We start from the raw sequence: 57671 nt of genomic DNA on the forward strand, positions 1-57671 counted from the left end.
CGGCTGTCATTACGAAATTCTTCGCCGCGGTTACAACGCCCCAACTATTTCTGTCGGGACTGTAGCCGCTTCCATCAGGGTCACCAAGCCATTTTTTGAATTCGGGGTCGCCGTTGTCCGCGCCGCTCCAACTTCCATTTTCGATATGAATAACATCGCTCGTGCTTGGCGGAAACATTTCCAAATAATCCTGTACGGTTGTTCCGACAAATCGTGTTGGATTGGCACTCAACCAATTCACAAAATTCGAGAAGTTACTATTGTAGTACGAGTCGCTTCCGCCGCCGTAATTATCTCCGTCATGATGAAGTACAATAAGTATCGGATGATTCGGGTCGGTGTTGTACGCTTCAAGTTGACTCATGACGTTTTCGTAATTCAACGCGCCGAAGCCGCCCCGCCCATCTTCATTTCCCATGTAACGGTCGGCAGGCACAGCAATAATTTTTGTTGATGTTCCTGTGTTCGGGTCAATATACTCGACGTAATGCGGTTGTCTTCCCCATTGTGCAGAGTTGCGCGTCGGCGCCCAGAGCCCGTTCAACTGCACCCAATCGTTTGGATTCGGATTGAGCACATCCGCTTTGTTCGGCTCATACAAATTCCCACTCGTACTGAACGGATAATTGTTGCATGCTCTGTCGAAATGAACATTATCAACCAGCACCCATTCAATTCCTTCAGCAACTAACGCAGGAATCATCTTTGGAGCGAAAGCATTTTCGGGGGGAAAAATTCCTTTCGAATAACTTCCCGAAAAATTTGCCGACATGATTTGCTTATGTGCTTGAATTTGTTTGCGCGTGTCGAGATAATCAATTAATCCCATTAACGGATGGTGATACCCGAACCCGACCATATCGAGTCGCGGATTACCAAACGAAGTATTCTGCTGTTTGATATAATTCCACGATGATTTCCAGTTCGAAAAATTTCCGTTCCCGCCTGCTTCGAGGTTGTTCAGATTTTCGATGAGTGAACCGGAAAAACTTACCTGCGCACCAAGATGTTGTAAGTTCGCGTTGATACCTGACTGAACAGCATTCTTGGGCCACGTTGTGTATGGACCGATTCTTTGATTGTGAATATCTGTTACCGAATACGAGTATCTATTATTTTGGTCGGTTTGATTGACGGTTTCGTAGGGCCAATAGATTGGTTGGTGCATGTGCCACAGAAACGCGATGTAGATTGGCGGGTTTACTTGATTGGTTTTTCCTTCCGTTTTGAGCGATGAGTTTTGAGCTATGAGCAATGAGTGCTGAGCGGTGAAAAGACAAATAGCAAATAACGAATAACAAGTAACAAATAACTTTTTCATTTCAAATTCTTCCTTTCCACACGTTAGGATTTCTATGCGAATGCATTACCGCGGTAATGATGATTTCCCCATTCGTTACGGTGTACAACATCGCATAGGGTAATCGTACCTTCATTGAAGAATCTTGGTAATGTCCTCATAATCAATCGTCGTTATCTCACCACGTTCAAATGCGTCTATTCTTCTTTCAGACTCGTCTGCCCAACGGCGTGTCATTGTTTCCTCTTTTTCGGATTCAAAGGTTTTGTACATTTCTTCTACAAGTTGCACCCGTTCTAAGGCAGAAAGGTTTTTCGTTTCATTCACAATTTGATTAAAAGTTTCCGTCATAATATTTCACCTTTTTGTTAATCGTTTACTTTTTCCCCCACTCCACCGTCGTTACTGTATGAACTCCACCCCGTACATTGTAATCTGCAATCACTTCCATCCACTTTGGCTTACAGCACCTCACCAAATCTTGCAAGATGCGATTGACTGCATGTTCCTGATAAATGCCAACGTTGCGATACGACAATAAATAGTACTTGAACGAACGCAACTCGATACAATCCTTTTTCGGAATATAATTAACCGTGATGACAGCAAAATCCGGCAAACCCGACCATGGACACACTGCCGTAAACTCGTCCGTCTCAATGTTGATGACAATATCATTTCCCGCGTATTCATACGGAAATGTGTCAAGCACACCAGCATCAATCTTGCTGGTATCATCAAAGTCGAACCGTTTATCCAGAGGTTGCGGCTGATTTTTAGTCAATTGTTTTTTACTCATAATCTGGTTAATTTGGGTGCGTTGTTGTTGTCAGTTCGTTTTAAATATACAAGTTTTTTTTCGCGAAACCACACACTTTTATGAATAATTCCTTTCATCTCCCTCTTATTATTTTTCTTATTCTCCTGTTCATTGTCGGATGTGCTACCACAAAACCAATTGCCATCAAACCGAATGAACACATAGAAATTGGCTGGACTCCGCGTGCCGTTCTCGAGACAAAGACATACCCATGGTTTGATTCGAACTACGTGGCATATAAACCAAACGGCGAAATATTTTCCCAACTTAAATCTATTCAGGATAGTCTTTCATTTCTTGTGATTTACGGAACGTGGTGCAGTGACAGCAAAAGGGAACTCCCACGCTTTTTCAAAATAATGGATTCGATGAACGTCAAGCCGGAACAGATTATTCTCTACGCAGTTGACCGAACGAAAATGTACCCTCCCGGAATTCCACAGGAATATAATCCGACGCATGTTCCGACATTCATTTTGAAATACAGAGGCATGGAAGTCGGAAGAATTATCGAAGCCCCAAAAGGGACATTAGAACAAGACATGTTCAACCAATTATTTCCTCTAACGCAATAACTACTCATGGTTGGTGAGTTTCTCAAACGCGCTGATAAGTTAATCAAAGAGGCAAACTTTGATGGCGCAGACTATGAAGTTGAGCGCGCACTTCAGATGGAGCCGAATAACGTGTATGCGCTCGCGTACCGTGACAGGATAAAAGACGCCCGTCGCCTTCATGACGAGAAGAAAAAACGTGAAGACGAAGAACGGAAAGTTCAGGAGGAAGCGCTACGCACGGCAAAAGAACAGATAAGAATAATCACTCCTCAACCACAGCCCGAACCTGTTCAACAACATCACCGAATTGCCACAGCCAAAGAGATTGACCGGTATAAAAAAATATTAGTTGATGCCTGGAGAGACGGACTTATTACTGCTCAGGAAATAGCAGTGTTGAAAAGAGTCAGAATTGATTTAAGCATCACGGAAGAGGTTCATCATACATTGGAGCGGGAAGTAAAACTCGAATGTTATGTTGATGCTGTGAGAAAAGCATGGCGCGACGGACTGATTTCCCCACTGAAAGCAGGAGCCTTAGACGGATTACGAAAAAAATATGGAATTTCAATAGAAGAACATCTCCATGTTGAAGGAAAGATTTTGTGGGAACTTCAACAGGGAACAAAAATCAGCGCCACACTTTTTCTTATTGATGATGAACAATTACTGCTGGGTGTTTTGAAAGATAGCCTACAACTCGCGGGCTTTTCTGTTCTGACCGCCACTACACCCGAAGAGGCTCTTCAAGAACTGCATAGCGTCGTGCCCGACCTTATCATCTGTGATATCCGTTTTGATAATTCAGATCTCGACGGTTTATTTATTTATGAACAAGTACGAAAAATGCCGGACCTCAACACGGTTCCCTTCATTTTCTTGTCCGGAGTTCGGGATGACCAAGTTTTGAAAACCGGGCTTGAATTAGGAGTAGATGATTTCCTGATGAAGCCGTTTAATACAGAAACACTACTTGCAGTGATTGAAGGCAAACTGAAACGCTACGGTGAACTAAAAAAATATCGAACGACAATGTAAGTGTTCCCTGCAACAGAGAAATTTCACATCACATTTTTCTTCTTTGTAGTTGATAATCCACCACGAATTCTCTATATTTTCACCCAGTATACTAAGACACGGGTAAACCTCTGCAAAACAACGATAAACAATGGACTGAAGAACTTCTTCGGATAACTGCGGATGCAAAGCAAAAGGCATTCGACGAGGAAATCAAGCGCATAGAAAAAGATGTGACGCTTCAAGCACATTCTATTGTTCAAAAATATTTTGCCGAGCAGGAAACATCTCTCAATGAAACGCTTCAGAGGGCAACAACAGAACAGCAAACGGTAATCGAAAAACTTCAACTTCGGAAGGGAGAAATCCTCCGCATACTTGCGGTCGAGCGGAAGAAGAAGGAGGAACGAAAACGTAAAGCGGAAGAAGAACGAAAACGAAAAGAGGAAGCAGAAGCAAAACGTAAGGCGGACGATGAAAAACGTCGTAAGCAAATTGAAGAACAGGAACGTAAAGAGAAAATTCGTGCCGCTATCGAACGAATTCGTTCACACCACTCAAACGCGGAATTCGAGGATGCGCTCGCTGAAGTTGAACTCGCGTTAGAACTTGAACCCGAACATTCCGACTTGAAAATTTGGGAACACCGAATAAGGGAAGCTCAGCAAAAAAAACTTCGCGATGAGGAAGCGGCTTACCACAGAGAACGTGAGTTAGCAAGCCAAAAACGAAAAGAAAAAGCAAAGACATTTAAACTGGCGGCGTTTGCTATCGTCGGCGTTGTTCTCGTTTTTTTGATTTATTATTTTCAGAAAGATATTTTTCCGCAAACAGTCACTCTTGCCATTGAACCGTTTTCGTTTACCGGGCGGAGTAGTGATGAAGCATCGTTGGGAACTTCACTCGCGCGGGAAGTATCGAACAAAATGTTGTTGATGAAAAATGTCACCGTCATGAACCTGACGTCAACAGCCAACCTGAAACGAAAACACTCGAACGTTGCACGGGCAATCAATAAGTTGGGTTTTGCTTACGTTTTACGCGGTTCGCTCTCCAGCACCGGGAACACCTATCTTGCCGATGTTCAGGTACTTGATTCATTGAACGAAGAAGTATGGGCAGGACATTTTGAAAAACCTGCTTCACAACTCATGCAACTTCCTGAAGAAATTGTTCTGGAACTTGCCAAAGCAATGGATGTAAACCTTTCCGATGACGGAATAAAAATCATCAGACGAACCGGCACCGCAAACACTTCCGCATACATTCAGTATCTTCGCGCAGTTGAACTACTGGAACAATCAACGCCTGCTTCTATTCAACAAGCATATCAGGTGTTCGAACAAGCCTCAACACTCGATTCACGTTATCCGGATGTAACCGCCGGTGTCGCAGCCGCACTACTTACAAAAATCGAGAAACAGTGGGACCGCTCCGATTCTGTTTATAGGAAAACAGAACTATTCGTGCAGAAAGCGCTCAAACTACATGCTACGTTACCGATGACAAAAATTTCTCAGGCTCGACTTGCGTCATTAAAAAGAAAATTCAATGAGGCAATAAAATTACTTGATGAGGTATTGTTACAATACCCGTCAAACTCCGATGCTCTCCTGCACAAAGGGAAGGCGTTGCTTTATCTCGGAAAATATGATGATGCTCTTACAACGTTGAACAAGTGTTATGAAGTGAACCCGCGCAACACAGAGGTATTGCTCACTCTCGGATATGCCAATGCATTCAAAGGGAAATTGCGTGAGGCAATGAGGTACCAGGAATATGCTTTACAGATTGTAGAAGACTCGACACATTATTTAGTAGAGACTGTCGGCAACATAGTGATGGCAGACCCGGACTTACAGGTCGCTATGGGAAAAAGAATTATTATTGCATGTGAACGAATTTTGAACGACCACCCCCGTGACTTGCAATTACTTTATCTTCATGCGCAAATCCTTCAAGTGCTTGGAAAAATTCCAGAAGCGAATCGCCCGCTGAATACTATGCGTGGCATCATTCAAAATCAATTGATTTATTCTCCGCAGAATGCAAATTTGCTGATGGACCTGGCGCTCACGCTTACGCGCTATGGAAGTTTCACCGAAGGATTGGACATGGCACGCCGGGCAATTCCGTACTCACGCAAAAATGTGACGGTATTATACAAATTGGCGCAAATGTATTCCGTGCAAATGGCTTCCCATCGCGGCGGGAAGATTGACCTCAATAAAAAAAATGAAGCTCTGAAGTATCTCCGGGAAGCAATTGCACTCGACTATCGAATGGATGAATTGATGAACGGCGATTTCTACAACCTTCGAGCGCAACCGGAATTTTTATCAACGATTCAATTACAATCGAAGTAATGGGAAAAAATATTCCACAGACTGACGGCGAACGAAAGAAGCAAGCAAGCGAACTCATTAAGAGCGCTGATAAACTCCTCAAGAACGGAGAAGCGGCATCCGCGCTTGAAGCGGTTGAGGAAGCATTACAACTCGACCCGGGAAATCTGTACGCTCAGGCATATCGCCAACGCATCAACAATGTTTTGGGAAAAACCGGAACTGAAGAGAAACCAATTCCTCAACAACCACTGGTTCAACAAGTTCCCGCGCCGAAACCTGCTACCGAACAACCCAAGGTTGTAACCGAAACTACGAAGTCTCCCGTCGTTCCTGAGGCAGAAAAACCAAAGCCTGTTGAATCAACACCACAAACTCCGTCGAAACCAAAAATAGAAACGCCCGTTCACGAAGCGGAATCATCCGGGAAGATGCGGAAGTTAGCGGCGATCGTGTTTACCGACATGGTTCAATATGCCGCGCTCACACAAACGAATGAATCGTTAGCGTTACAATTACTCGATACACACCAAAAACTTTTACGTCCTCTCTTTAAGAAATTCGATGGAAAAGAAATTAAATCGGTCGGAGATGCGTTTCTTGTAGAATTTATCAGCGTCCTTCAGGCAGTTCGTTGCTCGTTAGAAATTCATAACGCGCTGAACAACTACAACAGTAAAGCGCCGAAAGAAAAGCAGATTCAACTTCGCATCGGGATTCATCTCGGCGACATTATTTACAAAGACAATGATATTTTCGGAGACGGGGTCAATATTGCATCAAGGATTCAGGCACAGGCAAAACCGGGCGCTATCTATGTTTCTCAGGATGTGTATAATCAAATCCGCAACCGCGAAGAATTTATTATTGAATACGTCGGCGAAATAGAACTCAAACACATTATTACCCCGCTCCCGATTTACAAAGTACTGACCGAGTCGGAAGTAAAACAGAAACAAATAATTGAAGCGACAACAACTGCGGAGACGGAGGGAAAAGAAGAAGCTCAGGCGAAGAAAATTCAGGAATTTCTCTCTGCCGGTAAAGAGTTGTTGAAGAAAGAATCGTTACAAGAAGCGTTGATTGAAGTGACAAAAATTCTGCAAATCAATTCACATCATCCCGAAGCGCGACTGATTGAATCTCAAATACGAAACAAGCGCGTCGAAATCATCGGGAAACAAATTGAAGAAACCAAAAAACTTCCTCAACAATTGCTGATTTCTTTATACAAAGAAACGTTGAACTACGCACGTCAGGAGGGCGAACTCACTCAGGAAGAATTGAACGTGCTAAGCGGATGGAGAAATGAATTACAACTCTCTGACTCGGAACACGAACGGTTGTTGCAAGAAAAATAATTTTCTTGCAATCTTTGTTGAAACGTGGTAACAAATGCCATGAATAAATCACCAACAATCCCGGAACTTGAATCGCTTTCATCGGACAATCCGAAAATCAAATACGGCGCGGCAAAGCGATTCATCGCCATCGCTAAATCTCATCCTCAACTTCTCTCCCCTCACCTCAATTTCTTCATCAACCTTCTTGATAGCCGCAACAACATTCTCAAATGGTCAGCCATTGATGTTATTGGAAATATGTTCAGGTTCGGGGATGAATCAACAAAAAAATTATTGTTGAAGCGAATGGTTACGTTCCTTCAAGAAGGGAAATTGATAACCGCTGCTCATGCAATTGCCGCACTTCATACAATTGCCCAGTCAAATCCCGAATACAGGAAAAGTATCATTACGCACCTTCTCAACATCCAATCGTACAACTACGAAACAGACGAATGTAAAAACATCATCATGGGAAAAATCATTATTGCTTTGAAGAGTTTTGCAGATGAACTTGGAAACAACAAAACGGTCCGAAAGTTTGCTGAACAGCAAACAAACAATCCAAGAAATGCAACAAAGAAAAAAGCAGAACAATTCTTAAAACTTTTACATAGAAACAGCGAAAATGGAAATTCATTCTCATTCCAACGACACCCTTGAACAGTTCCTCACTGCAGAGCGACTTAAACCGTTACAGGCGATACACCTCGCGCTCGGAACAAGCCCTGTAACATTTGGCTTCATTATTATACTCCTTGCGCAAACTGCAGAAAACCTCCCTTCTCAAAACAGTGAACTGATACAAACACTCTCGTTCATCACGCTACTCCTTTGCACAATAGCATACTCTTCTTTTCCGTTTGTAAACAAGATATTCAATGCAAAATTTCAATCTGTCGAAACAAAGAATGTGGTAGAGCAACGGTTTAAAATCCTGGTGACGAAAAAAATCATCACCGTAGCCTCGTTTGAAATGCCCGCGATGTTCGGGTTAGTTGTTTGCCTGCTTGGCGTTCTCGATGGTTCATTCAGTTCATATCCTGAATTCTTGTTGAATATCGTTCCGGCATTTATACTCATAGTTTATATTGCTTTGACATTTCCCAGCCGAGAACGAATTGTTGACGAACTGAAACTTTCCGGGCAATAAATTTTTGAACAGAGAAACATCTCTTCACTTTCAACCGTACACCAAAGAGAATTCATTGAACGTTAATAACAATTATTTTAGGAGAACAGTATGTTCTGTCGGAATTGTGGAAAAGAAATCAATCCTCAGGCGGTCATTTGCGTTGCGTGCGGCGCGGGATTAAACAGCGGGAAACGATTTTGTCAATACTGTGGCGGAGAAACAAATCCGCTTGCGGAAATTTGCACCAAGTGCGGCGTACGATTGGCATTGCCAATCTATGAACAGGCAGATAAATCAAAAATTGCCGCAGGATTGCTTGGCATTTTCCTCGGCGGACTCGGGATTCATCGCTTTTATCTCGGCTACACAAACATCGCTGTTGCCCAATTGATTCTCGGATTACTCGGGATTGTCACGTGCGGAATCACTTCCGTTGCCTCCTGCATTTGGGGATTAGTTGATGGCATTATGATTCTCACCGGCTCGCTCAACCGTGATGCTCAGGGCAGACCCTTAAAAGATTAACCATGCTTTCTTCCTACAGCATTCGCCGACAATATTTTGTCGGCTTTGCAGTTATCTCCGTTGGAGTAAGTCTTCTTGCTATCATTCCAACGGAGGTTCTCCAAACATTACCAACAGTCTGTGTTTTCAAAAATCTTTTCGGTGTGGAATGTTTCGGGTGCGGGGTGACACGTGCGATTTCGAGTGTGTTGCACGGAGAGTTTCAACAAGCTTGGTTATTCAATAAATTCATCGTCACAATTTTTCCCTTATTAGTATTTTATTTGACGTATTCCTACTTTAAATCCAAACCAAACAAGAATATTACTTCACTACGAATGACTCCTGACCAATGACAGCAAGAATCACTTCCACCCCCCAACATCTCCACCAACAACCGAACACAACTCCCAAACCGCTTTCCCTTGAATTTTGAAACTCGATTGTTTTCAATATTTTGTGTTATTAGAATTCTATTGTACATTAAAATAAAAAATTGACTTATGCTTATCATTGATGACGAAATTGTTGCGGCTACCCAAATTTCTGAAGAAGAATTGAAGAGAGAAATTGCTCTTTTCCTTTATTCAAAGGGAATGTTATCACAAGGACAAGCACGTAAAATAACCGACTTGGATTTTATAGAATTCGAAAAGTTACTAGTCGAACATAATATTCCAAATCCATATTCAGTTCAAGAACTTGAAACTGATTTAGCAACTCTTCAGGCACTCCGAACAACATGATTGTGGTCAGCGACACTACACCAATCAGTTCATTATTCAGAATTCACCACTTACACTTACTGCATGCACTGTTTGAAAATGTTGTAATTCCATCGGCGGTCATGGAGGAACTTTTGCAACTTAGGAGGTGGGGCTACGACTTACGAGAGATATCCTCCTCGTCCTGGATTGAAGTGAAATCTGTTTCCGATAATGAATACCTTTATCAACTAAAACTTATTTTAGACGACGGAGAGGCGGAAGCAATAGCCCTCGCTAAAGAACTTCACGCAGAATTACTTTTAACAGACGAGATGAAAGGGAGAACGGTAGCAAAACGAGAAGGATTACAAATCGTCGGTACGTTAGGTATCTTACTGCGTTCCAAACAGGTTGGATTGCTTAGCGATGTTCGGCAACCATTAGATTTTCTTATCCGCGAAGCCAATTTCAGAATTTCTGACTCACTCTATCAAGAGATATTGAACAAAGCCGAGGAATAGAAATATTTCCTACTTTGTTTTCCAGCCCTTCAACATCTCCACCAACAACCTCACACCAACTCCCGAACCGCCTTTCGGCGCGTACGGTAAATCCTCCTCGAGAATTGCAGTCCCTGCAATATCAAGGTGAACCCAGTTATACTTACCGATAAATTTCTTCAGAAAGAATCCGGCAGTGATTGCGCCAGCCCAACGCCCGCCGACATTCTTTACATCTGCAACATCACTCTTGATAAGTTTTTCATATTCATCGTACATCGGTAATTGCCACACGCGTTCGTAGGTTGCTTCGCCCGCCGTTTTCAATTTCGACATCAACTCATCATCATTCCCCATCATTCCCGTTGCGTAATGACCGAGCGCAACAACACACGCTCCCGTCAACGTCGCCAAATCAATTACCGCTTTCGGTTTGTAGATTGATGCATACGCAAGCGCATCGGCAAGCACCAAACGACCTTCTGCATCCGTGTTATCTACTTCCGAAGTCTTCCCACCATAGTGAGTGATAATGTCGCCGGGACGCATTGCCGCGCCGCCAAGTAAATTTTCTGTCGAAGGAATCAATCCGATAACATGCACAGGAACTTTCAAGCGTGCTACTGCTTCCATCGTGCCGATGACCGCCGCCGCACCGGACATATCCATTTTCATCTCTCCCATTCCGCTTGCCGGTTTGATGGAAATTCCTCCGGCATCAAACGTAATTCCTTTTCCGACAAGGACTATCGTTTCAAGATTTTTCTTTCCGGCGTTGTGTTCAAGAATGATAAATCGCGGCGGACGCTCACTCCCTGAATTTACCGCAAGCAAGCCACCGAACTTCATCTCCTGAATTTTCTTTTTATCCCACACCGTACAACGGTAACCAAACTTCTGCGCCGATTCTTTTGCAATCTGTGCAAGCGATTCAGGATAGAGTTCGTTCCCAGGTGCGTTCTCCAAATTGCGGGTGAGATAGACCGCCTCACAAACAAACTTCACTTCTCGAAGTACCTTGTTGATTTCTTTCTCAATCTCCTTCTTCTCACTCACCAATGTCAGTTGAGCAACGTTCTTCTTCTCTTTGTTCTCCGTCAAGTATTTGTCATACTTGTACAAAGAAAGATACGCGCCTTCTGCCAACGCTTTTGCAAGTTCAACGTCGGTTATTGTCTCACTTGCCTCTGGCAAAACCATTGCAACATGTTTCAGTTTCATCCCCTTTGCCTGCTTCGCAGAGCGTGCCGCCGCTCTTCTGAATTTCTCAATCGTAAGTTTCTTCTCGTCGCCAAGTCCGATTAACAATAACCGGGGTGATGCCAATTTCCCTTCCGTCAAAATCGAGAGCGACTCAGAATCTTTCCCTGTAAAATTTTCTAACTCGATGATGTGGTCAATCCGTTTCCCGAAGAGTTTTCGTAACTCAGCAATGCGTTTTTTAAATGTCGTTTTGGATTCTTCGATGAAATAAACCACAGCATCTGCTTTGACAGACTTTAGACTTGATGTTTGGAAAGATAAATTCATAGACTTGTATTAGTTTTTGGTTATGGTTGAGGATTATAGATTACAATCATTTAGTTTGAAGCAATGAGCATCTAATAAACAATAATGATACAAATGACAAATGACTAATGACAATTGACAATTTACCATTGACAATTTATATTGACTACTCACAACGAACAACTCACGAAATATACTTCGAAACTGCTTCCAACACCCGTCGAATAGATTCCTCCAGAGAAACATCATGCACACGGGCGCCGGCGGCATTAAGATGTCCGCCTCCGCCAAATTCGTTAGCGAGTTTGTTAATGGGAATTGTCCCTTTCGAGCGGAAACTGATTTTCACTCCGTTCGGCATTTCATTGAACAACATTCCAACGAGAACACCGCGTACACTCATCGGGTATGTTGTGAAGTTATCAGTTTCAACTTCTGAGGTTCCTGTTTGCTCGAACATTTTTCTTGTGCAAACGACATACGCCACTTTTCCATCGCAGGCAAGTTTCATTGAATCAAGCATTTCGCCGAGCAACCTCATTCTGCCGACCGACCATTGTTCATACACATTGGAAAATAATTCAGTCGGGTCTGCGCCGCAATCAAGAAGATGTGCGGCGATGTGGTGTGTCTCTGCATCCGTTCTTGGAAAACGGAACGAACCGGTATCAGTCATGATTGCCGTGTAAAGATAGCGCGCAGTTTTTTTGTCAAGCATTGACTTATCAAACGACATGAGAAACTGATACACAATTTCCCCGGTTGATGTTGCATCAGCATTGATAACAAAATGCTGTGCGAATGAATCAGCATCGAGGTGATGGTCAATGATAACTTTGGTGGCTTTGCTTGAAAGAACCGCCTCCTTCATGCTTCGAAGTCGCTCAGGATGGTTTGTATCAACAACAAGGATTACGTCCGCCTGAAGAATCTTCTCCGTATCCCGTTCCGGAGTGAACTTGAGAATTTCATTCTGTTCATCAAGCCAAACATATTGTTCCGGCGTCTCGCTATGATTGATAATTGTTGCATGCTTTCCTCGTTTACGCAACGCCCTAGCGAGTGCAAGTTCGGAGCCTAATCCGTCACCATCAGGATTGACATGTGTCGTCAGAACAAATGTGTTGTTCTGTTCGACGATTGATTTGAGTTGAGTGAAATCCATTCTAACAAAAAAGCCCCCGATAATTTGGAGGCTTCATTTTCTTTTATTGAATTGTCCACGTCTCGCCATGATTCAACAACTTTTCCAAATCTCCTTCTCCATTCTTTTGGATTGCTGTTTGAACCTGCCGTTCAATTTCAACTTCATACAACGGCTTCTGCACTTTGTAGAACACGCCAACCGGTCTCGGTAAGTTCGGGATGCTCGACATCCGGGCGAGAATAAACGAAAGCATCGTATCGTTCTCGTTGTGAACAATCAAATCATTCACAGAATATTTTCCATCGCTTAACGAAACGACCGTCGGGGTAAATCCTTCAAGTTTGATTCCTTTATCTTTCTGTTTGCCGAACACCATTGGCTTTCCGTGCTCAAGATACACCACGTTCTCATCCTTCGTCTCTTTTTCCGTGAACGGAAAGAAGGCTCCGTCATTGAAGACATTGCAGTTTTGGTAAATCTCTACAAACGCAGTTCCCTGATGTTCCGCCGCGCGTCGAATAACCGATTGCAGATGCTTCGGGTCTCTGTCAAGCGTGCGGGCAACGAATGATGCTTCCGCACCGAGAGCGAGCAGTGTCGGATTGAATGGCTGGTCAACCGTTCCTTGCGGAGATGATTTCGTGACTTTACCGAATTCTGACGTTGGTGAATATTGTCCCTTTGTCAAACCGTAAATCTGGTTGTTGAACAAAATGACTTTCATGTTCACATTACGACGACAGACATGAATAAAATGATTTCCGCCAATGCTCAATCCGTCTCCATCGCCTGTTGCAACCCAAACGGTCAAGTCAGGTCGGGCAATTTTCAAACCCGTGGCAATTGCAGTCGCGCGTCCATGGATGCCGTGAAAGCCGTATGTATCCATGTAATATGGAAAGCGACTTGAACACCCGATACCGGAAACAAAAACAAGATTATGTTTCGGGATACCAAGTTCGGGCATCACTCGCTGAACCTGCGCGAGAATCGAGTAGTCACCACAGCCGGGACACCAACGGACGTCCTGGTCGGAGGAAAAATCCTTTGCAGTATATTTTTCTGCTGTAAAATTTTTGTTTGATTGTATGAGTTCTTCAACTAAATGCATGGTCAATCTCCTTACAATATTTCATCAATCTTTTGTTCGATGTCGTTCGCTTTGAACGGCAATCCCAACACACGGTTATAACTCAGCATCGGCAATAAATATTTCGAACGGAGAATCTTCACCAATTGTCCGAGGTTGATTTCTGCAACAAGAATATTTTTGTACTTGAGCAGAATTTCACCCAGATTTTTCGGTAACGGGTTGAGGTGTTTCAAATGCAAATGCGAAACCGATTTCCCTTCTCGTCGTTTTGCTTCAACCGCCGTTCGGATTGCACCGTACGTTCCGCCCCAACCGATGACAAGTAACTCGCCTTTCTCATCCCCCTCCACCTGGGCGAGAGGAATATCATCAGCAATTCCATCTATCTTGTTCTGTCGCATCTTCACCATGAACTCGTGATTTTCCGGTTCATAGTTGATGTTGCCAGTCTCATGTTGTTTTTCTAAACCGCCGATACGGTGTTCGAGTCCGGGAGTTCCGGGAATTGCCCAAGGACGTGAAAGTGTTTTTTCATCACGACTGTATGGGAGAAATCCTTCGGGATTGGTTGCAAATGTTGGCGCGATATTCGGCAACGAACTGACTTGCGGAATCATCCACGGCTCCGCACCGTTGGCGAGATACCCATCGGTCAACAATATAACCGGAGTCATGTATTTCAATGCAATGCGCGCCGCTTCAAAAGCCATTGTAAAACAATCTGATGGAGTTGCCGCAGCAATTACCGGAATTGGCGCTTCGCCGTTACGTCCCCACACTGCTTGAAGTAAATCTGCTTGTTCTGTCTTCGTCGGTAAGCCGGTACTCGGTCCGCCGCGCTGAACATTCACAATGATAAGAGGAATTTCAAGCATGACGGCAAGTCCGAATCCTTCTGTCTTCAATGCCATGCCGGGACCACTTGTCGTTGTTACCGCAAGCGCTCCGCCATACGATGCGCCGATGGCACTTGTGATGCCTGCAATTTCATCTTCCGCCTGAAATGTTTTGATGCGGAAATTTTTGTGCTTCGATAATTCATGAAGAATATCGCTTGCCGGTGTGATGGGATATGTTCCGAGAAACAAATCTAAATTCGATTTCACCGATGCGGCAATCAATCCCCAGGCAACGGCTTCATTTCCCGTGATGCTTCTGTATGTTCCTTTTTGAAGATGTGCCGGTTTTACTTCGTATCGAACAGCAAAAATCTCTGTCGTCTCTCCGTACGCGTGACCTGCTTTAAGGACGCGGATATTTGCTTCAACCAATTCAGGAGATTTTTTGAACTTGTCTTCAATCCACCGGAGCGTCGGTTCAAGCGGACGCGAGTACATCCAATACATCATCCCGAGTGCGAAGAAATTCTTACTTCGTTCGACAACCTTCGGAGAGAGATTCGTATCGGCAAGCGCGTTCTCAGTCAGTTTCGTAATGGAAACTGCGTGGAGCCGATATTTTTCGAGTGAACTATCTTCGAGAGGATTTGATTGATAGCCGGCGAGTTTGAGATTTTTTGAATCAAATCCATCCGTGTTAGCAATAATAATTCCGCCATCAGAAAGAGCGCGTAAATTCACTTTCAATGCGGCAGGGTTCATCGCGACAAGAACGTCGCAGATATCACCGGGAGTATTAATCTCAGTTGAACCGAAATGAATTTGAAATCCACTGACACCGAACAGCGTTCCGGCTGGGGCGCGAATCTCGGCAGGATAATCGGGGAGTGTGCTTAAATCATTACCCACAAGTGCGGTCGTACTTGTGAATTGCATCCCTGTTAATTGCATACCGTCACCGGAATCTCCGGCGAACCGTATTGTTACTTCATCTAAATTTTCAAGAACCTTAGCCATGATAACTTTTACTTCAACTAATCAAACATCAACCTAATTCATTGAGAAACGGAAACCACTCGGAGAGCAGCGCCGAAATAATTGTCAATGAATTGGTCATTATCAAAACACCAAAAAGAACTAACAACACTCCACCAACAATTTCAACTTTGTGGAGATGTCGTTTGAATTTATTAAACACTTTGTAGAAAGCGGAAATACTTAATCCTGTGAGAAGAAATGGAATTCCTAACCCCGCCGAGTAGAGTGTCAACAACAAAATTCCCTGCCCGATGGTATCTTGTTGTGCGGCGATTGCAAGAATGCTTGCCAGGATTGGACCAATACAGGGAGTCCATCCGAAAGCGAACGCAAGACCGACCACAAACGTCCCAAATAATCCAAGTGGCTTTGCATTCGATTGAAACCGCTTTTCGTACTGGAGGAATTTTATCTTGAAGACACCAATCATGTGCAAACCGAAGATAATAATTATTCCGCCTGCAATTTTACTGATGATATCAAGGTTGGATTGGAGAAATTTTCCCACAGCACTTGCTGACGCCCCGAGAATGATAAACACTGTCGAAAAGCCCAATACAAACATGAGCGAGTTCATCATCAGTTTTCTCCGAACATCTTTAGCAGATGTTTCACTCATCATTTCATCGAACGAAAGTCCTGAGATAAACGACAAGTACCCCGGCACAATCGGTAGCACGCATGGCGAGATAAACGAAAGTAAGCCGAAGAAAAATGCGGTGAGGAAATTTACTTCTTCCATAGGTTTATTATGTATGTTGCCGTTGGTATAAACCAACGGCAATGATTCAGTTTAAAAAATACGTCAATTACAGTTCCCTTCAGTGAACTGTAATTGTTACTCTTTCACAACCCAAACTTTGAGTTTGCCTGTGACTTCCGCATGAAGTTTCACATTAGCAGTATAGATGCCGAGCGCTTTTACTTGTTCATCAAATTCGATGATGCGCTTGTCAATCGTCATTCCTTTTTCTGTGAGCACGTCGGCAATCATCTGCGATGTGACTGAACCGAAAAGTTTGTCATCCTCTCCGACTTTCATCGGAATCGTGATGGAAAGTTTCTCAAGTTCGGTAGCGAGTTTCTGTGCATTCACAAGGTCTTTCTTCTCGCGATAGACTTGCTGCTTCTTTTCTTCTTCAAGGGCGCGGAGATTACCTTCTGTCGCGGCATAAGCAATTTTTTTGGGGATGAGATAGTTACGTGCGTATCCGTCGGCAACATCAACAACCTGACCGATTTGTCCTAACTGCTCAAAATTTTGACGTAAAATAATTTTCATAAATTTCTCCTTCGCTTAACGAATTGTTTCACTGACAAACGGAATCAGCGCAAGGTGACGTGCGCGTTTGATGGCTTGCGCCAGTTGACGCTGATGCTTTGCACACGTTCCCGTGATTCGTTTCGGAATGATTTTTCCCTGTTCATTGATCGCGCGGACTAATTTCTTTTCGTCTTTGTAATCAATATAAATATCCTTCGCTTCACAAAAGCGACAGGGGCGTTTTTTCTTTACTTGTACTTCTTGCTTTACCATTTACTTGTTCCCTGTTACGTTGTTATAGATGTATAGTTTCTGTGTTTTGTGATAACTCATTCGGCATTGAACCTCCGCTTGGTGAGGTTTCATGCAAGAGTTGCAATTCTTCGTGCGAGAGAAAACGTTCGAACGTATCGTCTTCCACCACCGTCGGTTCTTCTTCAATCTGTCCGTCGGGGCTGAATTGTTCTCCATTCAACATTCGTTTACTGAGAAACTGAATACGTCGTGCTTTCACTTCGACGACGGTTCTTCCGTTGCCGTTCTCTGACTTGAAGTAGTGACTTTGTAACTCACCATCAATAAGAACCGGGCTTCCTTTTTTCAACCGGTTGAAACAACTGTCAGCAAGCCTGTTCCATGCGACGATGCCGATGTAACACACTTCTTCCTGCCACTTCCCGATTGCATCACGATATTTTTTATTCATTGCAACAGAGAAGTTCACGACCGGAGTGCCGCTACTTGTTTTCCGATAAACCGGGTCTCGCGTAAGATTCCCGGCAATGATAACCGAGTTTATTTCCGGCATTTTTAAGTCTGCCATAATCAATTATCCTTGATTAGATAATGACCGGTTCATCATCGAAAAGTGGTTCTTTTAATTCTTCAATTGTCGGAATTTCCAACAAGAGAGAATCTTCTTCTTCTTTTCGCAATGCCGCTTGCGCGCGAGCCTGAAGCGCTTTCTTTTCAACTTTGATGGTGAGGTAACGAATGATATGTTCATCGAGCATATACACGTGTTCAAGCGCTTTCACGATTGTTGTCGGTGCATTGAACTCGATGTTGACGTAGTAACCGCTGTTCTTCTTTTTGATTTGATACATCATACGCTTCCGACCCCAGCGGTTGATTGCGACAACCTCGCCTGCATTCTTGGTGATAACTTCCTGAATGCGTGCGATGATTGCTTCGATCTGCGGGTCTTCGAGTGAAGCGTTAACGATAAAGGTTGTCTCGTAGAGACGTTTTGTTTCTTCCATTGTTTTTCCCTTCGGACGTTAAACATGATCCCTGTCTTGGCGGAGAGCCAATCAGGAATAGGGTGAATTAAAAAATTGTATCATTGACGATTGAGTCATGTTTTCATTTCCATGTTTCAATCGTCAATATATTTTACTCTCTTGAGTTAAACTTATTCATGGCTTTGTGAAAGCCTTCTGTCATAGCAACTATTGCCGCATCACGTGCGAGGTCAATCATTGCTTTTACTTCTGCCTGTTCGCTTTTACGAAAACGACCAAGCACAAACTCTGTTATTTTCTCTTTGTCTTTCGGCATCGCAGAACTCTCGATGCCACACCGTATTCGGGCAAATTCGTTTGTCCCTAAATGTTCAATAACCGACGTTAATCCGTTGTGTCCGCCTGCGCTCCCCTTCTGTCGTAAACGAACAGAACCTAACGGCAAATGAAAATCATCAGTTACCACAACGATATTCACTGGTTCAATGATGTATTGTTTCATCACGGTTTTCACCGCTTGTCCTGAGCGATTCATATAAGTCGTTGGCTTCACAAGTATCAACCCCGAACTGACCAATTTAGAAATCGCTATCTGATAATCACCCAAGCCTTTTTTGAAACTAAGACCTAACTGAGCGGCAACTGCATCAACAACTGCAAACCCGATATTGTGTCGTGTTCCATCGTATTCCAGTCCCGGATTCCCAAGTCCGATGATGAGATACACTATGCTGTACTACGGTAAATCTATTACTTCTTTGCTTCAGCCTTTGCGCCGCCTTCGGCTTTCTTATCGCCCTCAGCGCCTTCTTCTTCAGGTTTCTTGCCTTTAGCGATGACTTCCGGTTCAACCGCTTCTTCTGCCGCAGGTGTTGCTTCTTTTTCAACCGTCGGAGGCACAACGCCAACGAGCGCTAAGGTTGCATGTTCAAGAACCGTGACATTCTCCAATTTCAAATCACTGACGTGAACAAAATGATTGATCTTTAAATCCGTTCCGACAATTTCAATATGATTCGGAATATCTTTCGGTAACGCCGAGACTCTCAGTTTATGAACGAAGTGTTGAAGCAATCCGCCGTCGCGAACACCGACAGGCGTCTGACCGGTAACAACAATCGGAATTTCTAAAGTGATTTTTCTGTCTTCGCGTAATCCCTGTAAATCGAAATGAATCGGCTTCTCCGTCAACGCATCATACTGAACGTCGCGAAGAATACACTGCTTCGTTACACCATTGCTGAGTTGAAGATTCACAATCTGTGCTTCCGACGTATAAACGACCGGCTTCAGATTTTTCTCTGTCACTGCTATCGGGATATTTTGTTCGCCGACAATATAAAATACGCCCGGAACTTTTCCCTGCTGTCGCAAAGCAAACAATCCCTTTGCTATTTCATTTCGTACTTCTGCTTGTAATGTTATCTCACGCATAAATGAGTTGTTATCCTTTATCTACATCAAATAATGAACTGATAGATTTGTGTTCATAAGCCCGCCTGATTGCTTCTGCAAACAACTGGGCTACCGAAAGAACTTTAATTTTTTCACACTGTGCTACGGAATGATTCAACATGATAGAATCGGTAACGAACACTGTTTTCACTACGCTTTGTTCGAGCCGCTCGATTGCGGGTCCAGAAAGTATCGGATGCGTACAAGCGCCATACACATCCTTCGCACCGGCATTCTTCAATGCTTCTACTGCATTGCAAAATGTTCCTGCCGTATCAATCAAATCATCCACAAGTAAAATATTTCGTTCTTTTACACTGCCGATGATATTCATAACTTCCGCGACGTTCTGAACAGGTCGTCGCTTATCAATTACAACTAAATCCGCACTCAATCGCTTCGCATACGCTCGTGCCATTTTAATTCCACCGACATCAGGAGATACAACCGTCAGGTCAGGAATTTTCATCTCTATAAAAAACGGGACCATCACTGCCGATGAATACAAATGGTCAACCGGGATATCAAAGAAACCCTGAATCTGCGGAGCATGTAAATCCATCGTAATGATTCTATCTGCGCCCGCTTTCGTTATCAGGTTCGCAACGAGCTTTGCGGTGATTGAAACACGCGGCTGGTCTTTCCTATCCTGTCGGGCATACCCGAAATACGGAATGACCGCCGTTACCCTTCTTGCCGAAGCACGTTTCGCCGCATCAATCATGATAAGTAATTCCATCATGTTCTCTGCGGGTGGATTTGTTGTCTGGATGATAAACACATCATCGCCGCGAATGTTCGCGATGTACTTCATCCAGATTTCACCGTCGCTAAAGGTCTTAAACTCGACCTGACCAAGAGGAAGTTCTGCAAAAAGCGCGATTTTCTCCGCAAGAGAAGCGTTCGAGCGTCCGGCAAAAACTTTCAATTCAGGCATTATTAACCTTGGTTAGTGTGAACTGTACCTTGAAAACGGTACAAAAATCCTTGGAAACGGCATCCAATACAATTTTGGGCGACTAATATAACCAAATTACCTAAATGATGCAAAGCAGTCTTTTTCTGTGTAAAATAAAAAACCACCAACGTTTTTCTCTTCTGGCAAGTCATGACCATTCCATGGACTGTGACCTTGCTATTATTTCTCCACTATTATCTTAATAATCCAATAATCCAATAATCCAATAATCCAATAATCCAATAATCCAATAATCCAATAATCCTTTAATCCCAATAATCCTTTAATCCCAATAATCCAGGTTCAGAATTTTTTTTTCTTGCTTTTCACACCCTACACTCGTATATTTTCACCAACTCATTCTCGGGATTGAGTAGGATTTAATTACGGACAGAATTATTTATCAGAAACGAATTACTAAATGAACTAATCACAAATAACTATTTACAAAACTAAAGGGATAAAACCATGTCAGAAACAGGTCATGCAAAAAACGTAGAAAACTTCTCCACCTTAATTTCTTTTTGCTCAGGATACGGAGCCTCATACAATCCGGCAAAAGCTACATTAAAAGTCAGTTCGCTCGAAACACTTCGCGACACTGCAAAGAACAGTCTCGCAGATGTCAACAGAGTCCTCGCCCCATTCACCACCGCCGTCAACGAACGGCAAGCCGCCTTCGAGCCGCTCAACAAACTCATCACCCGCGTCGTCAATGCGCTCGATAGTTCCGATGCGCCAAAAGAAACATTGGCAGATGCCAGAACCCTTGCCAACAAACTACAAGGAAAGCGTTCCACCGAACTACCGCCGCCACCTGCTGAAGGCGAACCCGACAACACACACTCCGCATCACAAATGAGTTTCGACAATCGCATCGAAAACCTCGATAAGTTCATTCAACTACTCACAGCAACGCCCCTTTACACACCCAACGAAACCGATCTGCAAGTAGGCACGCTCACCACTCTCCTCGAAACGCTCAGAGCAAAAAACAAAGCCGTCACCGATGCCTACACGCCACTCAGTACTGCGCGCATCAACCGCGACACGCTCCTCTATCAGGAAGAGACCGGGCTTGTAGATATCGCCGCCGATGTAAAATCCTACGTCAAATCCGTATTCGGCGCCACCAGCCCGCAATTCAACCAAATCACCGCAATCAAATTCACCAAACCCAGCAAAGACTAAAAATAGATTCCCCCTTTGAAGGTCGAAGACTCGCCTCTGGAGAGGGGTTAGGTCAACGACTCGTAGAGGGGATGTTCCCTAAAGATGCAAAATAATGGAAGAGAATTGTACTCACAACCACATTGAATCAATACAAACAAAACGTAGCCGCAGGCTTCACGCCTGCGGTCATCTTCTTACCTCTCATGAAAGAGAGGGGCTGGAGATGAGGTATCTTCCTGACCAAAAATTAACAAGAACAATAAAAACTCACACATAACATCTTTTCATTCACAAAATAGAATCAACAAACTAATCCTTTTAAGTTAGCTGAGTTTATCCAAATCCTAGTTGAAGTTTGAGAGAAGTGTTTATTATAATCCTGAAATGAAAAGTGATAGTTCGGTGATATTTTTTTTGATTTAAATTTAATACCTTGTTTTAAAAAAGATAGATTATGTATTACCAAAAAAAACATGTTAAAAATACTTGAGGTAACAAAAATATTACCACAAATAACTAGTAAAATCAGACTAGTTGGTTTAGCTATAATGTTAATCGGCATTTTGCTAGCAAGATTTTTTAATCCGGAAGCACTTTTAGCACAAATCTCAGGCGGAGCCATCGGTTTAGTTGTTCTTATTTTCAGTTTATTTTTTCCTTATATCAAAGATTTTCCTGAATATCAACGAGGAAAAATATTCCTTATTTCATTCTCACTTACTATTTTTCTTATCCTTTCTTTATCAATTTTTACAGTTTTTTTAAGTATCTATCACCTACCAGTTGAGAACACACAAGAGAATAGAAATGTGGTTCCCAATATGGTTAATTACCCCCCCAATATCATAGATTCTTCATTCTCGATTTATCCTTCCGATAAAATATTAATAACAGCAATAGAAAAACTCACGGGTTATAAATACAAGATTAATAACAATGATAACACTTTTGAACTCATCTATGAAGGAAGAATTGTTAAAATTGAGAATAAGGAACTTTACTATTTCACTGGAGGGTATATTAAACTTATGCTTAATGGTAAAGAATGTTATTCTTTTGAGAACTTAACAATCGAAAGAACATCAATTTTTGGAAATCCTTATAATGAAGTTGAAAATAGAATTCACAGTACATTAAAAAATATTGTAATTTCAAACTCCAACTTGATCGCTCAAAAAGTTAAGGAATGCTTGTAGAGGAATTAATAATATGCTAAATAACAAACAATATATTACATATCTCTTTTTCTTGTTTTTATTTCCTACAATATTTTGGGGAAACGAAAAGGTATTGGCATTCTATATGGAAAAAAATGTTTTTCTGTTACCATATATTGAATCTCAACTACAATCACTTAGGTTGGCAAATGATACCACCAAGTTGTTCAAAAAAATTATTAATTTAAACAGATACCAAGACGAAATAAGTGACCAAGTAACAATGCGAAGTGTCATTGATTTTTATGCTGGAAAAACACAGTATCTTGATTTAAGCGAAAAAGCCAAAAAAGAACATGAAAATATAAATAAAGAACTTAAGAGTTATAATTCCTTTCTAAATATTAAAGTCAATCAGCTTAACGATTTACTGGAATACCAATTTTTTCTGTATGAGGTTTTACCTACAGACAATAAAAGTGAACTCAGAGTAAAATCTATCCGGCAACCTCTACAATCCAAGAGCATTTTTATTAATCCATCTTCTCCTAAATATTTATCAGATATTCAGAACGCTTTAAAACAACTTTTTCCAGAATCTGATTCTCGTCCAATTGCTGTTATCTCATTGAAGGGCTTACCTACTGTTAGCAATAATGTGTATTTTTTCGGGGTAGGAGATACTGTGAATATTGAGGCTTCAAATTCTATTGACTTCGATACCCCCCGGGAAAATCTTCAATTTTTTTGGCGTCAAATAAATGATAGTGGTGGTGTGAATGTTCCATTAGACGTATTAGTTCCTATTGACCCACATAGTATTGAACAACATTTTGTCGTTCATAAGAAGGTTAAATATAAATTGGGTCTTAAAATATTTGATGGAGTAAATGAATCTGATGAAGAGACAATCTATATTCAATCTATAGATAAGCCCTTGATTTATATTTATCCCCAAGATTATAATTTCTTTAAAAGAAACTCTATTATACAATTATTTGAAAACGATTCTACTATTAGTTCTTTCTCAGAAGAATTGTTGTTTAGCACTTCTTCAGAGTTTGATAATCCTAAACTTAATTTCACTAAGGACGACTCAACTTCGATTGATATTAGTTCCTTTGATTATAAATTAAAGAAAGAAGATAATACCATTTTTACAATCGATTATCATACACTACTTCAGCACGGCTTTACACTATATAACAATAACGATTCTCTCTGTATAAATTATTCTAATGAATCCAAGTCAAGGGGTCTTAATTTTACGACTGAAAAAATTTATGGGGGATTTAAAACTCACATGAAAGGTAATTTAGAACCTGGTGAACATTTTTATTGGGTCTATGCAGATGAATACGGAGTTGTTGGTCCTCGACAAAAACTAACAATCAATTATACAGAGGACCCTTTTTTAGAAATTGGTATTCATTATAGTGATAAACCAATCACAGCAAAGGATACTTCTATTTCCGTTTTGAAGCAGACTGAGCGAAATATTGAATACCAGCCTTTTGTAGTTCTATATCCTTTTGATTTTTTTTCTTTAGGTACTGATTTATTTTGGGGGGATTCTTCTGACGCTATTTATTCACATTCATTTTTTTTTCGATATAATGGTTACTCTACAACAGGTCGTCCTATTTACGCGTCATTAAATTTCATGAAAACAAAAATTTATAACGAGCCTGCGTTTTGGTTGGTTGGTTTAGGTTTCGGATATCATTATAGACTTATATCTTATTTTACGCTTGGGTTGGAATCTCGGGTATTCATCAGCCCTCAGGATATCAATTACAAAAATACTTTTGAATTAAATATTTCTATCTTTTGGGGAATGGGGTATTCTCAGAGAAATTAAACGTGTTGTCGGGAGTTCCCCTCCCGACACCCCAATCCAACTACGGGTAACACAATTACAATAATTCCCATAATGTAAAGTGCATTTTCTCCGCCATAAACAAACGCTCCGCGTTCCTCCTATCACAATAATCCCGTAGCCGCAAGCTTTACGCCTGCGGAAAACCCCATCATGCCTTCCAATCCACAAACTAACCCCCTCCGTTTACCAAACAATCACCCGCATTTCTAACTCGTTGCTACGCTCCGCGTAGCAATGCCATAAACAAACGCTCAGCGTTCCTCCTATCACGATAATCCCGTAGCCGCAGGCTTTACGCCTGCGGAAAACCCCATCATGCCTTCCAATCCACAAACTAACCCCCTCTGTTTACAAAACAATCACCCGCATTCAACAAACACCCTCCTTCATTTAGGAAACAACCATCCCATTCGAGGAAATTAGCGCCTTATTCGAGGAGAAAACCACCCGCATTCAGGAAACAACCAACCCAATCGAGGAAACAAAAGCCATAATCGAGAAAAAAACATCCTCAATCGAGGAAACAATCACCTTTATCGAGGAAACAAACACCTCAATCGAGGAGACAAACGTATGTATCGCCAATACCAACGTCCGCAATCCCGAATCCCACACCCCTACAACAAAAAACCAAACGTTCTTTTTGCAGATGACGCACCTGAAAAGAAAGAAATCACAATGGATTTTTTTTGACAACGTAATGAAGAAGGACATCTACAATACATACCTTTCACACATCGTCATTGCCGAAATAGAGGATACAAAGGATACTAAAAAACGAATGCGGCAGTATATCTTCTTGTTCTCCATGCCTCCGCAATGTTCGCACATACAGAACGAGATGACCTTCATATTTATCAGCCGCAGACTTTATGTCTGCGTTTTTGATGTGCAAACGCAACCATGAAGGTTGCGCCTACAGTGAAATCTAACTTTTGAGCCCCACTCACACGTTAAACCTGAAAAACATCACATCTCCATCCTCCACAACATACTCATGTCCTTCGACATGAAGCATGCCCTTCTCTTTCACCGCATGAACCGAACCAAGCGAATCTAAATCTTTGTATTTGATGACTTCCGCACGGATAAACCCACGCTCAAAGTCGGAGTGAATTTCTCCGGCGGCTTGCGGCGCGTACGAACCTTTACGGATTGTCCATGCACGCGCTTCCTTATCGCCCGATGTGAAGAACGTAATAAGATTGAGAAGCGAATACCCTTCGTGAATCACCTGCTCAAGTCCTGAGTGTTGAATTCCAAGTTCATGGAGGAATGATTCACGTTCTTCAAATGGCATCGCCGCAATTTCCGCTTCAATCTTTGTACATGCAATCACAACCTTCGCCCCTTCCTTCTTCGCATGTTCGCGCACTTGCTGAACAAATACACTCTCGCCCGCTATATGCTGTTCATCCACATTGCAAATATACATGACAGGTTTTGCTGTGAGCAAGTGAGAGTCTCTCAGCCACAGTTGTTCATCAGGAGTTTCCGGATGTTCGTAAATTGCAAGCCGCCCGGAAAGCAGATGCTCGCGAATACGTGTGTAATACTCTGCTTCCGCTTTGATTTTCTTATCAGCGCTCCTTGCCTTCTTCTCTGCTTCAGCCTGTTTCCGTTCGATGGTTTCCAAATCTTTCAGAATCAATTCCGTCTCAACAATTTCAATATCACGAATCGGGTTGATGTTCCCATCAACATGAACAACATTCTCATCTTCAAAACATCGAACAACATGACAGATTGCATCCACTTCGCGAATGTGTGAAAGAAATTGATTACCGAGTCCTTCCCCTTTGCTCGCGCCCCGAACGAGTCCGGCAATATCAACAAACTCGATTGTCGTTGGAGTAATTTTCGCGGGCTTGTAAATCTCCGCAATGCGATGAAGCCGTTTATCCGGAACAGTAACAATTCCGAGATTCGGGTCAATCGTGCAGAACGGATAATTCTCCGCCGCCGCACCCGCCGCGGTGATTGCATTAAAGAGAGTGGACTTACCAACGTTCGGAAGTCCTACGATGCCGCACTTAATTCCCATGAGTTCGTGATTGGTGATTGGTGATTTGTTGAAAATTCAATATTGAACGATTCACGAATTAACGAATTAACTAATCACCAATTAACTATTCACTAATTAACCAAACCGTTCTTCTTTCCACGGGTCGGCGGGAGTGTTGTAACCATTACGTTCCCACAATCCGGGTTTATCAAACTGCATGAATTCGATTTCGTTAATCCACTTTGCCCCTTTCCACGCATACCGTTTCGGAGTGAAGATACGCATTGGTCCGCCATGTTCACGCGGAAGCGGTTCCCCGTTAAATGTATGAGCAAACATCACTTCTTCATCAAGCATAACTTCGATGGGAAGATTTGTTGTGTAATTATCATACGTATGTTGCATGATAAACTTTGCCGTCGGCTTCAATTTGATGAACTGAACAAAATCCTTGAACAACACACCTGTCCAGTCATCATCGAAACGACTCCAGCGAGTCACGCAATGAAAATCAGCACGAATTGTTGTTTGAGGAAGTTGCATGAATTCCTCCCAACTGAATACTCGTTCCTCTTCAACTTCTCCCCACACTCGAAGTTTCCAGTCTTTCTGTTCAACTATCGGTGTTTCGTCGTAAGTATAAATTGGGAACTTCTTTGTGAGAACTTGTCCGGGAGGAAGTTTCTGTATTCGTTCTTTCATAATTTTATCTTGATTAATATGCATGGGTGCAGGGCGTAGAGTGCTATGGTGAATTTAGGGTAGTTCCAAAAACCCTATTTTCTTTGCGCCACTTTGCGTATTCTTTGTGTGCTTTGCGGTTAAACATTTTTGATTGAAGTTTTTGGAACTACCCTTTATTAATTTGTTTTTGTATTTGATTTTGGGAGAATCCATGGTGTTGGATTGTTTATCATTGTAACAAACTTAGCAATGATTTTGTCATATTCACGGAACAACAATTCCGCCGTCTGTTTTTCAAGATAGTTACATTTCACTGCAAACTCAATCCACGTTTGAGTCTCTGCCGCTTCCGCTTCTGCATCATTTAATTTACTAACGAATGCGGCAGTATATCTTCTTTTTCTCCATGCCTCCGCAATGTTCGCACATACAAAACGAGATGATCTTCTTATTTGATCAGTCAAAGAATACTTCTCTTCCTTCGGAAATGCTTTTGAAACTTCAAATATTTTCATAGCAGATTCAAACCCAAGTTTATACACCTCCAGTTCATAATGATGTACAATCAACTTCCCCATAATTCACCCCCGCACTCTACACCCTGCACCCCAGCAATATCAGCCATGCTTCTCCCCTCTCAACATCCTAAATCCGTGTATCACCGATGGAAAGATTGCATCAATACCATCAATAACTCCACCAACCGAACCTGGGAGATTGATAATGATTGATTCTCCGCGAACACCAGCAACACATCGAGAAAACATCGAAGTCGGGATTCTGCTCTGACCGTAGTTACGAATCGCTTCTTCAACTCCATCAAGTCGTCTGTCAATCAAAGCAAGCGTCGCTTCAGGCGTTACATCTCGCGGACCAATTCCCGTTCCTCCAGTTGTCACAATCAAATTGACTTTATCATCATCAACTAATTTCTTCAATTCTTTTTCAATCAATAGACGCTCATCAGGCAACACCTTGTAACCAGTAACCCGAAACCCGTAACCATTCAATCTTTCACTCAGGATCTTCCCCGACGTATCCTCTCCTTTTCCACTACTCACTGTATCGCTGAGAACCAACACCGCCGCGGTTAATCCTTCTCCCGTTTCTTTGAAGTCTGATTTGCCACCTTTCTTCGAGAGCAGTTTGACTGAAACGATTTCCATTTCATCATCAATAATTTTCAGCATGTCGTACAACGTAAGAGCGGCAGAAGATGCAGCAACAACTGCTTCCATCTCTACTCCGGTTTTCCAAATTGCTTTCACTTCTGTCGTGATGGTCATGGAATTGGCGCCGAGTTGAATATCAACTGAAACAAAATCAAGCGGAACCTGATGACAATAGGGAATCAGGATACTTGTATTTTTCGCCGCTTGAATTCCGGCTACCCGTGCAACTATAAGCGGGTCGGCTTTTGGTACATTTCCGGTTCTGATTGCATCAATCGTTGACGGACTGACAACAAGTGTTGCTTCTGCCTTTGCAGTTCGTAATGTGTTTGATTTTGCTGATACGTCTCTCATACTTGATACTTGATTCTTGGTTCTTTGTTATTAGTCAATGGTCATTCGTCATTTGTGCTGACCCTTGTTCTGACTATAAATTTGTGAGTTATTTTTTTAAAGTTTCTTGCTTTTAATTCTTAGAGAATTAGTGACAACGCTGACCGAACTAAACGCCATCGCTGCAGCGGCGTACATGGGATTGAGCAAACCGAACGCGGCAACCGGAATCCCGATGACATTGTAGATGAATGCCCAAAAAAGATTTTGCTTGATTGTTCTTATCGTCAACTGTGAAAGTTTGATTGCCTGAACAACCGAAAGCAAGTCGCCTTTCATCAGAGTGATGTCTGCTGTTTCCATCGCAACATCGGTTCCGGTTCCCATTGCAATGCTGACATCAGCTTGCGCAAGCGCAGGCGCATCGTTGATTCCGTCACCAACCATTGCAACAATTCTTCCTTCGGCTTGCAAAGATTTTATCCGTGATGCTTTCTCTTCGGGCTTCACATTTCCCAGAACGTTTTCAATCCCAACTTCCTCGGCGATTCTTTGTGCTGAAAATGAATTGTCACCGGTAATCATCACAACATCAATATTCATGGATTTCAATTGTTGAACTGCTTCACGCGAAGTCGGTTTGACAGAATCAGAAATTCCGATAAACCCGTACAATCGGTCACCAACAGAAACATAAACGATAGTCTTTCCTTCATCACCGAGTTTATCAGCAACAGGTGAAACTTCTTCTGTTGATAGGACATACTCGCTCAGTCCCGAAACGCTTCCGACGATGACAAAGTCGCTACCGACCAATCCACGAATCCCGAAACCGGGAACGGCGTCAAACGATTCGGCAGGTAACAACGGTATTCCTTTCTGAGTCGCATGACGAACAATTGCTTGAGCCAGAGGATGTTCGGAATGTTTTTCGAGCGATGCGGCTTTTTGAAGAACCTCATTCACCGTGAGATTACCAAACGGCACAACATCCGTTACAACCGGTTTTCCTTCCGTAATTGTTCCTGTTTTATCAAATACAATGGTTTGAATGTTATGTGCGCGTTCCAAACTCTCAGCATTCTTGATGAGAATTCCTTTCGATGCGCCAAGTCCGGTGCCAACCATAATCGCGGTCGGCGTTGCAAGTCCGAGAGCGCACGGGCAAGCGATAATTAACACAGCAATAAAGTTTATCATCGAAGAAGCAAACCCCGAACCTCCAACCACAAACCATCCAACAAACGTTAAGATTGCAAGTCCGATGACTACCGGAACAAACACAGCGGCGACTTTATCCGCCAACGCCTGAATCGGCGCTTTTGAGCCTTGCGCATCTTCCACAAGTTTGATGATGTGCGCAATCACCGTCTCCTGTCCGACAGCAGTAGCACGAAATTCAACGCTTCCGTTCTTGTTGATGGTTCCGCCGATGAGATTGCTGCCAACTGTTTTCTCAACAGGAATACTTTCGCCTGTCACCATGGATTCATCAACCGATGTATATCCTTTGATGATGATTCCATCTACAGGAATTTTTTCTCCCGGTCGAACGAGAACAATATCCTCCTTCAACACTTCATCGATACCGACTTCCTTCTCGATTCCGTTTCGTGTTACATGCGCTGTCTTCGGTTGCAAACCGAGGAGTTTTTTCATTGCATCACGAGTTCGTGTTTTTGCCTTCGCTTCTAACAATCGTCCAAGCAAAATAAGCGTAATGATTGTCGCCGAAGTATCGAAGTAAATATGGCTCGATGCATCATGAATCGAAAGCCAGTGCGGGAACATCACAGCAACTAAACTATACACATACGCCGTTCCCGTACCGACCGCAACGAGCGTGTTCATATCGGCAGAGAAATGTTTTGCAAGTTTCCATGCGGTAACAAAAAATCGTTTACCGGAAACAACAAGCACCAACGTTGTTGCAATAAGCAGGAGTTTGTTCACTTCGTCCATCGAGAGTGGTGAAACACTCATGAACCAATCCATCATGCTTACCATGCTGATGAACATAATTGGAACTGTGAGGAATGCGCTGAAGAGAAATTCACGCTTCAACTTCGATTCGCTCGAATCTTGTGAGTTGTGAGTCGTTAGTGGTGAGTGAAGCGGGAGTACATTATAATCATGAATCCTGAATCTTGAATCCTGAATCTCTTTCGGAATTGATGGAATGATAAGTTTATATCCCGCTTCTTCCACCACGGTTGCAAGTTGTTCATAGTTCGTTTTTGCTTCATTGAACGAGAGCGTTACTTTTTCGGTTGCGAGGTTAACATTTGCAGTTTCAACCCCTTCAACCTTTTTCAATACCTTCTCGACACGGGCAACACAACTTGCACACGTCATTCCTTCGACCGGAAGCGTAATTGTCTGTTTTTTATCTTGCATTACAATTGCAAAGTATATCCGGCTTCTTCTATAGCTTTGGCAAGCATTTCATCTGTCACCATTGTTTCTTCAACAAGCAAACGGGCTTTTCCTATTTCCACGTGTTCGATTGTTGCCCCATGTAGTTTGCCGAGTTCTTTCTTTACTGCCATTACGCAATGTTGACATGTCATGCCATGAATGATAATTTCTTTCAATTTCATTTTTAGTCCATTTCGTTGTGAGAATATCTTTCTCATAATATACTATAACTTGACTTTTTCTCCCATTCATCACCCTCAAGAACATTGGACTTCAGTTTTCATCTTACTATATTCTTTCAGCATCCAAAAAAAGAAGAATGAAACCAGCGCCAATTCCAATAAACGAATCAGAAAGGCTCCAAGCTCTTTATCGGTTTGATATTTTAGATACACCTCCGGAAGTCATCTTTGACGATATCATTTCCCTTGCATCATTTATTTGTGATACCCCGATTGCCCTCTTATCACTTGTTGATTCCGAAAGACAGTGGTTTAAATCCAGAGTAGGAATACAAGAATCCGAATCACCGCGCGATATTTCTTTTTGTGGCCATGCAATTGTTACTGATGATGATTTATTCATCGTCAACGATACCTTGGTTGATGAGAGGTTCAAAGACAATCCATTAGTCACAAACGAGCCATCCATTAGATTCTACGCCGGAGCAAAGTTAGTTACTCACGATGGATTCAACATCGGGACAATTTGTGTTATTGATAAAATCCCCAGAAAACTATCCGAGCAACAATTAGACGCGCTTCAATCGTTACGTCGGCATGTGATGATTAGTTTAGAATACCGGTCGGAACATGAGCGACTTACCAAACTGCTCATTGACCATCAAGCCCAAACAAAAAAACTAAAGGAGACAGAAGAATTGTTCCAGGACGTTGTTGAACGGGCGCAGGAAATTATTTGCAGAACCGATATGCACGGACATATCGTTCTTTTTAACACAGCGCTTGTCCGATTATCAGGGTATTCTGCTGATGAACTTCTTGGGAAACATTATTTAGATTTTTTTCCTGCACGATTTCAGGAAAATATTAGAAATTTATATCGAACCCAACGAGACAACAAACTTCAGGAAACATATTTTGAATGTCCTGTTTTAACAAAAGACGGGAAAGAATTATGGGTTGGACAAAACGTTACAACACTTTGGGGTGAAGAAACGATAACCGGCTATCAGGTTGTCGCGAGAGATATTACCGAACGACGACATGGAGAAGAACTCCGCGAGAAACTTATCCGAGATCTCGAGCAAGCAATTTACAACGTGAAAACATTAACAGGGCTCCTTCCGATTTGTGCTTCATGTAAAAAAATCAGGGACGACAGCGGCTATTGGAATCAGGTTGAAGCGTACCTGATTGAACATACCGACCTCACCTTGACTCATGGTATTTGTCCTGAGTGCATGAAAAAACTCTACCCACAATATTACAAAGAAAAATAGGTTTATACGTTAGAGATTTTCTTATCGTTTATTTACTTCAATCTCTTTCATCATCCTCTCACTGCATTCCTTACAAATTCCATGCGTTAGTTTTGCATCGGTATGAACGGTCAAATATTCTTCAACCTGATGCCAGTATCCTTCATCATCACGGATTTTTTTACACCACGCGCACATGGGAAGTAAACCGCTCAAATGTTTTACTTTTTCTAACGCCTCACGAAGTTCCCGTAGCAATCGTTCGCGTTCACGCTCATTCCGTTTGCGCTCCACTGCGTATCGTATCGAGCGACGAAGACTATCCGGTTGTAACATATCTTTGAAGAAGAAATCCTGTACTCCATCGCCAACCGTTTTAATAGCAAACCGTTCGCTGTGTTTCCCACTGACAATAATAATCGGTAATTCCGGCGCGGCAGACATCACCGCTTTCATCGTATCATTCCCCGTACTATCGGGTAACGTAAGGTCGGCTAACACAACATCGTATTGGCGTGTTGAAATACGAGTGATGCCTTCTTCAAGTGTTTGCACCCAATCAACTTTGAAACTGCCGGAAAGATAACCGTTCACCATGTATGCATCATGTTGGTCGTCTTCAATCAAGAGAACGCGTAAAATTTCTTCAATCATACTTTTTCCTTTTATATATTTTTTTTTCTGAAGTCTATATTCTGATTACTACTACTCACTACTCACCAATCACGAATCACTTCCTCATCCTATCCATCAACACTGCAAGCAGAATCACGATACCCACAAGCACCATCTGAACATACGAACTGACATTGAGTAGGTTCAATCCGTTTCGCAAAACACCGATGAGCATGGCTCCTAAGAATGTTCCGATAATTGTTCCTCGTCCGCCCGTGAGACTTGTTCCGCCAACAACAACTGCGGCAATCACATCAAGTTCGTACATCAAACCGGAATTCGGCTGACCGGAGTTCATTCTCGAAGCAAGGAGAATTCCGCTGAGAGAAGCAAGCACACCGGAAATCATATAGACTTGTAACAACACTTTGTTTGTGTTGATGCCGGCAAGCCGCGCCGCTTCTTTATTCCCGCCAACTGCATACACATATCTTCCAAATCGTGTTCGATGAAGAATCAAAAATGCGAGTATGTAAACAACGAACATAAAAATCGTCGGAATCGGAATTTCCAACAAGCGACTATTACCGAGAACGCTGAACTCCGGCGGTACTTCCCAAATCGGTCTTCCTTCGGTGTACATGAATGCGAGTCCGCGGCTCACGGTCATCATCGCAAGTGTAACAATGAACGGCGTGATGTTGAATTTCGTAATGAACACTCCGGCAATCATTCCTGCAATCGCGCCAACACACAATCCAATGAGTAATGCAACCGGAAACGGAACGGATTGGCTCAACGCGCTTGTCGTAATTACTCCGGTTAAAGCAACCAACGCGCCGACGGATAAATCAATTCCTCCCGTGAGAATAACGAACGTCATTCCGACTGCAATAATTGCTGTGATTGAGGTTTGAAGCGTTACGTTGAGAATGTTATCGGGCGTGAAGAAGAACTCGGAGAGTTGAGAGAAGAGAATCAACTCGGCAAGCAACGCAATGCCGATACCGAAACGGTCAAACAGTTTCTTGAAAATATTTTTCGGGGATGACTGCTCAGACATTTGCTGTTTCTCCAACTTGTCCGGTTGCAAGCATCATCACTTTTTCCTGAGAGAACTGAGCGCGCTCAAGAATGCCGGTGATTTGTCCCTGCCACATGACTGCAATCCGGTCGGAGATTCCAAGCAGTTCCGGCAAATCGGACGAGATAACGATTACGCCGATTCCATCTTTCGCCAATTGATTCATCAGGTTATAGATTTCGTACTTCACGCCAACATCAATGCCGACAGTCGGTTCATCAAAAATCAATATTTTTGATTTTGTGAATAGCCATCGGGCAAGCACAACCTTCTGCCGGTTGCCCCCGCTTAAATTTTCTACTAATTGTTCGATGCCCGGAGTTTTAATTCTCAGACTGTTTGAAAATTCATTTGCGGCTGTGACTTCCTTTTTCCTGTCTATAAAGAATCCGCTCACTAATTCTCCCAAATTGGAAATCGAAATATTCTCTTTGATGTCCATCTGCATGAACAATCCTAAACGATTGCGGTCTTCCGTCAGCAAGCCGATACCTAAATCAATTGCTTCACGGGGAGAACATGGTGCGACTTCTTTTCCTTGTAGGAAAATTTTCCCATTTGATTTTTTATCAGCGCCAAAAATTATTCGTGCAAGATCAGAACGCCCCGCGCCGACAAGTCCTGCAAATCCGAATATCTCACCTTTGTGAAACGAGAAACTCGCATCCTTCACAACTCCACCACTGATATTTTCAACACGAAGAATTTCGTCGCCACGTTGCAACTCAATCTTCGGATATTCCTGTTCGATTTCGCGTCCGACCATCCAGTTTATCAACTTGCGCCTGTCTGCTTCCTCGATTGAACAAGTTTTGATATGTTTACCATCGCGGAGTACCGTAATACGGTCACCAATTTCAAAAATCTCTTCGAGCCGGTGCGAAATATAAATGATGCCGACTCCTTCCGCTTTCAACCGCTTGATGATAGCAAAGAGATTTTTCAATTCTCGTTGTGTCAGCGAAGCCGATGGTTCATCCATCGCGAGGATGCGAACTTCTTGCCTACGGCTCGTAGAGGAAAGTGTTTTGGCAATTTCAACAATTTGCCGTTGAGCAACGCTGAGAGAATTCACTTGTTCATTCGTATCGAACTCCTCGCCAAGTTGTGCAAGAATGTTTCGCGCGGTTTTGTGCATTGTTGGAAAATCAACAAACGGCAATCCGCTCTTCATCGGCTCGTGGCCGAGTAAAATGTTTTCAGCGACAGTCAGTTCAGGAACGAGTTTGAAATCCTGATAAATAATTCCGATGCCAAGTTTTTGTGCCTGTGCCGGCGATTGAATCTCAACCGGTTTCTCATCAATCCGAATTTCTCCGGCGTCTTTTTGAATCGCGCCGGAGAGAACTTTCATCAGCGTGGATTTCCCCGCGCCATTTTCTCCAAGCAGGCAATGCACCTCACCTGACTGTAACTCGAAGTTCACATCATCGAGAGCAAGTACGCCGGGGTACTGCTTTCGGATGGAGCGCATTGAAAGAAGGTTCACCTTGACTTATTCTCTCTACTTAACAAAAAAATAACCGTCATTCCGACGAATGTCGGAATCTATTTCGCTCATAAAAGCAATAGATGCCGAAACAAGTTCGGCATGACGAAGAAAAGAATAAATCATTGTGCAGATTCTTTCATCAACGCATCTTTATCCACAATCCCAACTTCTACAGGAACGAGTTTAGGAATTGTTGCCCCGCCGAAATACTCTGCAATTTTTGCAATCGTTGTGGAGCCAATAATTTTCGGATACTGAATGACGTCCGCTTTCAATGGTGTTCCTTTTTTAATTGCATCACGAGCAGGGTCAATCGCATCGTATCCGACAATGGCAATGTTCATTCGATTAAACTGCGTTGCCGCATCCAGCGCGCCGAGTGCGGAATCATCGTTGATACCGAAGATGCCGTCGAGTTTCGGATTTGCCTGAAGAATATCCGCCGCGGCTTGCATGGCGCGATCACGTACACCATCACCGTTCACATCAGCAACAACTTTGATGTCGGGATAGTGTGTAATCGCCTCCATGAATCCTTTCACACGGTCAAGCACGGATGTAACGATGGGCTGATTGATAATTGCAACGTTCCCTTTTCCGTTCAGATACTTTGCAAGATACTCGCCAGCCAGCCGTCCGCCCGCAACATTATCCGATGCAATGTGACTGACAACTTCACCCTCTTCCGCCGCAATATCAGCGGTGAATACGGGTATCTTCGCCTCGTTTGCTTTTCTCACTGCCGGACCTACTCCACGCGAATCAACCGGACACAACACTATCGCATCAACCTTGCGCGTAATAAAATCTTCAATTTGCGACATCTGCTTGCCAAGGTCAAAATCTCCTGACGTGATGATGAGTTCGTACCCATGCTTCGCCGCTTCGGATTTCAATCCTTCTTCCAAATCGCGATAGAAGATGTGTGCGCGATTAAGAAGCGAAACACCAATGACTTTGGTTTTTGTTGTTGGTTGTTGTGTCTCTTGTTTCTTGGTACAGCCAAAAATGGTTACAAGAAACAGAAGGAATAAAATCAAGGTGAGGATGTTTTTATTTATCATAGTTGTTCTACTTTCAGGATTCTTTTAAACCGCCCAACGGGTCGTAGACAAAGTTCACAAAGGAGACGCAAAGTGCGCAAAAGAAATCTTTGTGAGCTTTGCGTATCAACTTCGCGCCCTTTGTCTACGACCCGTTGGGCGGTTAAATTATTTTTGCATTGACTTCCATTTTTCAGCGTACTCTTCCACATTCTCTTTCGTCACTTCATCAAGCCCCGAGTCAATAATCTCTTCGACTTTCTTTCCTTCCTTGATTGCGATGAGTGCGCGGATGCTTTCGTAACCCCACTCGTACAATTTTTGTCCGAGCAGTATATCAACGTAACCCTGACGAACGTAATCGAGTTGTTCAGGCAAAGCGTCAATCGAGATGACGGTAAAATCGCCCGGCTTCTTCGATGCAAACGGACCCGGCGGCGGAGTGAACAACGCCCACGCTCCGGGAAGAACCCAGCCCGTCATTTCAGGGTGCGCCTGAATTGCCGCTTCCATCACGCTGACTCCTTTGTTCACATCATCGTAACAAAATTCTGTCGCGACAACTTTGATGTCGGGATACGCTTTAAGATAATCGAGCAGAGCGTTCTTTCGTTCTTCAAGATTGGGCGCGCCGGGAGTTCCCATGAGAATTCCGATGTTCCCTTTCGTCCCCATCTTCTTCACAAGAAGTTCACCCATCTTCTTTCCGCAGTTCACGTTGTGCGTTCCATAATACGAGATACGTTTGCTTGCCGGTGCATCCGAATCAAACGTAACGACGGGAATGCCCGCATCCATCGCTTTATCAATTGATTCTTTCAACGCGTCCGCATCATTCACGGAAACAGCGATACCGTCAACTTTTCGTTCGATGAGACTTTCGATGATTTGCGCCTGCTCAACCGCGTCAGATTTCACGGGAGCGAAACGTTCAACGATAACTTTTCCATTGCCAAGTTCTGTCGCACCTGCCTGCGCTCCCTGCCACGCAACCTGAAAGACAGGATTATCCAACAGTTTCGGAACAAAGGCGAATGTCCATTGCTTTGCTTTTTCTTCCTGCTTCTTTGCGCAACCAGAGAGGAGAAGAATGAGTGAGAGTACAAATAAAAATATTTTCTTCATAGTAGATAAAGTTTTATTGAATAATTAAAATTCTTTGTGTTCTTTGCGTCTACTTCGCGACCTTTGCGGTTAAACAGGGTCTTTGTAAACCGCAAAGTCCACAAAGGAGACGCAAAGGGCGCAGAGATATTACCGTTTCGTTTTTCTATCCATCACCACAGCAAGAACAATCACCAAACCAATAGCGACTTGTTGCCAATATGCCGAGACATTCAAAAGTACAAGTCCGTTTCTCAGAATTCCCATCAATACCGAACCGATGATAGCGCCGAGAATTGTTCCCCGTCCGCCGGAGAGACTGATGCCGCCGATAACCGCCGCGGCAATCACGTCGAGTTCATAGCCGTTGCCAGCCGTTGATTGTCCAACGCCAAAACGGGACGTGAACAACACACCGGCAATTCCTGCTGAAAATCCGCAGAGCGAATATACTAAAATCTTCACCCAATTGACATTGATTCCACTGAAATGAGCCGCTTCTTCATTTCCGCCAATCGCATAAACGTATCGTCCCCAACGAGACGACTTCAGCAGAACACTAATCACTATTGCAAATAAAATCATGATGATAATCGGAATCGGAATATTCAATAGTTCTCCCTGACCGATGGTGAGAAACTCAGGCGGTAAACTTCGAATCGTTTCTCCGCCCGTAATGCCAAACGCCAACCCGCGGGCGATGCTCATCATACCAAGTGTAACAATGAATGGCGGCAGTTTGATTTGCGTGATGAGAAGTCCGTTCGCAAGTCCGCTCGCCGTTCCTGCAATCAACGCGATAATAATGGTAGGAACAATTCCGAAATTCAAATTCAATAATAGCGCGGTAACAACTCCTGTCAATCCTAACACAGAACCGACTCCAAGATCAATTCCGCCGGTAATGATGACAACCGATTGTCCGACAGCCATGATGGCGATAAATGAAAGCGCACGAATGACTTGCGAAAGATTTGTCCAGTTGAGAAATGTAGATTGGAATCCCGACTCTGCATCTATGGAAGAAGTGAGAATCGTGAGCAGGAGAACTTCAGCGATGAGAGCGAACCAGATTCCGAGCCGCTTCGATTTGAGTAGTTTCATTGCGGTGATTTTTCGTGGCACATTGTACGGAGATTTTCCGATTTCTCAAAAGAGAATGTTTGGAAAACAAAGCGGGCTTCTCTATCTTCAATGAAATTTTGAACCACTGAGACTCTGAGACACTGAAAAATCCTCTGTGTCACTGTGCCTCAGTGGTTAATTAACATGGAACTACTATGAACTATCGTTTTCTCGGAACAACAGGAATTAAAGTCTCGGAACTTTGCTTCGGCAACATGACATTCGGCGGCAGAGGCGGATTCAAACCGATTGGTGAACTCGGTCAAAAAGAAGCCGACGCTCTTATCAACATGTGCCTCGATGCCGGAATCAATTTCTTCGACACAGCAGATATTTACTCCGAAGGAGTTGCTGAGGAGTTACTTGGAAAATCGCTCGGCACAAAACGCAAGGATATTATTCTCGCAACGAAAGTACGGGGACGCATGAGTACCGATTTGAATGATGTTGGTCTGTCGCGTCACCATATCATCGAAGGATGCAATGCAAGTTTGAAACGGCTCGGCACTGATTACATTGATTTGTATCAGGTTCACAGCTACGACCCCAAAACTCCGCTCGAAGAGACGCTCCGTGCACTTGATGATATAGTCAGGCAAGGAAAAGTACGTTATATCGGTTGCTCAAATTTTGCAGCGTGGCAGTTGATGAAAGCCCTTGCAATTTCAGAAAAACAAAATCTCGAACGATTTGTAACTCTGCAACCATATTATTCACTCGTCTCACGTGAGTTGGAACTCGAACTTGTCCCGCTTTGTCTTGACCAAGGATTGGGAATCATTCCGTGGAGTCCGCTTGCGGGTGGATTTCTTTCGGGAAAGTATCGCCGTGGAAATCCATTTCCACCCAACACGCGCTTTACTAACTCTCAATTTCGTTTCTTGCAATTTGATGATGAACACGCTTACACAATCATTGATGAGTTAGAGAACATCGCTCAAACACATCATGCAAGTATCGCACAAGCCGCATTGAATTACATTTTGAGAAAGCCGGGAATTTCTTCCATCATTATCGGCGCAAGAACACCGGAACAACTTGCTGATAATCTGAAAACAACAGATTGGGTTATGTCTTCCGATGAAGTCGCACGATTAGATAAACTGAGCGAACCGCCGCGGCTCTATCCGTATTGGATGCTTGAGTTTACAAAAGGTGACCGCGTCTGATTTGCGCGGGCGCAGGGCGTAGAGTGCATGGGTGAACATTCTCCCTTGCACCCTTCACCCCAGCACTCTACTCACAAAGATAGCAATCGCTCACACACCGCAATTACCTCCTCAACACAAATCTGTTCCATACAGTATCCATCAGTCCGGTGATACTCGAATCCTAAGTCCAAGCAAGGACAGTGCGGACAGGAAGATTTTATCACAATCGCGTTCGGATTTATCGGTCCCCAAATGTCCGCATTCGTTGGCCCGTGAAGAGCCACTTGCGGGACTTTCAACGCTGAGGCGAGATGCATCGCTCCTGTATTTCCTGAAATAAAAAGATTGGCAATCGAAAGGAGTGCAATAAACTCCTCGCCATCCTTAATGGAATATTGGAGAGTGGAGTTTTGGAGAATTGGAGTGTGAAGCGCGCATACTTCATTCATCACATTACTCTCACTACTTGTTCCCGTAATAATGAAAATCAATTTCTCGTTAAGACCCAATTTCTCAATCACTTCACGATAATTTTTTGGAGACCATTCACGCGGAAACCCATGCGCTCCGCAAGCGGGATGAATGATGACTAAGTTCTTTGCTTCACTCCATCCTTTTGAACGTAACCATTCAATCACGTTTTCCCTTTTGGCTTGATTTACTTTCAGTTCCAGTTCACTGCTTGATGATTGCTGAGTAAACAATTCAACCAAAGAAAGAAAACTCTTTGCTTCATGTCTGCTGGGCGTTCGTTCGACGGCATGTGTGTAAAGATAGTGATGATGTTGCCCAACAGTCTTGAAGCCAATACGAACAGGAATATTTCCAAAGGCAAGAAGCAACGGAGTTAATCGAGTCCATTGTTCAAAATCAATAACAACATCGCAATTCAATGAACGTAACATTGAAATCATCCCGAAAGCATACGATGGAGATTTCCCCAACCTCACGACATCAACTGAAATGATGTTATCAACATATTCAGGAAATTGTTTGATGATATTTTCTGTAAGCGACGTTCCGAGAAAAGTTATTTCCGCGTCCGGAAAATGTCTTCGTAAAGCACGAAGCGATGGAACAAGCAGAACTGCATCTCCTAAAGCAACAAGTTTTACCACGAGAATTCTTTTCGGTTCAAGTTTTCTCAACTCTGCGTTCCTGTTCCCTCCGGCAAAAAACGAAAGCAACCACACCAACGGAATTCCGATGTAGTAATCAACAAATTTTAAAAACTTATTTCCGCGCATTATCTCGTGTTTTCATCAAAGCGGGAAAAATATAAGAAGAAACGACGCTGATTCAAATCGTGAGTTCGTGATTGGTAAGTAGTGAGTGGTGATTCGAATTTATAATCATCAATCTAAAATCATCAATCTAAAATCATCAATCATCAATCATTAATCCGAAATCCAAAATCCGTAATCCGAAATCCGAATTCCGAAATCAAAATTGCATCACTCTCCATCTCTCACTATATTCATCAACCAAAACTATGACACTTTTTCTCGCATTGCTTGTTGCGTTCGTTGTTTTTCTTTTCAGCGCAACGCTTATTCTGACAATCATCGGTCCAACGTTGTTGCTTCGACCGCGCAGAAGAACTGCCGAATTCTATAAACGACTCAATCAACCGGTTCATCCTTCAGAACTACAGCTAGTATATGAAGAAATAAATGTCATGGGGCATGATAATGGTAAATTGAATAGTTGGCTTATCAAATCTCCGAATGCGAGAGGAACAATCATTTATCTTCACGGCGTCGCCGATTGCAAAATGGATGGAATCCGTTTTGCAAAATTGATGCACGAAAACCGGTACAATGTTTTTCTGTACGATTCACGGAGACACGGAGACAGTGAAGGCGAATTTTGCACATACGGTTATTTTGAAAAGTTAGACCTCGAAAAAGTTATCGAGTACCTGCACACCCGCACTGATGTTCAACTCGGAAAAATCGCTTTGTTCGGAACTTCGATGGGAGCGGCAGTGGCAATTCAAACGGCGGCGATTGATAAGCGCATCGCGGCTGTCATTGCTGAAAATTCGTTTGCTACACTCCGCACTATCTTTGATGATTACCAAAAACGCATGGTACGACTTCCGTTTCATTATCTCCGGAACATCGTCATTAAGCGTTCCGAACTGATGGCAAAGTTTAAGGCGAATGATGTCTCGCCGCTCGAATCATTGAAGAACATTCGCATCCCGTTTCTTTTCATTTACGGTACGGAAGACCATCTCATCAATCACCAGTACACCATCAAACTCTACAACAATGCGAATCAACCGAAAGAGTTGTTCCCAATCGAAGGGGCAAAACATAACGACACATGGCAGGTTGCCGGAGCGAAATACGAAACCATGATTCTCACATTTTTAGAAAAGTATCTTCGTTGAAGCATAGTTCTTTGTTCTTTCTTCTTTGTTCATGGTTCTCACCTCACTGCTCACTGCTCAGAGCTCACCGCTCATTACTCAGTGCCCACCGCTCATTACTCACCGCTCACCGCTTATTGCTCATTCTCCTCTGCACTCTATTCCCCGCTCCCCCGCTATTTACACAGACAGAATTCTCCCAAGAAAACGCAACAAACCTCCTTCATCACCTTAGCGTAACCATAGGCGCGCGCCCAATGGGTTCTCCTGCTGAACGCGAAGCAATGCAGTTTGCCGTTGATAAGTTCAAACAATACGGATGCGACACGGCGTACATTATGCCGTTCACAAAAACTTCACGGGTAAATACAAACAGCGGAATTGCTGTCGGCATAAAACGAGGCGCGTCTGAAAGAATCATTGTCATCGGCGGACACATTGATTCCGCCGAACCGGAAATCCCCGGCGCAAATGACGATGGCTCCGGAACTGCGGTTGTGTTGGAAGCATCTCGTGTTCTTTCTTCCTCTCCGCATCAATCAACGCTTCTGTTCTGTTGTTTCGGCGGCGAAGAACAAGGACTGGATGGCTCGAAATATTTTGTTGATAATTTCCCGGAGCGAAAGAATATCGAACTCATGCTTCAGGTTGATATGGCAAACGGAATCGGAACAATTGACTTGATGCTCGAAACTCAGAATACAAGCGCGCCCCGTTGGCTTGTTCAAGCCGCTGTGGAAGAATATTTCAAACTTGGTTACGAACAACTCCGCTATGCTTCGGTCTTCTTCTCCGTGAACTATGCGCTTGGCTCCGGTATCGGCTCCGACCATGAAGCATTTTTGCAATGGGGAATTCCTGCCATCGATTTCACCACGCAACCGGACGACCCGATTCATACTCCGCAAGATAACTTTCAAAACTTTGACGTACGCGGGTTAAAACGCTCCGGCGATGTAATCCTCAAACTTGTCGAACGATTTGATAACGGCGTTCCCGTTAAATCAACCGAAGAATATTTTCTTTTCTTGCTCGGACAAACTCCAATCTTTATTCCGCTTTGGAGTTGCTGGCTTTGTATGCTTGCTTCATTTTGCATTGTTGTTTTCTCAATCATTAAAATCAGAAAACAACACATCCGGTCAGACGGAAAATATGAATGGACATTCTTTAAGATTTCCCTCTTTACATTCATCATCGTCTGTTCTGCTTGGTTCTCCTCAAATCTTGTAGGGCTCCTTAACGGAATCCGGCATCCGTGGCTCGCATTTCCAAATCCGTTTTATGTACTTGCCATTCTAGGCGTTCTGTTGGGGATTTCCATTTCGGCATGGTTGATGAAGAAATACCCATTAACAAAATCTCCGTACAAACTATTTCGCTCCGGCGCAATCATACTTCTCATAACTATGTTGCTCACTTCGCTCTTGAGTGTAAAAATCTCCCTTGCACCTGCAGTCGCATTGCTCCTCTGCTCACTGGCAATACTCGTCAAGAATAAATGGCTGAAACTTCTCCTTCTCGCCCTATCTCCGCTCTGGATGATTCGCCTGATATTTTCAGAATGGAGTGAAGTAATGTTTCGGTTTGTCATCCGTGAAATGCCATCAGACGTGATGACGTCTGCGGTATTCAATGGAGCGATGGTCCTTTTTCTCTGCCTGTATGTTCTTCCTCTTCTCTATCTTTCGGCGGCTGTCTTCAGGACAATGCCATCGTTTACCCATTCACTTCGTTTCTTGAAATCAAAGCGGACAGTGCTTGGCACGTTCACAATGTTCTTCTCCTTTGCGTTCCTTCTCACCAATGTTCCCGCTCACAACAAAATCTGGCAACGGGAAATTGAAGCGAACATTGAATACAATCTTGAAACCACATCAGGCACGTTCAAACTCAGGAGTTTCGAATATCTGAATGACATCGAAGTGACATACAACGGCAAACGCATAAAAGTAAACGAACGAGTTACCGAAAAAGAACTCCCCTTCCCGGCGCTATTTGATTCTTCACTCACTCTCGTACATCGTACCGAAACAAAAAACGTACACGGAGACACAACCGATTACAACATCGAACTGACTATCACATCCAAAAAACGCCCCTACAAAGTGGACGTAAGTTACTCATCATCCGCAGAGCAGAAACCTCCCGAGATTTCCACTCCATTAAGATTCACAACAAAAAAAGATACACGAGTCATCGAATGGTTTTCTTTTCCCGACACGCTCCTCGCCATCCCCGTGCAATTTCAGGTTGTAGGAAACGATACAGTGAAAGAAAAAATTCGAGTGGTGTTTAGTGAGTTACCGGAGGGTGTGAAAATTCAAGGAGAGAAGGTGAATGTGGTTCCGAGGATGGAATATTTTTATCGGAAAGAATACCGGTGACAACTTCCACAGCGGATAAACCTTCGTTTATTTTTTTTTCGGTTTATGGTATTTCTTCTCCGGCTTTATTGTTCGAGGCTTCACTGGTTTATATTCTTTTTGATTTTGCTCCACAACTCTCTTTTCATTGATTCCAATTTTGAATGGAATAGTTACCCAACAACCAATCGGTCTTCCGTTCATGATTGCAGGTGAAAATTTCCATTGCTTTGCCGCTGCAAGAACGACTTCATTAAAAATTTCAGCATCACTTTTCAATATTTTAACAGCAAGAACATCACCAAGCGAATCTACAAATGCTTTTACCCATATTGTAGCCCTTATTCTATACGATGGACCTAGTTGGGGTAAATCCGGTTGTACTTGTTTAATTGGAACTGCGCTTTTCTCATGTGGTATTCCATAAGAACAAGGGTCATCATTCAATTCAATATTTTGATTTGGAACGGAGGTATTGCTCGAAACTGAATCTTGTACTTCTTGCCCATTTGTTATCGTGAAAAAGAAGAAAACTAAGAAGAAACTATATACTGTTGGTTTCACTGTTTATTCAAAGAATTGTCTAATACGTCATTCAAACTGCTCAAAATTTTTCCGCAGTTTCTCCAAGTTCTGTTTGAAACTTTCCAATTTCTCCCGCTCTTTGTCCACAATCTCTTTCGGCGCGCGACCAACAAAACTTTCGTTACTCAGTTTCTTCTCCGTGCTTTCGTACAATCCCTGCAGGCGGTCAATTTCTTTTTGAATGCGTTCACGTTCAGCATCAACGTCAATCAATCCTTCAAGCGGAATAAACAACTCTCCCCCTTCAACAACGGCGCTTGCCGCTTGCTTCGGTTTCGTCCCGTCATTCCATTGTTCAATGCTTGTCACGCGGGCAAGTCGTTGGAAGTAGTTCGAATACTTCTTGATGATTTCTTCTTTCGAGGTGTCAGGAAATTTGATGATGATCTGAATCTCTTTCGATGGCGGAACAGAAAGTTCGCCCCGGATATTTCTGATACTCAAAATCGCATTCTGCACAAACGACATCTCTGCTTCCACTCGTGAATCCGTGAATCGTGCATCATACATCGGATATTCGGCAACCATTATGCTTTCCTCCTCGCCTCGTTCTGCAAGATGTTGCCAGAGTTCCTCCGTAATAAACGGCATGAACGGATGCAACAATCGGAGAGAAGAATCAAACACACCGATTGCGCGGTTCAGAACTATTTGCTTCACTTCATTCGATTCACTTCCGTACAATCTCCCCTTCAACATCTCCACGTACCAATCACAGAAGTCATGCCAGATGAATCCGTACAATATTTTCGTCGCCTGATTAATTTCAAACTCTCCCAGCGCCTCATTCAATTCTTTCATGGTAGAATGAAGACGCGAAAGAATCCAACGGTCAGCCAAGTCCATGTATGTTTCCTGTTTCCTGTTTCCTGTTTCCTGTTGATTAACACTGGAAACTGAAGACTGGAAACTGGAAACTTGTTGCTGATTCATCAGCAGAAACCTTCCTGCATTCCAAATCTTGTTAGCAAAGTTCCTCCCGATTTCACACTTCTCGTTTGAATAAAGAACATCCTGACCAAGCGGAGCGAGATAGATAATCGTGAAGCGAAGCGCGTCAGCCCCAAACTCGGAAATTACATCGAGCGGGTCGGGAGAGTTGCCGAGCGATTTACTCATCTTCCGTCCCTGCATATCCCGGATGATGCTCGTAAAATAAACATCCTTAAACGGAACCATCTGGTTCGCGTTCGTTCGTTTCGTTCCATCGGGAAGCGGGACATCGCCCGTTACTTCGAGTCCCGTCATAATCATTCTCGCCACCCAGAAGAAAATAATATCCGGTCCGGTAACAAGCGTATCGGTCGGATAGAAATATCGCAAGTCAGGATTATCGGAGGGCCAACCAAGCGTCGAATAGGGCCAAAGCGCAGAGGAAAACCATGTATCAAGCACATCTTCATCCTGCCGTAGATTAGTCGAGCCGCAATGCGGACACGATTCTGGTTTTGTTCGTGTCACCATCGGTTGCTTGCACTCAATCCTGCAATGGTCGTCACCGACACAATACCAAACAGGAATCCGATGTCCCCACCAAAGTTGGCGCGAGATACACCAATCTCGGATGTTCGTCATCCAATGTTCATATGTTTTCGTCCACCTGTCCGGATGGAATTTAATTGTTCCGTCCTGCACAACTTGCAACGCTTTCTCCGCAAGCGGTTTCATCTTCACAAACCATTGGTCGGAAAGATACGGCTCAATCACCGTGTCGCAACGGTAACATCGTCCGATGTTATGCTCGTGCGGTTCGATTTTCAAGAGCAATCCAAGTTCTTCCAAATCTTTCACCACGGCTTTGCGCGCATCATATCTGTCCATGCCGCGGTATTTTTCGGGGGCGTTCTCATTCAGATGCGCGGAAATATCGAAGATATTTATCGGCGCCATCAAATGCCGCTGCCCGATGTTTGCGTTGTGCCGCTCGCCAATCCAGTAATCGTTCGGGTCGTGCGCGGGCGTTACCTTTACCATTCCCGTTCCGAATGTCGGGTCAACAAAATCATCCGTGATGATGGGAATTTCACGGTTCGCCAACGGTAGTAACACTGTCCGTCCGACGAGATGTTTATACCGCTCATCTTTCGGATTCACTGCAACTGCTGTATCGCCAAGCATTGTCTCCGGTCTCGTCGTTGCAACAACGGCATACTCCTGTAAATCCTTGATTGGATATTTGATGTGCCACAAGTTTGTTTGTTGCGTAACATAATTCACTTCATCGTCGCTGATGGCAGTATGGTCTTTCGGACACCAGTTCACAATGTACTTACCCCGGTAAATTAATCCCTTCTTGTACAACCGAATAAAAATTTCCTGAACTGCGGCAGAAAGTCCCTCATCCATTGTAAACCGTTCGCGCTCCCAATCGCACGATGTGCCAAGTTTTTTCAATTGCTTGATGATGGTTCCCCCGTATTGCTCTTTCCATAGCCACACCCTTTCGAGAAATTTTTCTCGCCCTAAATCGTGCCGCTTCAAACCTTCCTTTGCCAGAGATTTCTCAACGACGTTTTGTGTTGCAATTCCGGCGTGGTCTGTTCCGGGCATCCAGAGTGTTTCATGTCCCAACATCCGTTTCCATCGTACGAACACATCCTGAATTGTATTGTTCAGAACATGACCCATCGTCAAAATTCCGGTTACATTCGGAGGAGGAATGACTACCGTGTACGGTTTCTTTGCGGGATTTGCTTTCGCATGAAAAAGATTGTGTTCAAGCCAGAAGGCGTACCATTTTTCTTCGGCTTCTTTCGGAACGTATGCTTTGCTGAGTTCTTTCATTCTGAGATTTGAGATATGAGATGCGTGATATTAGAAATTCTGTATTGTACTAAACGAGTAGTGTCAATAGTCATTTGTCATTGGTCATTGGGTTTTTACAAATGACAAATGACAATTGACCAATGACAAAATCTTAGGGTATTGTTGAAGCGCTCGCCTTGACAGAAAACGTCTTCGTGAGTTTCGCTTCATTCTTCATCCTGTCTTTCATGGTGATGGTGAGCGTGTGCTTGCCTGCGGAAAGTCGCTCTGTTGATTGAAACCAAACACGGCGCTTCTCTCCGTCAATTTCAGGGATGATGATTTGGTCATCAACAAAAATTTTCAACTCATCGAAATCTACGCCGGAAAGATTATCGGAATATCGGAAGTTTCCGTTCACCAATCCTTTTGCCTGATTGAAACGTAGTCGCCCGATAGAAGGCGCTTGTTCATCCTTCATAATGGTAAGTTCACCGAGTGTACGGGTGAGCGTTGTCGTGAAATATTCCTGAGACGGGTCAGGCGAATTCGTGTGAAGAACCCATCCGCCATTCCCACGGAAATACAATCCATGTTTTCCATCCAACTGATGTGAATGAACAGGAACAGAAATTTTCAATCCTTTATTGAGGATAATGTCCGTCGGCGTAAGCGAAAACTTTGTTGAAGAAATAGTTGATTGATTGTTGATGTTCAGCAACATCGGTTTATACACCGCGCCGGAATCATACGAGATAATAAGATTATCATTCCCAAGCGAAAACGAACCGGATGAGTTTGTGGGAATGGCAAACAACTCCAATGTCTCGGTCGTATGCACAGGCAAGCCGTTTATTTCCGCTCGTACATCAATGATATGAACACCCGCTGACGTATTCGTCGGCTTGAACACGCCGGCGAACTCAGAAAGTCCTTCTTGTTCAAGTGAAATATCCCGTTGTGCAATCCCTTCTTTAATCATCAGATGCGGTTCGCCCGTGAACATCCCTTTTGTTGAAACATTCACTAGGACATAATCTCGCGTCTGCTGTAATTTCAAGTTTATTGATTCTCTCGGACCATCCGGCTTCTTGATGAAATGGTAAAGCGGCACAGAAGAAATTCCCAATTTCGATTCAGCCACAATCTTCAGCATCTCATACTTTGATGTCGGGACAGTAACCGCGATTGTCGAACCTTCGACTTGAAATTTTTCTTTCTTGATGATTGATTGTGTCCACGCGCCTTTTAACAATTTCTTTCCCGACACAATAATTTTGCTGAGTGATTCGGAAACATCTGACTTCAACACAATCTTGTTATCATTCACACTGAGCAACTCAACTCTCGGAGAATGATTGACAAAGAATTTTCCTTCAAGTGTGCTTGTGTTGCCGGTGAAATCTTTGCAAACAATTTTGTACTCATGCTCGCCTTCGGTTAATTCTTTCGTATTGATGATTCCATCGCCATACCAATGATGCTCATAGAACGGAAGCGTTCCTCCTTCTTCGACATATAATCTTTGATATTCACCTTTGCCGCTGAGTATAGTCGGATAATCATAATCGAGATAGATTTGCTTTGTCTGAAGAGAAGGAAATCTGTCCAACTGTTTACTGAAAATCTGTTTGTTATCAAGAAATAACTCGATCCGGTAGATACCGGATTTGTTCCTCGAGCCATTCGCCATATCGTAAGCATCGATGCCGAATCCGACAGAGCCATGTACACGTATCGTCTGTGGAATTTTGAATGTTCCTTTTCCCCGTCCGAACCGGCTCATATATTTCGTTGAGGGTTTTCCATCCACTGTTGAATTCATCTCGAGCGGAAACAACGCGATACTTTTCATTCTGGGCGCAATGTTATCAGGAAGCGAATCGCCGTACATCAACATCGGGTTGACATTGTTCAGGTTTTCATCCCGTATTTCAAAATGTATGTGTGGCGGACCAACTCCCGACTCACCGGAGTACGCAATTACTTCCCCCTTTTTCACTTGAAGCAAAGGCGTTTCATACGTTACGTCAATCGGGAATGCGCCTTTGCGAAGTTGTTCCTGACGTGCAAGTTGTTCAATGCGCTCACTGAATTTTTGGAGATGAACATACACACTGTAATATCCGTCGTTATGTTTGATGAACAACATCTTCCCGTAACCATTCGGCTGGATGCTGATACGGTAGAGCGAACCATCGCGGACTGAGAAAATATTGTGTCCGACTTCTCCATTCGTGCTGATATCCAACCCGCCGTGAAAGTGCATCGTGCGATATTCAGCAAACGAAGAAGTGATTCTTTTCGTTACATCGGTGGGCCAAATGTAATCGTTCAGGTCAGTGCGAATACTATCAAATTCTTTCAGATAAGAATTTGATGAAACATCAATCATTTCCGGACCACCGCTCGTTAGTGGAAATACAGTAAAGAACAAAGTACCAAGGAGAAAGCACAAAGTACGAACAATCAATTTATGCAACCTTCACCTTGTGCATTATTTTCGTATATCCCAGCAACTCCGCTTCAACAATATCGCCTTCATTTACTTCTCCGACACCTTCCGGTGTTCCGGTAAAAATCAAATCTCCTTCTTCAAGCGTGAAGATAAAGGAGAGATATGAAACGATGTACTCGGGATTGAAAATCATGTTCTTCACCGAACCGCGTTGTCGCGGAACCTGATTCACGCGACATTCAAAATCCAATTCCTGTTTGTTTGTGATTTGTTCAACCGGGATGATTTCAGAAATGGGGGCAGAAGTATCGAATCCTTTTGCCGTCGTCCATGGCAAACCTTTCCTCTTCGCCTCATCCTGAACATCGCGCAGAGTCATATCCAATCCGATGCCGTAGCCGAAAATATACTCACGCGCCCGGATGGGAGAAACACGGTTTCCTGTTTTCCCGATTGCCACGACAAGTTCCGCTTCAAAGTGCATACACTTGGAAATCGGCGGACGCACAATGTCTTCTCCTTCGGTCAACAATGCTGACGATGGTTTCATAAAAACAACCGGCGCGTCAGGGACTTCGGCGCGCATCTCGCGTGCATGTTCAAGATAATTTCTGCCGAGGCAAAATATCTTGCTCACCTGCAACGGATATTCCTTATTTCGTACGCGAACAGTTTTCATATCTACTAATAAATTGTGTTGAATATAGACAGAACTGAGGTTTTTTACAACAGAATCTTCATCACCGAAAAAGAAAAACCGCAGCAGAATCCTTTCGGAATCTCACTGCGGTCAAATCAAACTACGGCAATCTAACTTGCTGCCGAGACTCGCTTTTCTTTAAGTACAAACATCGGCTCTCTTTTTTTCAGAATGGTCTCCTTTGTTACAATACATTTTGCAATATTTTGTCTTGATGGTAAGGAATACATGATTTCCAGCATTGTCTCCTCCATTATCGAACGCAACGCACGAGCGCCGGTTTTCCGTTCTTTTGCTTTTAAGACAACTGACTTCAATGCTTCTTCCTCAAATTCCAATTCAACACCTTCAAGCCGGAACAGTTTTTTGAACTGTTTGATTATCGCATTTCTCGGCTCAGTTAAAATACTGAGAAGCGCTTTCTCTTCGAGGGTTTCCAACGTCGCAACAACAGGCAATCGCCCGATGAACTCCGGTATCAATCCGTACTTTAGTAGATCATCCGGCTCGACGAGAGGTAAGTATTCATCTACCGTATTGTCTTTTTTACTTTTGATATTTGCACCAAACCCAATCGGGTTCTGACTGACACGCCGCGCAATAATTTTTTCCAATCCTTCAAACGCGCCGCCGCAGATAAACAAAATTTGTTTCGTGTTCACGTTGATAAGCGCCTGCTCGGGATGTTTGCGTCCGCCTTTTGGCGGGACTCCGGCAATAGTTCCTTCAAGAATTTTCAGCAATGCCTGTTGAACCCCTTCCCCGGAAACATCTCGCGTAATAGATACTCCATCACTCTTGCGCGCAATTTTATCAATCTCATCTATGTACACGATGCCGCGCTCCGTTTTCGCCACATCATAATCCGAATTTTGAAGAAGATGAACAAGCACCGTCTCGACATCATCGCCGACATACCCTGCTTCCGTCAACGTTGTTGCATCGGCAATAGCGAAGGGAACATCAAGCACTCGTGCAAGAGTCTGTGCAAGCAACGTCTTCCCCGTTCCGGTCGGACCGAGAAGGAGAATGTTACTCTTTTCAATTTCGACATCATCAAACCTTCCGAACGAATCCTGTGAATCAATGCGCTTGTAATGGTTATAGACGGCAACGGAAAGCGTTTTCTTTGCATGTTCCTGTCCGACCACATATTCATCCAATGCCTTTTTGATTTCCATCGGACTCGGCAATGGTTTGGCTGAGGATTGCTTCGGTTTCGCTCGAACATTATTTTTGCGGAGAATTTCTACCGAACTTGCAACACACGTATCGCAAATATACACCCCCGGTCCGGCAATGATGCTTCCCGCTTCTTCAGCAAGTCGCCCGCAGAACGAACACTGAATCTGATATTCGGTATTTGAATTTTTTCCCATTATCCTTTTTTCTCAGCACGAGGTTTTTTGAAAAGAATCGTATCAACCAACCCGTATGCCTTGGCATCATCGGCTGACATGTAATAATCGCGGTCGGTATCTTTCTCCAGCGAATCAATATCTTTTCCTGTATGATTCGCGAGAATGAGATTGATTCGTTTTTTCATCTTCAATATTTCTTCCGCCTGAATACTAATATCGGAAGCCGTTCCCTGAACACCGCCCCACGGTTGGTGAATCATCACCCGCGAATTCGGCAATATCATCCGTTTTCCTTTTTCACCGCCGGTGAGTAACACCGCCGCCATGCTCGCCGCCATCCCGATGCAAATAGTCGATACATCCGGACGGATGTATTGCATTGTATCGTAAATTGCCAAGCCCGCTGTCACGCTTCCGCCCGGACTGTTAATGTACATGTGAATATCTTTTTCCGGCTCCTGTGATTCAAGAAATAACAATTGCGCAATAACCACACTCGCCATCTCATCAAATATAGGTGTGCCGAGGAAAATAATTCGCTCCTTCATCAACCGGGAATAAATATCATAGACACGTTCACCCTGACCCGTTTGCTCGATGACATAGGGAATTGATTGATTGATTGTCTTAACACTCATGATTTTTCTTTCTGTTCTTAACTAACTAATTCGTTTGATTCTTCATGAACTTTCTCCGTTACAACAGCATGTGAAACGAGGAAGTTCATCAACTTATCATTTACCATTTTATCTTTCAATGAATCCGATGTCTTATAAAATGCAAGCAGTCGCTCCTTCGAGATACTCATCTTCGGGGCATCCTCTTCTGCCATCACTTCTAATTCCGCGTCGGTAAGTGTAAGTTGTTCTTTTGCCACTATCTTATCACGAATCAAGAACCATTTTGCTGAATACGTTGCAATCGGTTTGTAACTTTCACGAAATTTTTTCTCGTCGAAATCGTCAGGCATTTTTTTGCCGGGAGATTGTTCTTTCAGTTCTTCAATCTTCGCATCGGTCAACCCTGTAATCATTGCCTGAGGGATTTCCATATCATGTTGTTTCACGATTTCCCCGACGAGCGCCTCTTTCATGTATCGGTCAGTGGTTTCTGCCCAATACGCTTCCAAATCTTTTTTCACATGTTCGCGGAACTGTTCGACTGTATCTACTTTCAGACGAGTCGCTTTCTTCGCAAACTCATCTGTAAGTTCAGGCACATTCACCTTTTCAATTTTTGTTGCGGTCAATTCCCAGTTGTTCAAATGTTTGTGGTCGCCATGTTCAACTTCAAAACTGACACGGCGCGATTCGTTGACGGAGATATTTTGCAGTGTATATCGTACCTCATGGAAAATATTTTCATCAGCAAGATATATTCTTCCCCCCGAACTTTTCTTCCCGATGAGCGGCGAACCGCTATCATCCAACTCTTGAATATCAACCGTAACGACATGTTCATCATCCTCGGCTTTTTGAACTTCTGTCAACGTGCTGTTGGCTTTTCTCAACCGTTCGATTTCATCTTCTAATTCATCCTCATCAACCGTGTGGACAAACTTATCTACCGCTATTCCTTTGTATTCCTTCAATTCAAAATCCGGTTGCACTTCATATTTGATGGTGAACGAAAACGGCTCGCCGCGCTTGAACTTCATGTCAGTCATGCTCACTTCGCCCAGCGGAAAGATATTTCGTTCGGTCAGAATTTGTTTGAACACATCGTTGGCGATATCATCAAGCGCATCATACTCGATAGACTCGCCATAGATTCGTTTAACAATTTCAAGAGGGGCTTTCCCTTTCCTGAAACCTTTAATTTCAATTTTTGCTTGCTCTCGTTTGTATGCTTTTTCGAAATGCGGTTGTAACTCTTCGAGGGAAAGAGTAACTTGTAATTCTTTTACGATGTTGGAAATATCATTGATTGTAACGTCCACAAAATTCCTTACTGCTATTACTGATGATACTCAAGGGAGGCGATATCCATTTCTTGGTGGGCAAGGGGGGATTTGAACCCCCACGGGTTACCACTAGATCCTAAGTCTAGCGCGTCTGCCAGTTCCGCCACTCGCCCTGAAAAATCTTGAATGATTGTTTGATACTAATGATTTGTGAAATTTGAATTGTCGGAAGATTGCTGTTATAAGTCATCCGTACTCACTCAAAAACGGCTCTAATATAAGTCTTTTTGAAGGAAGTACAAAAACGGCTGTTTGGCGAGCAGAAGGAATTTCAGTATATTTTTGCCGCAAAAAGAAACATCCCAAGGGCCCGTAGCTCAATTGGATAGAGCATCAGCCTTCTAAGCTGAGGGTTACGCGTTCGATTCGCGTCGGGCCTACTTCCAAAATCGCTCACGAACGAAGTCCGTGATTGCCATATTGAGAATCCCGCTGAAGCAAAACAAAAGCGGGAAGAGTTACAAAAAGAACACACATCTCCTTTTCTCTTGCCTTTTTCCCTTTTTCTTGTTACTATCACCACGTCAAAAAGAAAATCATTTTCGTGCCGGATTACAAAAATCTGAAACTGTATCTTCAAAAGATATGCACCAACTCGATAACAAAATCAGAACTTACCGAGTTGATTAAGATTTCCCGCGTTCTCGTTCATGCACACTTGACTTATATTCGTTCTTCTCTCTCTCATCTTTATCAACAACAAGGACTCAGCGCTGAAGATGTTGCGTGGGATTGTCTCGGAAATGTATTTATCAAAGACCAAGATTTTCAGTACCCGCTATTTCTCCGGTTCAAACAATCATTGAACGCACCGCTTGAAACATTGCCCGACGAAGAAGTGCTTTCTGCGTATAAACGCCTCCTTACAACCATCGCTGATAAACAACTCGCGCGCCTGTTCGGACAAAATGATTCCGAAGGTGCAAAAATTCATAGAAACATTCGCGATTGCGTTAAGCAGACGACACTGTTCACGCTTCAGAAAGATGGACGAGGTCTATTCATTAAACCTGCATCACACGACTCTTTGGAACACTTAAAAATATTCCCCCCCGAACAATTGACTACCGAATTTTTAAGTAGGTTAGACCATCGCAGAACAACAAAAAATTTATTGGAAGAACTTCACACAATCTTAGTCGGACAAGCAGAATACCGTCGCACCGTGTTGCTTGTTGATGTTACACAATTATTTAAGAAAGTTTTTCACGGACAGGAAGAATTTTCCGAAGACAATACACAATTGCAATTCAGTCATATTTCAGATATAGATATTCAAATGATGTGCAGTCAAGTTCGAACTGCCTTAAAGGAAAAAATTGTTTTCACATATCTCACCCATGGAAAAATTAACAGGTCAGATGCGCAAGCAATGTTTTCGGCATTTGAAGATATGATAGATGATTGGCTTAGTGATAGTGGGCTCTCTCAATCGCTGTACTATTACGTAAATAGATATCTGCCAATGCCTGAAAGCGTGTATAATGCATCGTATCGAACGAAAATGGAATATTTACTCAAATTCGTCCGTGAAGAGTTTCATTCTCATTTAATGGATGATGTTTGATTTTTTCTGGAAAACCCTTAAAACGTGGAAATAGTTGTTTGGGTAGATGAGTAGTTAAGTATCAAGTCGCTAATGACAAATAACTTTTAATTTTTAATTTTGAACTTTAATTGAATCACTTACAAGAACAAGAAATAGAAACATACGTCCTTACTCCTGAGCAATTCTCTCAGGAAGTAACGAATTTATTTCAAGAACATTTGAACGATTGTGAACTCTGCTACGAGCATGTGCAGAGATTGCGCGCTTTTTATACTGCCGTTGCCGAAGGAATGAAACAACCTGCAACGGAACGTGACAAAGCATTTGCCGAGCAACTGACAACTCCCCTCAAACCACGGCTTGCTTTACCTTCTTCGACGTTTGCACAAAAGGAAGATGCAATTGATGCTTATGTTGAAATTATCGAACCGGAGAAACGAAATCTCCCTTCACGGGTCTATCATTTTTTCCGGTTCCATCCAATTCAAGCCACAGTAAGAACATCCCTCGCCGCCGCGTTGGTGTTCTTCACCTATTACTTCTTCACACCGAAAAATGTAATGCCTCCTCCGCTCGATACCAATCCGAACTACGCCCGTGCAGAGAAAGAATTTCTTGTTACCTATAATAAAGATGGGAGAGAATTATGGAGAAAGCATATTGGGATTGGGTATGATATTGAAAGCCGGCTCCGAGGTTCACAAAACAAATATGAGAATTATCTTGCAACTCTTGATGTTGATAACGATGGAAAAAAAGAGGTAATCGCGAATATTGGTTTTGTTTCAAGTTATCCTCGAAAAAAAGAAATTATATGTTTTAACACCGATGGAACTGAACGTTGGTCGTATGCTATGACACAGGAAATGACCTTTGGGACGGAACACATGACAGGAAATTATCTTCCATCACT

General features: G+C 43.1%; 54 protein-coding genes and 2 tRNA genes (1 of these 56 running past the window's edge). 20 read left to right on the top strand and 36 right to left on the bottom strand.

Annotated features, from left to right (window positions below; translation table 11 throughout):
- The 3 genes from HY960_08170 to queF form a co-directional block, all read right to left on the bottom strand.
- The coding region (locus HY960_08170; GenBank protein ID MBI5215714.1) for a hypothetical protein at positions 1 to 1321 on the bottom strand (1321 nt) is incomplete at its 3' end.
- A gap of 111 nt (positions 1322 to 1432) precedes the next feature.
- Positions 1433 to 1651, bottom strand: a complete 219-nt coding sequence (locus HY960_08175) for an addiction module protein (GenBank protein ID MBI5215715.1) — start codon at positions 1649 to 1651, stop codon at positions 1433 to 1435.
- 25 nt (positions 1652 to 1676) lie between these two features.
- Positions 1677 to 2099 carry an NADPH-dependent 7-cyano-7-deazaguanine reductase QueF gene (queF, locus tag HY960_08180; GenBank protein ID MBI5215716.1) on the bottom strand — a complete coding sequence of 141 codons (423 nt, stop codon included), beginning with the start codon at positions 2097 to 2099 and terminating at the stop codon, positions 1677 to 1679.
- Positions 2100 to 2179: 80 nt separating this feature from the next.
- Between queF and HY960_08185 the strand changes: the two genes are divergently transcribed.
- The 10 genes from HY960_08185 to HY960_08230 all read left to right on the top strand — a co-directional run bounded on the left by HY960_08185 (position 2180) and on the right by HY960_08230 (position 10249).
- Positions 2180 to 2695 (top strand): thioredoxin family protein, encoded by a 516-nt coding sequence (locus tag HY960_08185; protein ID MBI5215717.1) that lies wholly within the window; start codon positions 2180 to 2182, stop codon positions 2693 to 2695.
- A 6-nt stretch (positions 2696 to 2701) separates the two neighbouring features.
- A complete protein-coding gene (locus HY960_08190; protein ID MBI5215718.1) occupies positions 2702 to 3715 on the top strand; it encodes a response regulator in 1014 nt (337 codons plus the stop codon).
- A 212-nt stretch (positions 3716 to 3927) separates the two neighbouring features.
- Positions 3928 to 6060, top strand: coding sequence for a tetratricopeptide repeat protein (locus HY960_08195; protein ID MBI5215719.1), 2133 nt, complete (start codon positions 3928 to 3930; stop codon positions 6058 to 6060).
- The gene (locus HY960_08200; protein ID MBI5215720.1) at positions 6060 to 7400 is read left to right on the top strand and encodes a hypothetical protein; all 1341 of its coding nucleotides are present in this window, start codon (positions 6060 to 6062) and stop codon (positions 7398 to 7400) included. The genes HY960_08195 and HY960_08200 overlap by 1 nt, the downstream gene beginning before the upstream one ends.
- A 39-nt stretch (positions 7401 to 7439) precedes the next feature.
- Positions 7440 to 8045, top strand: a complete 606-nt coding sequence (locus HY960_08205) for a hypothetical protein (GenBank protein ID MBI5215721.1) — start codon at positions 7440 to 7442, stop codon at positions 8043 to 8045.
- A complete protein-coding gene (locus tag HY960_08210; GenBank protein MBI5215722.1) occupies positions 8011 to 8535 on the top strand; it encodes a hypothetical protein in 525 nt (174 codons plus the stop codon). Before HY960_08205 ends, HY960_08210 begins: the two co-directional genes overlap by 35 nt.
- Before the next feature lie 90 nt (positions 8536 to 8625).
- A complete protein-coding gene (locus HY960_08215; protein ID MBI5215723.1) occupies positions 8626 to 9042 on the top strand; it encodes a TM2 domain-containing protein in 417 nt (138 codons plus the stop codon).
- Positions 9043 to 9044: 2 nt separating this feature from the next.
- Positions 9045 to 9377, top strand: a complete 333-nt coding sequence (locus tag HY960_08220; protein MBI5215724.1) for a DUF2752 domain-containing protein — start codon at positions 9045 to 9047, stop codon at positions 9375 to 9377.
- Between the two features lie 147 nt (positions 9378 to 9524).
- Complete coding sequence (locus HY960_08225; protein MBI5215725.1) at positions 9525 to 9767, top strand: UPF0175 family protein; 243 nt, start codon at positions 9525 to 9527, stop codon at positions 9765 to 9767.
- Entirely contained in the window at positions 9764 to 10249 is a 486-nt protein-coding gene (locus HY960_08230) for a DUF3368 domain-containing protein (protein ID MBI5215726.1), read from the top strand. The genes HY960_08225 and HY960_08230 overlap by 4 nt, the downstream gene beginning before the upstream one ends.
- Positions 10250 to 10258: 9 nt before the next feature.
- Here the strand turns inward: HY960_08230 and HY960_08235 are convergent, their stop codons facing one another.
- The 12 genes from HY960_08235 to HY960_08290 form a co-directional block, all read right to left on the bottom strand.
- Positions 10259 to 11758, bottom strand: a complete 1500-nt coding sequence (locus HY960_08235) for a leucyl aminopeptidase (protein ID MBI5215727.1) — start codon at positions 11756 to 11758, stop codon at positions 10259 to 10261.
- Between the two features lie 163 nt (positions 11759 to 11921).
- Positions 11922 to 12902 carry a bifunctional oligoribonuclease/PAP phosphatase NrnA gene (locus HY960_08240; GenBank protein ID MBI5215728.1) on the bottom strand — a complete coding sequence of 327 codons (981 nt, stop codon included), beginning with the start codon at positions 12900 to 12902 and terminating at the stop codon, positions 11922 to 11924.
- Between the two features lie 43 nt (positions 12903 to 12945).
- Complete coding sequence (locus tag HY960_08245) at positions 12946 to 13995, bottom strand: 2-oxoacid:ferredoxin oxidoreductase subunit beta (GenBank protein ID MBI5215729.1); 1050 nt, start codon at positions 13993 to 13995, stop codon at positions 12946 to 12948.
- A gap of 11 nt (positions 13996 to 14006) precedes the next feature.
- Entirely contained in the window at positions 14007 to 15833 is a 1827-nt protein-coding gene (locus HY960_08250) for a 2-oxoacid:acceptor oxidoreductase subunit alpha (protein MBI5215730.1), read from the bottom strand.
- A gap of 28 nt (positions 15834 to 15861) precedes the next feature.
- Positions 15862 to 16596 (bottom strand): sulfite exporter TauE/SafE family protein, encoded by a 735-nt coding sequence (locus tag HY960_08255; protein ID MBI5215731.1) that lies wholly within the window; start codon positions 16594 to 16596, stop codon positions 15862 to 15864.
- Positions 16597 to 16692: 96 nt separating this feature from the next.
- Positions 16693 to 17136, bottom strand: a complete 444-nt coding sequence (locus HY960_08260; GenBank protein MBI5215732.1) for a 50S ribosomal protein L9 — start codon at positions 17134 to 17136, stop codon at positions 16693 to 16695.
- A gap of 15 nt (positions 17137 to 17151) precedes the next feature.
- Positions 17152 to 17391, bottom strand: a complete 240-nt coding sequence (locus tag HY960_08265; GenBank protein ID MBI5215733.1) for a 30S ribosomal protein S18 — start codon at positions 17389 to 17391, stop codon at positions 17152 to 17154.
- 22 nt (positions 17392 to 17413) lie between these two features.
- On the bottom strand, positions 17414 to 17941 hold the full coding sequence (gene ssb / locus HY960_08270; GenBank protein MBI5215734.1) for a single-stranded DNA-binding protein: 528 nt from the start codon (positions 17939 to 17941) through the stop codon (positions 17414 to 17416).
- Positions 17942 to 17957: 16 nt separating this feature from the next.
- Positions 17958 to 18380 (bottom strand): 30S ribosomal protein S6, encoded by a 423-nt coding sequence (gene rpsF, locus HY960_08275; protein ID MBI5215735.1) that lies wholly within the window; start codon positions 18378 to 18380, stop codon positions 17958 to 17960.
- A 133-nt stretch (positions 18381 to 18513) separates the two neighbouring features.
- A complete protein-coding gene (locus HY960_08280) occupies positions 18514 to 19089 on the bottom strand; it encodes an aminoacyl-tRNA hydrolase (protein MBI5215736.1) in 576 nt (191 codons plus the stop codon).
- A gap of 23 nt (positions 19090 to 19112) precedes the next feature.
- On the bottom strand, positions 19113 to 19796 hold the full coding sequence (locus HY960_08285) for a 50S ribosomal protein L25 (GenBank protein MBI5215737.1): 684 nt from the start codon (positions 19794 to 19796) through the stop codon (positions 19113 to 19115).
- A gap of 10 nt (positions 19797 to 19806) precedes the next feature.
- Positions 19807 to 20757, bottom strand: a complete 951-nt coding sequence (locus HY960_08290) for a ribose-phosphate pyrophosphokinase (GenBank protein MBI5215738.1) — start codon at positions 20755 to 20757, stop codon at positions 19807 to 19809.
- A 486-nt stretch (positions 20758 to 21243) separates the two neighbouring features.
- Here HY960_08290 and HY960_08295 point away from each other — a divergent pair, with 486 nt between their 5' ends.
- The 3 genes from HY960_08295 to HY960_08305 all read left to right on the top strand — a co-directional run bounded on the left by HY960_08295 (position 21244) and on the right by HY960_08305 (position 24966).
- On the top strand, positions 21244 to 21966 hold the full coding sequence (locus HY960_08295) for a hypothetical protein (GenBank protein ID MBI5215739.1): 723 nt from the start codon (positions 21244 to 21246) through the stop codon (positions 21964 to 21966).
- 455 nt (positions 21967 to 22421) lie between these two features.
- Positions 22422 to 23144 carry a hypothetical protein gene (locus HY960_08300; GenBank protein MBI5215740.1) on the top strand — a complete coding sequence of 241 codons (723 nt, stop codon included), beginning with the start codon at positions 22422 to 22424 and terminating at the stop codon, positions 23142 to 23144.
- Positions 23145 to 23157: 13 nt separating this feature from the next.
- On the top strand, positions 23158 to 24966 hold the full coding sequence (locus HY960_08305) for a hypothetical protein (protein MBI5215741.1): 1809 nt from the start codon (positions 23158 to 23160) through the stop codon (positions 24964 to 24966).
- Positions 24967 to 25933: 967 nt separating this feature from the next.
- On the opposite strand, the gene ychF is transcribed toward HY960_08305, so the two are convergent.
- The 6 genes from ychF to HY960_08335 form a co-directional block, all read right to left on the bottom strand.
- Positions 25934 to 27031, bottom strand: coding sequence for a redox-regulated ATPase YchF (gene ychF, locus HY960_08310; protein ID MBI5215742.1), 1098 nt, complete (start codon positions 27029 to 27031; stop codon positions 25934 to 25936).
- Positions 27032 to 27127: 96 nt separating this feature from the next.
- Positions 27128 to 27718, bottom strand: coding sequence for a sulfite oxidase-like oxidoreductase (locus HY960_08315; protein ID MBI5215743.1), 591 nt, complete (start codon positions 27716 to 27718; stop codon positions 27128 to 27130).
- Between the two features lie 134 nt (positions 27719 to 27852).
- On the bottom strand, positions 27853 to 28254 hold the full coding sequence (locus tag HY960_08320) for a four helix bundle protein (protein MBI5215744.1): 402 nt from the start codon (positions 28252 to 28254) through the stop codon (positions 27853 to 27855).
- A 39-nt stretch (positions 28255 to 28293) separates the two neighbouring features.
- On the bottom strand, positions 28294 to 29202 hold the full coding sequence (locus HY960_08325; GenBank protein MBI5215745.1) for a bifunctional molybdenum cofactor biosynthesis protein MoaC/MoaB: 909 nt from the start codon (positions 29200 to 29202) through the stop codon (positions 28294 to 28296).
- A 96-nt stretch (positions 29203 to 29298) separates the two neighbouring features.
- A complete protein-coding gene (locus HY960_08330; GenBank protein MBI5215746.1) occupies positions 29299 to 31578 on the bottom strand; it encodes a copper-translocating P-type ATPase in 2280 nt (759 codons plus the stop codon).
- Entirely contained in the window at positions 31578 to 31781 is a 204-nt protein-coding gene (locus HY960_08335) for a heavy-metal-associated domain-containing protein (protein MBI5215747.1), read from the bottom strand. Before HY960_08335 ends, HY960_08330 begins: the two co-directional genes overlap by 1 nt.
- A 137-nt stretch (positions 31782 to 31918) precedes the next feature.
- Between HY960_08335 and HY960_08340 the strand changes: the two genes are divergently transcribed.
- Entirely contained in the window at positions 31919 to 33061 is a 1143-nt protein-coding gene (locus HY960_08340) for a PAS domain S-box protein (GenBank protein MBI5215748.1), read from the top strand.
- Between the two features lie 21 nt (positions 33062 to 33082).
- Here HY960_08340 and HY960_08345 read toward each other — a convergent pair whose 3' ends face one another.
- The 6 genes from HY960_08345 to HY960_08370 all read right to left on the bottom strand — a co-directional run bounded on the left by HY960_08345 (position 33083) and on the right by HY960_08370 (position 39482).
- On the bottom strand, positions 33083 to 33694 hold the full coding sequence (locus HY960_08345) for a response regulator (protein MBI5215749.1): 612 nt from the start codon (positions 33692 to 33694) through the stop codon (positions 33083 to 33085).
- A gap of 76 nt (positions 33695 to 33770) precedes the next feature.
- Positions 33771 to 34718, bottom strand: a complete 948-nt coding sequence (locus HY960_08350; GenBank protein ID MBI5215750.1) for a ribose ABC transporter permease — start codon at positions 34716 to 34718, stop codon at positions 33771 to 33773.
- Positions 34711 to 36213, bottom strand: a complete 1503-nt coding sequence (locus tag HY960_08355; GenBank protein ID MBI5215751.1) for a sugar ABC transporter ATP-binding protein — start codon at positions 36211 to 36213, stop codon at positions 34711 to 34713. Before HY960_08355 ends, HY960_08350 begins: the two co-directional genes overlap by 8 nt.
- A 137-nt stretch (positions 36214 to 36350) precedes the next feature.
- Positions 36351 to 37295, bottom strand: coding sequence for a substrate-binding domain-containing protein (locus tag HY960_08360; GenBank protein ID MBI5215752.1), 945 nt, complete (start codon positions 37293 to 37295; stop codon positions 36351 to 36353).
- 147 nt (positions 37296 to 37442) lie between these two features.
- Positions 37443 to 38399, bottom strand: coding sequence for a sugar-binding protein (locus HY960_08365; GenBank protein ID MBI5215753.1), 957 nt, complete (start codon positions 38397 to 38399; stop codon positions 37443 to 37445).
- Between the two features lie 129 nt (positions 38400 to 38528).
- On the bottom strand, positions 38529 to 39482 hold the full coding sequence (locus HY960_08370; protein ID MBI5215754.1) for an ABC transporter permease: 954 nt from the start codon (positions 39480 to 39482) through the stop codon (positions 38529 to 38531).
- A 176-nt stretch (positions 39483 to 39658) separates the two neighbouring features.
- Between HY960_08370 and HY960_08375 the strand changes: the two genes are divergently transcribed.
- Complete coding sequence (locus HY960_08375) at positions 39659 to 40672, top strand: aldo/keto reductase (protein ID MBI5215755.1); 1014 nt, start codon at positions 39659 to 39661, stop codon at positions 40670 to 40672.
- Positions 40673 to 40743: 71 nt separating this feature from the next.
- Here HY960_08375 and HY960_08380 read toward each other — a convergent pair whose 3' ends face one another.
- The gene (locus HY960_08380; GenBank protein MBI5215756.1) at positions 40744 to 41901 is read right to left on the bottom strand and encodes a glycosyltransferase family 9 protein; all 1158 of its coding nucleotides are present in this window, start codon (positions 41899 to 41901) and stop codon (positions 40744 to 40746) included.
- Between the two features lie 245 nt (positions 41902 to 42146).
- On the opposite strand from HY960_08380, the gene HY960_08385 reads away from it, so the two are divergent.
- Both HY960_08385 and HY960_08390 read left to right on the top strand, forming a co-directional pair.
- Entirely contained in the window at positions 42147 to 43052 is a 906-nt protein-coding gene (locus tag HY960_08385) for an alpha/beta fold hydrolase (protein ID MBI5215757.1), read from the top strand.
- 236 nt (positions 43053 to 43288) lie between these two features.
- The gene (locus HY960_08390; protein ID MBI5215758.1) at positions 43289 to 45418 is read left to right on the top strand and encodes a M28 family peptidase; all 2130 of its coding nucleotides are present in this window, start codon (positions 43289 to 43291) and stop codon (positions 45416 to 45418) included.
- A 27-nt stretch (positions 45419 to 45445) separates the two neighbouring features.
- On the opposite strand, the gene HY960_08395 is transcribed toward HY960_08390, so the two are convergent.
- The 8 genes from HY960_08395 to HY960_08430 form a co-directional block, all read right to left on the bottom strand.
- Positions 45446 to 45961, bottom strand: a complete 516-nt coding sequence (locus HY960_08395; GenBank protein MBI5215759.1) for a TonB family protein — start codon at positions 45959 to 45961, stop codon at positions 45446 to 45448.
- A 27-nt stretch (positions 45962 to 45988) separates the two neighbouring features.
- Positions 45989 to 48766 carry a valine--tRNA ligase gene (locus HY960_08400; GenBank protein MBI5215760.1) on the bottom strand — a complete coding sequence of 926 codons (2778 nt, stop codon included), beginning with the start codon at positions 48764 to 48766 and terminating at the stop codon, positions 45989 to 45991.
- A gap of 133 nt (positions 48767 to 48899) precedes the next feature.
- Positions 48900 to 51200: a M23 family metallopeptidase gene (locus tag HY960_08405; GenBank protein MBI5215761.1), complete on the bottom strand. Its 2301-nt coding sequence runs from the start codon at positions 51198 to 51200 to the stop codon at positions 48900 to 48902.
- 1 nt (position 51201) lies between these two features.
- On the bottom strand, positions 51202 to 51864 hold the full coding sequence (locus HY960_08410) for a fumarylacetoacetate hydrolase family protein (protein MBI5215762.1): 663 nt from the start codon (positions 51862 to 51864) through the stop codon (positions 51202 to 51204).
- A 131-nt stretch (positions 51865 to 51995) separates the two neighbouring features.
- Entirely contained in the window at positions 51996 to 53264 is a 1269-nt protein-coding gene (gene clpX / locus HY960_08415; GenBank protein ID MBI5215763.1) for an ATP-dependent Clp protease ATP-binding subunit ClpX, read from the bottom strand.
- A complete protein-coding gene (clpP, locus tag HY960_08420) occupies positions 53264 to 53884 on the bottom strand; it encodes an ATP-dependent Clp endopeptidase proteolytic subunit ClpP (GenBank protein MBI5215764.1) in 621 nt (206 codons plus the stop codon). The genes clpX and clpP overlap by 1 nt, the downstream gene beginning before the upstream one ends.
- Positions 53885 to 53901: 17 nt before the next feature.
- Entirely contained in the window at positions 53902 to 55185 is a 1284-nt protein-coding gene (gene tig, locus HY960_08425; GenBank protein MBI5215765.1) for a trigger factor, read from the bottom strand.
- A 54-nt stretch (positions 55186 to 55239) separates the two neighbouring features.
- A tRNA-Leu gene (locus HY960_08430) sits at positions 55240 to 55322 on the bottom strand.
- Positions 55323 to 55515: 193 nt separating this feature from the next.
- On the opposite strand from HY960_08430, the gene HY960_08435 reads away from it, so the two are divergent.
- From HY960_08435 to HY960_08445, 3 genes are all read left to right on the top strand, one after another.
- Positions 55516 to 55589: transfer RNA gene (locus HY960_08435), tRNA-Arg, on the top strand.
- A 164-nt stretch (positions 55590 to 55753) separates the two neighbouring features.
- Positions 55754 to 56776: a hypothetical protein gene (locus HY960_08440; GenBank protein ID MBI5215766.1), complete on the top strand. Its 1023-nt coding sequence runs from the start codon at positions 55754 to 55756 to the stop codon at positions 56774 to 56776.
- A 110-nt stretch (positions 56777 to 56886) separates the two neighbouring features.
- Positions 56887 to 57671, top strand: the 5' portion of a protein-coding gene (locus tag HY960_08445; GenBank protein ID MBI5215767.1) for a hypothetical protein. It continues 712 nt past the right edge of the window; 785 of the gene's 1497 nt are visible here — the first part of the coding sequence; its start codon is at positions 56887 to 56889; its stop codon lies beyond the right edge, outside the window.

Source organism: Ignavibacteriota bacterium, assembly GCA_016212665.1.
GTDB lineage: Bacteria > Bacteroidota > Ignavibacteria > UBA10030 > SZUA-254 > FW602-bin19.

Bases quoted from the DNA above. Each gene is read 5' to 3' on its own strand.
- HY960_08360 (MBI5215752.1), bottom strand. From the start codon at position 37,295: ATGATAAATAAAAACATCCTCACCTTGATTTTATTCCTTCTGTTTCTT.
- HY960_08300 (MBI5215740.1), top strand. From the start codon at position 22,422: ATGTTAAAAATACTTGAGGTAACAAAAATATTACCACAAATAACTAGT.
- HY960_08410 (MBI5215762.1), bottom strand. From the start codon at position 51,864: ATGAAAACTGTTCGCGTACGAAATAAGGAATATCCGTTGCAGGTGAGC.
- HY960_08320 (MBI5215744.1), bottom strand. From the start codon at position 28,254: ATGGGGAAGTTGATTGTACATCATTATGAACTGGAGGTGTATAAACTT.
- HY960_08250 (MBI5215730.1), bottom strand. From the start codon at position 15,833: ATGGCTAAGGTTCTTGAAAATTTAGATGAAGTAACAATACGGTTCGCC.
- HY960_08285 (MBI5215737.1), bottom strand. From the start codon at position 19,796: ATGCGTGAGATAACATTACAAGCAGAAGTACGAAATGAAATAGCAAAG.
- HY960_08245 (MBI5215729.1), bottom strand. From the start codon at position 13,995: ATGCATTTAGTTGAAGAACTCATACAATCAAACAAAAATTTTACAGCA.
- HY960_08185 (MBI5215717.1), top strand. From the start codon at position 2,180: ATGAATAATTCCTTTCATCTCCCTCTTATTATTTTTCTTATTCTCCTG.
- HY960_08265 (MBI5215733.1), bottom strand. From the start codon at position 17,391: ATGGTAAAGCAAGAAGTACAAGTAAAGAAAAAACGCCCCTGTCGCTTT.
- HY960_08255 (MBI5215731.1), bottom strand. From the start codon at position 16,596: ATGGAAGAAGTAAATTTCCTCACCGCATTTTTCTTCGGCTTACTTTCG.
- HY960_08230 (MBI5215726.1), top strand. From the start codon at position 9,764: ATGATTGTGGTCAGCGACACTACACCAATCAGTTCATTATTCAGAATT.
- HY960_08240 (MBI5215728.1), bottom strand. From the start codon at position 12,902: ATGGATTTCACTCAACTCAAATCAATCGTCGAACAGAACAACACATTT.
- HY960_08190 (MBI5215718.1), top strand. From the start codon at position 2,702: ATGGTTGGTGAGTTTCTCAAACGCGCTGATAAGTTAATCAAAGAGGCA.
- HY960_08335 (MBI5215747.1), bottom strand. From the start codon at position 31,781: ATGAAATTGAAAGAAATTATCATTCATGGCATGACATGTCAACATTGC.
- HY960_08400 (MBI5215760.1), bottom strand. From the start codon at position 48,766: ATGAAAGAACTCAGCAAAGCATACGTTCCGAAAGAAGCCGAAGAAAAA.
- HY960_08375 (MBI5215755.1), top strand. From the start codon at position 39,659: ATGAACTATCGTTTTCTCGGAACAACAGGAATTAAAGTCTCGGAACTT.
- HY960_08385 (MBI5215757.1), top strand. From the start codon at position 42,147: ATGACACTTTTTCTCGCATTGCTTGTTGCGTTCGTTGTTTTTCTTTTC.
- HY960_08200 (MBI5215720.1), top strand. From the start codon at position 6,060: ATGGGAAAAAATATTCCACAGACTGACGGCGAACGAAAGAAGCAAGCA.
- HY960_08325 (MBI5215745.1), bottom strand. From the start codon at position 29,202: ATGAGAGACGTATCAGCAAAATCAAACACATTACGAACTGCAAAGGCA.
- HY960_08315 (MBI5215743.1), bottom strand. From the start codon at position 27,718: ATGCATATTAATCAAGATAAAATTATGAAAGAACGAATACAGAAACTT.
- HY960_08350 (MBI5215750.1), bottom strand. From the start codon at position 34,718: ATGTCTGAGCAGTCATCCCCGAAAAATATTTTCAAGAAACTGTTTGAC.
- queF (MBI5215716.1), bottom strand. From the start codon at position 2,099: ATGAGTAAAAAACAATTGACTAAAAATCAGCCGCAACCTCTGGATAAA.
- HY960_08390 (MBI5215758.1), top strand. From the start codon at position 43,289: ATGGGTTCTCCTGCTGAACGCGAAGCAATGCAGTTTGCCGTTGATAAG.
- HY960_08295 (MBI5215739.1), top strand. From the start codon at position 21,244: ATGTCAGAAACAGGTCATGCAAAAAACGTAGAAAACTTCTCCACCTTA.
- HY960_08340 (MBI5215748.1), top strand. From the start codon at position 31,919: ATGAAACCAGCGCCAATTCCAATAAACGAATCAGAAAGGCTCCAAGCT.
- clpP (MBI5215764.1), bottom strand. From the start codon at position 53,884: ATGAGTGTTAAGACAATCAATCAATCAATTCCCTATGTCATCGAGCAA.
- HY960_08330 (MBI5215746.1), bottom strand. From the start codon at position 31,578: ATGCAAGATAAAAAACAGACAATTACGCTTCCGGTCGAAGGAATGACG.
- HY960_08305 (MBI5215741.1), top strand. From the start codon at position 23,158: ATGCTAAATAACAAACAATATATTACATATCTCTTTTTCTTGTTTTTA.
- HY960_08210 (MBI5215722.1), top strand. From the start codon at position 8,011: ATGGAAATTCATTCTCATTCCAACGACACCCTTGAACAGTTCCTCACT.
- HY960_08205 (MBI5215721.1), top strand. From the start codon at position 7,440: ATGAATAAATCACCAACAATCCCGGAACTTGAATCGCTTTCATCGGAC.
- HY960_08220 (MBI5215724.1), top strand. From the start codon at position 9,045: ATGCTTTCTTCCTACAGCATTCGCCGACAATATTTTGTCGGCTTTGCA.
- HY960_08235 (MBI5215727.1), bottom strand. From the start codon at position 11,758: ATGAATTTATCTTTCCAAACATCAAGTCTAAAGTCTGTCAAAGCAGAT.
- HY960_08365 (MBI5215753.1), bottom strand. From the start codon at position 38,399: ATGAAGAAAATATTTTTATTTGTACTCTCACTCATTCTTCTCCTCTCT.
- HY960_08260 (MBI5215732.1), bottom strand. From the start codon at position 17,136: ATGAAAATTATTTTACGTCAAAATTTTGAGCAGTTAGGACAAATCGGT.
- HY960_08355 (MBI5215751.1), bottom strand. From the start codon at position 36,213: ATGCGCTCCATCCGAAAGCAGTACCCCGGCGTACTTGCTCTCGATGAT.
- HY960_08225 (MBI5215725.1), top strand. From the start codon at position 9,525: ATGCTTATCATTGATGACGAAATTGTTGCGGCTACCCAAATTTCTGAA.
- HY960_08380 (MBI5215756.1), bottom strand. From the start codon at position 41,901: ATGCGCGGAAATAAGTTTTTAAAATTTGTTGATTACTACATCGGAATT.
- HY960_08345 (MBI5215749.1), bottom strand. From the start codon at position 33,694: ATGATTGAAGAAATTTTACGCGTTCTCTTGATTGAAGACGACCAACAT.
- HY960_08215 (MBI5215723.1), top strand. From the start codon at position 8,626: ATGTTCTGTCGGAATTGTGGAAAAGAAATCAATCCTCAGGCGGTCATT.
- rpsF (MBI5215735.1), bottom strand. From the start codon at position 18,380: ATGGAAGAAACAAAACGTCTCTACGAGACAACCTTTATCGTTAACGCT.
- ychF (MBI5215742.1), bottom strand. From the start codon at position 27,031: ATGGGAATTAAGTGCGGCATCGTAGGACTTCCGAACGTTGGTAAGTCC.
- clpX (MBI5215763.1), bottom strand. From the start codon at position 53,264: ATGGGAAAAAATTCAAATACCGAATATCAGATTCAGTGTTCGTTCTGC.
- ssb (MBI5215734.1), bottom strand. From the start codon at position 17,941: ATGGCAGACTTAAAAATGCCGGAAATAAACTCGGTTATCATTGCCGGG.
- HY960_08175 (MBI5215715.1), bottom strand. From the start codon at position 1,651: ATGACGGAAACTTTTAATCAAATTGTGAATGAAACGAAAAACCTTTCT.
- HY960_08370 (MBI5215754.1), bottom strand. From the start codon at position 39,482: ATGAAACTACTCAAATCGAAGCGGCTCGGAATCTGGTTCGCTCTCATC.